At 40.8% G+C, this 57,671-nt stretch carries 46 protein-coding genes and 9 pseudogenes (1 of these 55 running past the window's edge); 34 read left to right on the top strand and 21 right to left on the bottom strand.

Features of this window, described 5'->3' with window-relative positions:
* The 8 genes from GVV58_RS12380 to GVV58_RS12345 all read right to left on the bottom strand — a co-directional run.
* On the bottom strand, positions 1 to 339 hold the start of the coding sequence (locus GVV58_RS12380; RefSeq protein ID WP_005093757.1) for a GntR family transcriptional regulator. Its footprint begins 351 nt before the window's first position; only the first 339 of its 690 coding nucleotides appear in the window; the start codon lies at positions 337 to 339; the stop codon falls past the left edge of the window.
* Positions 340 to 546: 207 nt separating this feature from the next.
* Positions 547 to 1,167 carry a class I SAM-dependent methyltransferase gene (locus GVV58_RS12375; protein WP_100535599.1) on the bottom strand — a complete coding sequence of 207 codons (621 nt, stop codon included), beginning with the start codon at positions 1,165 to 1,167 and terminating at the stop codon, positions 547 to 549.
* Between the two features lie 28 nt (positions 1,168 to 1,195).
* Positions 1,196 to 1,531, bottom strand: coding sequence for a carboxymuconolactone decarboxylase family protein (locus GVV58_RS12370; RefSeq protein ID WP_005093752.1), 336 nt, complete (start codon positions 1,529 to 1,531; stop codon positions 1,196 to 1,198).
* A gap of 49 nt (positions 1,532 to 1,580) precedes the next feature.
* Positions 1,581 to 1,976, bottom strand: coding sequence for a rhodanese-like domain-containing protein (locus GVV58_RS12365; RefSeq protein WP_035337430.1), 396 nt, complete (start codon positions 1,974 to 1,976; stop codon positions 1,581 to 1,583).
* Positions 1,977 to 2,075: 99 nt separating this feature from the next.
* Positions 2,076 to 2,858, bottom strand: coding sequence for a sulfite exporter TauE/SafE family protein (locus GVV58_RS12360; protein ID WP_074382697.1), 783 nt, complete (start codon positions 2,856 to 2,858; stop codon positions 2,076 to 2,078).
* Between the two features lie 68 nt (positions 2,859 to 2,926).
* The gene (locus GVV58_RS12355) at positions 2,927 to 3,799 is read right to left on the bottom strand and encodes an MBL fold metallo-hydrolase (protein WP_005093746.1); all 873 of its coding nucleotides are present in this window, start codon (positions 3,797 to 3,799) and stop codon (positions 2,927 to 2,929) included.
* 2 nt (positions 3,800 to 3,801) lie between these two features.
* Complete coding sequence (locus GVV58_RS12350; RefSeq protein ID WP_053579073.1) at positions 3,802 to 4,218, bottom strand: DUF6691 family protein; 417 nt, start codon at positions 4,216 to 4,218, stop codon at positions 3,802 to 3,804.
* A gap of 1 nt (position 4,219) precedes the next feature.
* Positions 4,220 to 4,636, bottom strand: coding sequence for a YeeE/YedE thiosulfate transporter family protein (locus GVV58_RS12345; RefSeq protein ID WP_016659403.1), 417 nt, complete (start codon positions 4,634 to 4,636; stop codon positions 4,220 to 4,222).
* Between the two features lie 120 nt (positions 4,637 to 4,756).
* On the opposite strand from GVV58_RS12345, the gene GVV58_RS12340 reads away from it, so the two are divergent.
* Positions 4,757 to 5,065 carry a metalloregulator ArsR/SmtB family transcription factor gene (locus GVV58_RS12340; protein WP_005247061.1) on the top strand — a complete coding sequence of 103 codons (309 nt, stop codon included), beginning with the start codon at positions 4,757 to 4,759 and terminating at the stop codon, positions 5,063 to 5,065.
* Between the two features lie 8 nt (positions 5,066 to 5,073).
* Here the strand turns inward: GVV58_RS12340 and GVV58_RS15775 are convergent.
* From GVV58_RS15775 to dsbD, 4 genes and pseudogenes are all read right to left on the bottom strand, one after another.
* A pseudogene (locus GVV58_RS15775) lies at positions 5,074 to 5,385 on the bottom strand (DUF202 domain-containing protein).
* A gap of 64 nt (positions 5,386 to 5,449) precedes the next feature.
* Complete coding sequence (gene dsbG, locus GVV58_RS12330; RefSeq protein WP_016659404.1) at positions 5,450 to 6,190, bottom strand: thiol:disulfide interchange protein DsbG; 741 nt, start codon at positions 6,188 to 6,190, stop codon at positions 5,450 to 5,452.
* Positions 6,191 to 6,209: 19 nt separating this feature from the next.
* Complete coding sequence (locus GVV58_RS12325) at positions 6,210 to 7,058, bottom strand: TlpA disulfide reductase family protein (RefSeq protein WP_016659405.1); 849 nt, start codon at positions 7,056 to 7,058, stop codon at positions 6,210 to 6,212.
* A complete protein-coding gene (gene dsbD / locus GVV58_RS12320) occupies positions 7,055 to 8,992 on the bottom strand; it encodes a protein-disulfide reductase DsbD (RefSeq protein WP_053579074.1) in 1,938 nt (645 codons plus the stop codon). The genes GVV58_RS12325 and dsbD overlap by 4 nt, the downstream gene beginning before the upstream one ends.
* A gap of 108 nt (positions 8,993 to 9,100) precedes the next feature.
* On the opposite strand from dsbD, the gene GVV58_RS12315 reads away from it, so the two are divergent.
* Positions 9,101 to 9,775: a response regulator transcription factor gene (locus tag GVV58_RS12315; protein ID WP_005093734.1), complete on the top strand. Its 675-nt coding sequence runs from the start codon at positions 9,101 to 9,103 to the stop codon at positions 9,773 to 9,775.
* Positions 9,768 to 11,150 (top strand): ATP-binding protein, encoded by a 1,383-nt coding sequence (locus tag GVV58_RS12310; RefSeq protein WP_159516674.1) that lies wholly within the window; start codon positions 9,768 to 9,770, stop codon positions 11,148 to 11,150. The genes GVV58_RS12315 and GVV58_RS12310 overlap by 8 nt, the downstream gene beginning before the upstream one ends.
* Here the strand turns inward: GVV58_RS12310 and bioD are convergent.
* The 3 genes and pseudogenes from bioD to GVV58_RS12295 form a co-directional block, all read right to left on the bottom strand.
* A pseudogene (bioD, locus tag GVV58_RS12305) lies at positions 11,128 to 11,574 on the bottom strand (dethiobiotin synthase); the annotation flags it as partial. The gene GVV58_RS12310 and the pseudogene bioD sit on opposite strands and share 23 nt — an antisense overlap.
* Before the next feature lie 452 nt (positions 11,575 to 12,026).
* Positions 12,027 to 12,215: pseudogene (locus GVV58_RS15685) on the bottom strand (hypothetical protein); the annotation flags it as partial.
* A gap of 445 nt (positions 12,216 to 12,660) precedes the next feature.
* Complete coding sequence (locus tag GVV58_RS12295; protein ID WP_005093725.1) at positions 12,661 to 13,830, bottom strand: replication initiation protein; 1,170 nt, start codon at positions 13,828 to 13,830, stop codon at positions 12,661 to 12,663.
* Between the two features lie 903 nt (positions 13,831 to 14,733).
* Between GVV58_RS12295 and GVV58_RS12290 the strand changes: the two genes are divergently transcribed.
* The 16 genes and pseudogenes from GVV58_RS12290 to GVV58_RS12220 all read left to right on the top strand — a co-directional run bounded on the left by GVV58_RS12290 (position 14,734) and on the right by GVV58_RS12220 (position 31,293).
* Positions 14,734 to 15,519, top strand: a complete 786-nt coding sequence (locus GVV58_RS12290; RefSeq protein ID WP_035337428.1) for a ParA family protein — start codon at positions 14,734 to 14,736, stop codon at positions 15,517 to 15,519.
* Between the two features lie 18 nt (positions 15,520 to 15,537).
* A complete protein-coding gene (locus GVV58_RS12285; RefSeq protein WP_005093722.1) occupies positions 15,538 to 16,437 on the top strand; it encodes a ParB/RepB/Spo0J family partition protein in 900 nt (299 codons plus the stop codon).
* Between the two features lie 109 nt (positions 16,438 to 16,546).
* Positions 16,547 to 18,133 carry a sensor domain-containing diguanylate cyclase gene (locus GVV58_RS12280; protein ID WP_159516673.1) on the top strand — a complete coding sequence of 529 codons (1,587 nt, stop codon included), beginning with the start codon at positions 16,547 to 16,549 and terminating at the stop codon, positions 18,131 to 18,133.
* Between the two features lie 289 nt (positions 18,134 to 18,422).
* Positions 18,423 to 19,991, top strand: coding sequence for a type I restriction-modification system subunit M (locus GVV58_RS12275; protein WP_159516672.1), 1,569 nt, complete (start codon positions 18,423 to 18,425; stop codon positions 19,989 to 19,991).
* Positions 19,991 to 21,124: a restriction endonuclease subunit S gene (locus GVV58_RS12270; protein ID WP_159516671.1), complete on the top strand. Its 1,134-nt coding sequence runs from the start codon at positions 19,991 to 19,993 to the stop codon at positions 21,122 to 21,124. The genes GVV58_RS12275 and GVV58_RS12270 overlap by 1 nt, the downstream gene beginning before the upstream one ends.
* Positions 21,125 to 21,134: 10 nt before the next feature.
* On the top strand, positions 21,135 to 21,986 hold the full coding sequence (locus tag GVV58_RS12265) for an HNH endonuclease (RefSeq protein ID WP_159516670.1): 852 nt from the start codon (positions 21,135 to 21,137) through the stop codon (positions 21,984 to 21,986).
* 17 nt (positions 21,987 to 22,003) lie between these two features.
* Positions 22,004 to 22,915 (top strand): DUF5655 domain-containing protein, encoded by a 912-nt coding sequence (locus tag GVV58_RS12260; protein ID WP_159516669.1) that lies wholly within the window; start codon positions 22,004 to 22,006, stop codon positions 22,913 to 22,915.
* Positions 22,916 to 22,943: 28 nt separating this feature from the next.
* Complete coding sequence (locus GVV58_RS12255) at positions 22,944 to 25,820, top strand: type I restriction endonuclease subunit R (protein ID WP_159516668.1); 2,877 nt, start codon at positions 22,944 to 22,946, stop codon at positions 25,818 to 25,820.
* A 179-nt stretch (positions 25,821 to 25,999) separates the two neighbouring features.
* Entirely contained in the window at positions 26,000 to 26,434 is a 435-nt protein-coding gene (gene arsC, locus GVV58_RS12250; protein ID WP_005093706.1) for an arsenate reductase (glutaredoxin), read from the top strand.
* Between the two features lie 286 nt (positions 26,435 to 26,720).
* Positions 26,721 to 27,182: pseudogene (locus GVV58_RS12245) on the top strand (permease); the annotation flags it as partial.
* A complete protein-coding gene (locus GVV58_RS15770; protein WP_354666952.1) occupies positions 27,180 to 27,371 on the top strand; it encodes a thioredoxin family protein in 192 nt (63 codons plus the stop codon). The pseudogene GVV58_RS12245 and the gene GVV58_RS15770, both read left to right, overlap by 3 nt.
* 192 nt (positions 27,372 to 27,563) lie before the next feature.
* Positions 27,564 to 27,884, top strand: a complete 321-nt coding sequence (locus tag GVV58_RS12240; RefSeq protein WP_005093699.1) for a metalloregulator ArsR/SmtB family transcription factor — start codon at positions 27,564 to 27,566, stop codon at positions 27,882 to 27,884.
* A gap of 6 nt (positions 27,885 to 27,890) precedes the next feature.
* Entirely contained in the window at positions 27,891 to 28,364 is a 474-nt protein-coding gene (locus tag GVV58_RS12235) for an arsenate reductase ArsC (protein WP_074382687.1), read from the top strand.
* 5 nt (positions 28,365 to 28,369) lie between these two features.
* Complete coding sequence (gene arsB / locus GVV58_RS12230; RefSeq protein WP_005093695.1) at positions 28,370 to 29,410, top strand: ACR3 family arsenite efflux transporter; 1,041 nt, start codon at positions 28,370 to 28,372, stop codon at positions 29,408 to 29,410.
* Between the two features lie 4 nt (positions 29,411 to 29,414).
* Complete coding sequence (gene arsH, locus GVV58_RS12225) at positions 29,415 to 30,119, top strand: arsenical resistance protein ArsH (RefSeq protein ID WP_035337425.1); 705 nt, start codon at positions 29,415 to 29,417, stop codon at positions 30,117 to 30,119.
* 94 nt (positions 30,120 to 30,213) lie between these two features.
* The gene (locus GVV58_RS12220; protein ID WP_005093691.1) at positions 30,214 to 31,293 is read left to right on the top strand and encodes an ArsO family NAD(P)H-dependent flavin-containing monooxygenase; all 1,080 of its coding nucleotides are present in this window, start codon (positions 30,214 to 30,216) and stop codon (positions 31,291 to 31,293) included.
* A 103-nt stretch (positions 31,294 to 31,396) separates the two neighbouring features.
* Here GVV58_RS12220 and GVV58_RS12215 read toward each other — a convergent pair.
* From GVV58_RS12215 to GVV58_RS12205, 3 genes and pseudogenes are all read right to left on the bottom strand, one after another.
* Positions 31,397 to 32,018: pseudogene (locus GVV58_RS12215) on the bottom strand (potassium channel family protein); the annotation flags it as partial.
* A gap of 324 nt (positions 32,019 to 32,342) precedes the next feature.
* A pseudogene (locus GVV58_RS12210) lies at positions 32,343 to 32,456 on the bottom strand (IS6 family transposase); the annotation flags it as partial.
* Between the two features lies 1 nt (position 32,457).
* The gene (locus tag GVV58_RS12205; protein WP_159516677.1) at positions 32,458 to 33,345 is read right to left on the bottom strand and encodes a LysR substrate-binding domain-containing protein; all 888 of its coding nucleotides are present in this window, start codon (positions 33,343 to 33,345) and stop codon (positions 32,458 to 32,460) included.
* A gap of 180 nt (positions 33,346 to 33,525) precedes the next feature.
* On the opposite strand from GVV58_RS12205, the gene GVV58_RS12200 reads away from it, so the two are divergent.
* From GVV58_RS12200 to GVV58_RS12175, 6 genes are all read left to right on the top strand, one after another.
* On the top strand, positions 33,526 to 34,275 hold the full coding sequence (locus GVV58_RS12200) for an SDR family NAD(P)-dependent oxidoreductase (protein ID WP_159516666.1): 750 nt from the start codon (positions 33,526 to 33,528) through the stop codon (positions 34,273 to 34,275).
* 76 nt (positions 34,276 to 34,351) lie between these two features.
* Entirely contained in the window at positions 34,352 to 35,650 is a 1,299-nt protein-coding gene (locus GVV58_RS12195) for an MFS transporter (RefSeq protein WP_180051107.1), read from the top strand.
* 15 nt (positions 35,651 to 35,665) lie between these two features.
* Entirely contained in the window at positions 35,666 to 36,511 is an 846-nt protein-coding gene (locus GVV58_RS12190) for a transketolase (RefSeq protein ID WP_100535581.1), read from the top strand.
* Positions 36,512 to 36,524: 13 nt separating this feature from the next.
* Complete coding sequence (locus GVV58_RS12185) at positions 36,525 to 37,529, top strand: transketolase C-terminal domain-containing protein (RefSeq protein WP_100535580.1); 1,005 nt, start codon at positions 36,525 to 36,527, stop codon at positions 37,527 to 37,529.
* Between the two features lie 161 nt (positions 37,530 to 37,690).
* On the top strand, positions 37,691 to 38,953 hold the full coding sequence (locus GVV58_RS12180; RefSeq protein WP_100535579.1) for a carbohydrate porin: 1,263 nt from the start codon (positions 37,691 to 37,693) through the stop codon (positions 38,951 to 38,953).
* A 131-nt stretch (positions 38,954 to 39,084) separates the two neighbouring features.
* Positions 39,085 to 42,525 (top strand): pyruvate carboxylase, encoded by a 3,441-nt coding sequence (locus GVV58_RS12175; protein ID WP_218944672.1) that lies wholly within the window; start codon positions 39,085 to 39,087, stop codon positions 42,523 to 42,525.
* Positions 42,526 to 42,722: 197 nt separating this feature from the next.
* Here the strand turns inward: GVV58_RS12175 and GVV58_RS12170 are convergent.
* A pseudogene (locus tag GVV58_RS12170) lies at positions 42,723 to 43,130 on the bottom strand (IS3 family transposase); the annotation flags it as partial.
* A 193-nt stretch (positions 43,131 to 43,323) separates the two neighbouring features.
* On the opposite strand from GVV58_RS12170, the gene GVV58_RS12165 reads away from it, so the two are divergent.
* The 4 genes from GVV58_RS12165 to GVV58_RS12150 all read left to right on the top strand — a co-directional run bounded on the left by GVV58_RS12165 (position 43,324) and on the right by GVV58_RS12150 (position 53,320).
* Complete coding sequence (locus GVV58_RS12165) at positions 43,324 to 43,995, top strand: hypothetical protein (protein WP_005105953.1); 672 nt, start codon at positions 43,324 to 43,326, stop codon at positions 43,993 to 43,995.
* Entirely contained in the window at positions 43,992 to 49,082 is a 5,091-nt protein-coding gene (locus GVV58_RS12160) for a tyrosine-type recombinase/integrase (protein WP_159516664.1), read from the top strand. Before GVV58_RS12165 ends, GVV58_RS12160 begins: the two co-directional genes overlap by 4 nt.
* 793 nt (positions 49,083 to 49,875) lie before the next feature.
* On the top strand, positions 49,876 to 51,531 hold the full coding sequence (locus GVV58_RS12155; protein WP_159516663.1) for an HNH endonuclease signature motif containing protein: 1,656 nt from the start codon (positions 49,876 to 49,878) through the stop codon (positions 51,529 to 51,531).
* A 556-nt stretch (positions 51,532 to 52,087) separates the two neighbouring features.
* Positions 52,088 to 53,320 carry an ATP-binding protein gene (locus GVV58_RS12150; protein WP_159516662.1) on the top strand — a complete coding sequence of 411 codons (1,233 nt, stop codon included), beginning with the start codon at positions 52,088 to 52,090 and terminating at the stop codon, positions 53,318 to 53,320.
* Between the two features lie 17 nt (positions 53,321 to 53,337).
* Here GVV58_RS12150 and GVV58_RS15680 read toward each other — a convergent pair whose 3' ends face one another.
* Entirely contained in the window at positions 53,338 to 53,469 is a 132-nt protein-coding gene (locus GVV58_RS15680) for a diguanylate cyclase (RefSeq protein WP_289845708.1), read from the bottom strand.
* A gap of 65 nt (positions 53,470 to 53,534) precedes the next feature.
* Here GVV58_RS15680 and GVV58_RS12140 point away from each other — a divergent pair.
* Positions 53,535 to 53,755 (top strand): annotated as a pseudogene (locus GVV58_RS12140) (IS1 family transposase); the annotation flags it as partial.
* Between the two features lie 156 nt (positions 53,756 to 53,911).
* Here the strand turns inward: GVV58_RS12140 and GVV58_RS12135 are convergent.
* Positions 53,912 to 54,676, bottom strand: coding sequence for an IS5 family transposase (locus GVV58_RS12135; RefSeq protein WP_159516661.1), 765 nt, complete (start codon positions 54,674 to 54,676; stop codon positions 53,912 to 53,914).
* A 385-nt stretch (positions 54,677 to 55,061) separates the two neighbouring features.
* On the opposite strand from GVV58_RS12135, the gene GVV58_RS12130 reads away from it, so the two are divergent.
* The 4 genes and pseudogenes from GVV58_RS12130 to GVV58_RS12115 all read left to right on the top strand — a co-directional run.
* Positions 55,062 to 56,420: an NAD(P)/FAD-dependent oxidoreductase gene (locus GVV58_RS12130; RefSeq protein ID WP_159516660.1), complete on the top strand. Its 1,359-nt coding sequence runs from the start codon at positions 55,062 to 55,064 to the stop codon at positions 56,418 to 56,420.
* 72 nt (positions 56,421 to 56,492) lie between these two features.
* On the top strand, positions 56,493 to 56,897 hold the full coding sequence (locus tag GVV58_RS15675; protein WP_252721270.1) for an IS66 family insertion sequence element accessory protein TnpB: 405 nt from the start codon (positions 56,493 to 56,495) through the stop codon (positions 56,895 to 56,897).
* Positions 56,894 to 57,229 (top strand): IS66 family insertion sequence element accessory protein TnpB, encoded by a 336-nt coding sequence (tnpB, locus tag GVV58_RS12120; RefSeq protein ID WP_159516659.1) that lies wholly within the window; start codon positions 56,894 to 56,896, stop codon positions 57,227 to 57,229. The genes GVV58_RS15675 and tnpB overlap by 4 nt, the downstream gene beginning before the upstream one ends.
* Before the next feature lie 74 nt (positions 57,230 to 57,303).
* A pseudogene (locus tag GVV58_RS12115) lies at positions 57,304 to 57,671 on the top strand (IS66 family transposase); the annotation flags it as partial.

Below are 57,671 nucleotides of genomic sequence, written 5' to 3'. Positions count from 1 at the left end.
TCTCGTTGCTTCACTAAAAACATCACTGTGATCAAATCGCTCCAGCTGTCTGGTCGAGATCAGTTCTGTTCTGGCATTAAAACCCTGTGCCTTCATATAAGAACGAAAATTTTCAATTGAGTTTGGATAGTATTGAATTTTTTTATTACTCACAAACCAGCCGAGATTTTGCCGTTTGTAAATTTTATCTTCGGCACGAAGCTGTTCATAAGCCTTACGCACTGTTTCCCTTGAACAGTTAAACTTTAATGCCAAGTAACGTTCCGATGGAATCATTTGATTAGAACTGTATTTTTTCAATTCAGCCTCAATCAAATCTCTGATTTCCATATACTTCATTCAGTGAATCCAGCTCGTCAGCGTAAGTTATATTGATGGTACTAAATTAAAGAACAGAGGAAAATTAAAAAAGGTACAGATCAGTAAAAAGATACATTCCCTAGTCTTAATGAGAATTTTTACGGTAATGGTAATCCCCCCTAAAAATATTGATGATGAGAATGCAGGACCTTATCGTCAGCAAAATGTATTAAATTCACTTATGCTCTACTTCCTCACTTGTATCGCAAATTGAATAACATGGCATTTACCACAATGTAATTTTCCCTCCTGCCTTTCTTGCTCCCCGACATAAAAGTGATGGATGTGGTCCTGTCCGAAGACTTCTAGAATGTAACGAGGATCGTATAAATATTCGACATTTGAAGGACCACCGGTTTTATAGTCGATCTGTTCCTTTGAATATAGCTCACCAATAAACCATCCACCGTTGAGCAAGGATTTTCTTATGCCTTCTAAAACCTGTTTTTGTGTTTCTATATCGAAATGACCAAATACACAGATCACATTTTGATAAAACTCCGATGGCCATTGAGCTACTGTTAAATCAACATGTTTAAGTTCAACTTTTATCCCTTGGGCTTCAGCCTTGCTGGACAGATGCGTCAAAGCAACATCAGAATAATCCCAGACTTCCGCTGAAAAAGGGTAACCCTGCTGTCTTGCCCGCTCAGCCAGGTATAAGATATTCCGTCCTTCACCTTCAGCAATTGCCAGTGTTTTACCCTCTATTCGGATTTTGTCCGAAATTTGCTGAATGAAAAGATTTGCTGCTGTGCCATACAGATCTTGCGTCCGGGCATACAATTCATTCCAGTGCTGACTCATTTCAGCCTCCATTTACTAAACGATTCAATCAGCTGGAAAACTCTTTAAATGCCTCTAGGGCATTTGCGGCATACATCAATGAAGGTCCTCCACCCATATAGACGGCAACGCCTAAAACTTCTTCCAGTTCCCGTAGGGTCATGCCCATTTTGACTAAGGTTCGAACATGAAAACCGATACAACCATCACAACGTGCCGCCACACCAATCGCCAAGGCAATTAACTCCTTGGTTTTCGGATCAATCACGCCATCACGCATAGCAGTCTGTGACAATTGGTTAAAACTTTTCATTAAATCAGGCGAATCCTGACTTAAAGTTCTTAAACTGCCCGAAATGTTCTGGGTTAATTCTTTGTATTTCATTGCTTCACCTCAAATAAAGAAATCAGCATTCATTTATATATTCAATAGCTTATTTTTCTACCGGATAGCCCTGTTCCAGCCAGGCCTGGTAACCACCCTGAACCGACTTGACCTGGGTAAAACCCATATTCTGTAAGGTATCGGTTGCCAGTGCTGAACGTCCACCCGTACCACAAATCAAATAAATCGGCTGATCTTTAAGATGTTCCAGTGCCTGCTGGGTATCACAATGATGACTGGCTAAGGGATGCTGGTGAATTCGCATTTCCAAAATACCACGTGGATAATTCACCGCCCGGTCTATCGCTGCTGCTTGGAATTCATCTGGTTCCCGAACATCAATCAGTATGGTTTTATGGTTTTGCATCGCCTCAAACAATTCATTTACGCTGACTTCCTGAATCCGGCTTTTTGCATTCCGGATCAATTGCTCTGCAGTTTTCATCATTTTCATTCTTCCTCGGCCATTAAAACGATATTCACATTGCATAAACGATGCTCAGGGAGATTAAAGCGCTTTAGTTTAGGTACTTAATCGTCTGTTTTAGCCCATGAGCGCTGAATAGATTAAATACATAGCTACCCCAACCACGGTTGTGGCAAATATTTTCTGTACCTTGTTACTGTCAATCCGATGCATCAGACTGCGTCCAATGAACATCCCGACAATACAGGCCAGGACAAAGGCCAGTGTGACCGAAACAGGATATTGAAAGCCCTCCAGTACGTGTGCAGAAATGCTGACCCCACCAATCAGGAAAATAATCATGAGAGAGGTCGCCACGATGCTGCGCATATCGAGATCGGTGAATTTACGCAGGGCTGGAACAATAACAAAACCACCCCCAACGCCAAGCAGACCCGTTAATAAACCTGCCACTACACCAATACCAGCCAGAAAGGAGGCCGTTTTCACATTCCAGATCAGACGACCGGTCGTTTGATTGACCTTGCACGGTGCATTACCATGATCATGGACTTTATTAAAGAAGATCCGGTAAGCAACAATCAGCATGACCAGACTGAAAGCCAGCGTCAGCCAGACTGGAGAAACGATATCAGCCAGATGCACGCCATAACGGGCTGAAGGAATACTGATCAGCGCGATCCAGAGCGCAGCGCGATAACGTACAATACGCTTGAATAAACCTTCGAACGTTCCAACCAAGGCCGACAGCGTGACTGCCAGCAAGCCCACCGGCGCAGCCTGAGCTACCGTCCAACCCTGACTCGCCATCAGTGCCGGTACAGCCAGAATGCCGCCACCAGCACCGGTTAGACCCAGCAAGCCACCAATCGCCAATCCTTCCAGTATTAATGCCCACATCGCCCTCTCCCTTATCCACAAAAATGATTCAATAAAGGTTGAACTTTTTGTTGAATCACGACACAAGCTTATTTGAAGTAGTTAAGAGGAAGCTTGAGGTAAGAAACACCATTTGGTTCTGGCTCAGGAAACTGCCCTGCTTTCATATTGATCTGAATCGCCGGTAGAATCAGTTTAGGCATACTCAGTCCTGAATCCCGCTGGTTGCGCATCTGAGCAAATTCAGCTTTACTGATTCCCTGATGAATATGAATATTCTGTGTCTTTTGTGTCTGTATATCAGATTCACACACATAGGATTCACGTGTTTCAGGCAAATAGTCATGACATAAAAAGACCCGGGTATCTTCTGGCAACTGAAACAGGCTTTGTACCGAATCATAAAGCTGTTCTGCACTGCCCCGCGGAAAGTCACAACGTGCTGTACCATAATCTGGCATAAACAGGGTATCACCCACAAAAACCGCATCACCAATCACATAACTCAGGCAAGCAGGCGTATGTCCCGGTGTTGGAATGTTATAGGCTTTCAATGTTCCGATTTGGAACGACTCATGATCTTCAAATAAATAATCAAAGAGCTGCTGGGCATTCCATTGTTTAATATCCAGATGATAAATCGCGCCAAAAGTTTGCTGAACAATACCAATTTTCTGGCTCATGGCAATCTTGCCACCTAACTCAGCTTTGAGGTATTGCGCTGCAGTCAGATGATCAGCATGGACATGGGTTTCCAGAATCCACTCGACCGTTAAACCCTGCTCTTTAATATAGGCAATAATTTTATCGGCATGAATAGTTGAGGTACTTGCTGATGCCGGATCGTAATCCAGAACGCTATCAATAATGGCGCAGGCTTTGGTTGCAGGATCACGTACAACATAACTGAAGGTATTGGTATCTTCGTGAAAAAAATCTTTTACTATAGGTAAGTTTGACATCGTTAAGCTCCTGACCATTTACGGTGAATCCATACACCCACCAGCATTGCTACAATAAAATAGAGCACTTGATAGTGGCCCAAACCGATCAAGGTGAAACTTGGCGCCGGACAGATGCCGGCAATGCCCCAACCTGCACCAAATAAAACCGCACCTGTGATCAGTTTTTTATCTATCTGATTATTTTTAGGTAAATCAATAGGGTCATTAAATACTGTTTTCGGTTGCGCCGTACGTAATGCTTTCTGGAAGGGAATAAAGGCCACCGCAATCGCGCCCATCATGACAAAGGCCAGACTGGCATCCCAATCGCCAAACAGATCCAGGAAATCGAGTACTTTTTCCGGATTGGACATGCCTGATACCATCAATCCCACAGAGAACAGCGCACCAAATAAAAAGGCAAACACATTTTTCATTTTAGAATGCTCCTGTGATATGACGGATAATATAAACAGCGACAAAACCTGCAAACATGAAAGTCATGGTCGCGATGATAGAACGCTTAGACAGGCGACTGATGCCACAAATTCCGTGACCACTGGTACAGCCCGAACCTAAGCGTGTCCCAAAGCCCACTAGCAGACCTGCCACAATCATCATCAGTGGGCTGGCATTCAATTCGATTTCAGGTTGTACAAACAGACCATAAATAAACGGTGTGAGGATCAAGCCTAATAAAAACCAGATTGCAGGCGTTTTAAACATGGTTTTTGAGTTTAATACTTGCCCAATCAAACCACTGATTCCTGCAATACGGCCATTGACGTAAAGATAACCAACTACGGAAAGCCCGAGCATTAAGCCGCCAATAAATGCGATGAGGAAGTCATGCATGATGAATTAATCCCTATACAATATACTTTTTTATATTATATAATAAAAAATATTAATCAAGCAGTTTTATGGTAAATTATGTAAACTGCACGGGCTACATCAAAAGTTGTGAGGACATTTATGGATATGATTGCTGAAAATGCCAAAATTGATTTTTCTCAAGTCGATTTCGTCAGCCAATGCCTAAAAGTTTTGGCCAATCCTGATCGTCTGAAAATCTTATGTGTCCTGGTCGATGGGGAAATGAATGTTCAGGAAATTGAAGAATCTACTGACATTCATCAACCTACACTTTCACAACAGCTGACTGTATTGCGTAAGGCCAACATGGTTGGCACCCGACGTGAGGGCAAGCAGATTTTCTATCGTCTGAGTGATCCCAAGGTCTTGAGCCTGATGCAAAAGCTGTACGAGCTGTATTGCGCCTAGCCCTCCTCTTAATGCAACCAAAAAGAAATGATCAGAAGCAGCCCGCTAAAAGCAGTAAACAGGTTTAGCCATACAGGATGCTGGGTATAATAACCTTCAATAAATTCCGGCGGTCCCAGTGATGTCCATCCCCCTCGATATTGCAGGATTGAGGCGATATTCACCAACATGCAAAACACAATCACCGCAATCCCCATCCACTGTGCATAGGCTATTTTTTATGCATAACGTTCATGATCGACTAATTACAATAGCCGGTTGGATTTTTCAATCACAAAACCAAATGCAATTCATGTCAGACCATTCCGGTTCCCTGCCAGAGCGGTTCATTCCAAAGCAAACAATACCCGTGGATGATCCAAAGTGGACATATCTCATCCGATCTTATTGTTCAAAAATTTCTTTGACGTCCATCGCCAGGCCTTGAGTAGATTTAAATTCACCCTGGTTATTTTTCCAGGCCATCGACGGTGTGGAGAAAAAGCCGTATTTCCCCATTAGGGCCTGGTTGGCATCAATTTTTGCAGCAATTTCTGCAGGAATCTTTGCCATTTTCTTGAGCTGCTTTTTGCCTTTATTCTTGTTTATATCATTAAAAACTGCTGCTGGATTTTTCGACATTAACAATGTTGCCACCTGACCACGGCTTTCTTCACGGATCACACCGACCTGAATATGACGCAGCTGTACCTTGCCTGATTCGACCCAAGGCCGAGCCGCCTGCCAGAATTTATAGCAATATGGACAATTCGGATCGGAAAAGACATAAACCACTCGTGGTGCATCCGGCTTGCCATCCTGAATCCAGGTCGATTTTTCCAGGGTTTTCCAGACATCATCCAATACCGCTTTTTTCATATGCTTTTCAATCTGCTCATTGGACAGGCTTTTCCCTTGCGCATCAAACAGTTCGCCCTTGATATAATATTTGTCATCGTTGGAGATAAATACTGTATTGGAGTACTGGTCTTCATGCCCCACCCAACCGGTCATTCCTTGCGGTGCCGGAATCTGTTTTACAAACACAAAACCCTGTTTTTCAATATTCTGTTTAATATTCGCCTGCGTGTGCATGCTCATGATCAGGAACATGCCTGCACCCAGTACCCGGTAAATTCTGTTCATACTAAGTCCTTCCGTTTTTTTAAGGTTGATCTGAAATTCTGTTTAAATATTGCTGCAACATGGCCGGACTGAGTTCCCCCATATGCCGCTCGACCAGCTGGCCTTGAGCATTAAAAAACAGCGTCGTTGGCAGGCCAAAACTATTCAGCTGCTGTGGCAGTTCACCATATGGGTCCAGCAGGACATGTTTAAATTGAAACTGATGTTTTCTTAAATAGGCATTTACGGTGGCTACCTCCTCACCCTGATTCAGCATGACAAAATTCACTTGAGGATGCTGCTTGGCTGCTTTGGCCAATACCGGCATTTCGCGATGACACGGCGGACACCAGCTCGCCCACAAATTAATTACCGTGGGCTGGCCAATGAATTGGCTGAGTGGAATCTTATCTGTACCCAGACGTTCCTGTTCTAGTCCAGCAAAGGCTAGATCAGGAAACGCTGCTTCAGTTTTTAGACTGGATTTGAACGCGAGCCCAAGCCCGACCCAGAGTACAAAGATGATCAGCAAGATGGCTTTGAATCGGGTCTGCAACTGTCTGTTGCGAATGACATACCATAAAGTACCTATCAGCACCCCGCCCCATAAATGAAAACCTTTGTCCTGGATTTTCAGTATGTCGATGGGGGCTACAAAATACAGCTCGGCATTGAGTAGAACGAAAACAAGACGTGCACCCAGCATCCCTAGCAGAAAACTGCTCCAGAGCAAATCCTGACTTTGTCCAAGCAGCTGTTTAGACCATGAATACTTTCTGGCTAATCCAAACAGGACGGCAGATAACAGCATCAAGCCAGTGGCAACAATCATGAGTGTCCAGGGCAACATCAAAGGTCCCAGATGCAGCGCATCACTGGAAATCATCATAGTTGCTCCCCTTGTAGTTGCTGCAATGTGCCTAGTAAATGTGCCGCACTAAAGCTTCCGGTCAAGCGCAACTCACGCTGCTCCTGATGCGCTGCATTTAAAAATATAAAGGTGGGTGGACCGAGGATTTGCCATTCTTTTAGCAGCTCATCCTGACTTGGATGATAGTGGGTCAGGTCTAATTTGATACGAACCACATTTTGTAAAGCCGTCTGGACATCACTACGTGGAATCACTTCCTTTTCAATCGGTTGACAGGCCACACACCAGTCCGCATACACATCAATTACCACTGGCTGTGCAGGATGTTTGGCTAAAACCTGTTGCAATTCTGCGGCTGTACTGACCTTCTGCCATTCAAGCCGTGATTCCACATGGGCGACCTGTACCTGACTCCAGACATGATAGAGCTGCATGCCTCCTGCAAAGACCAGTAAACCACTGAGCAGCATCAGGACTATTTTCGATACAGACCGATGCACATGGGGCAGCATCTTGAACAAGAAGTAGCCTGAACAGGTGATCAGTACTACACCCAAAAGGCTCAGGTATAAAATGCCGGGCAATAGGGGGCGGGCAAAATACAAGGCCAGGGCCAGCATGACAAAGCCAAAACTAAACTTCAGGCGATCCATCCAGATGCCAGGTTTGGGTAAAAGATGGGACCCAAATACAGCTGCGATAAATAGTGGCAAGCCCAGCCCAAGGCCTAAGACAAACAGATAGCTGGCACCCAAAATCGGTTGATTAAGCTGAGACACATAGATTAAGGCACCGGCCAACGGTGCACTCATACATGGCCCGACAATCAGTGCCGCGATCATGCCCATGAGACCAGCACCAATCAGCGTGCCACCCTTCTGCTTTTGCTGCCATTGATCCAGCCGCTGTAACATGCCTTGAGGTAAGGACAGCTGAAATGCTCCGAACAGATTAAGCGCGAACAAAACAAACAGAATGCTGAAAATACTGATGAATATCGGACTTTGAAACCAGCGCTGAAAACTGTAACCGAGCTGTGCCACAGCAAGTCCTATGACCGCATAGACCAGTGCCATACCCAAAACAAAGACCAGCGCAATCAGTGCAGCACGGTAGCCCCGGTGCTGCTGAACCAGAATTCCCGTTAAAATTGGAATTAAAGGTAAAGAACACGGTAAAAATGCCAGCAGAATGCCAAGCCCGAGAAAAATCAGAGCATTAATCAACAGACCTTGTTTCGACAGCAAACTTAAAAAATACTGGTCATTGTTCCACTGGTCATTCATGCCTGCTGATGAAGTTTGATTTTTAGGGTCTGTAATAAGCTGGTCGTTTTTCTCTGTTAATTCCACCTCAGGCTGCACGACAGGGTCGGAAACTGCAGCGACTTGCACTTTCTCCACCTTTTCTTCAGCCAGTGCTTGATCTGTACTTTGAGTTTGCCCTATAGCTTGGAGCTCATCTTTCTGAGTAGTCAAAATCTTTTCGTTTGCTTCTGGCTGTGTAGTGCTGGCCAGCAGCTTTTGAGGCTTGCTCAAGTTTTGCGCTGGAAATAAACCATCTGCATCAGTTTTTACTGTGGTGCGTTGCACCGGATAACATAAACCGCTTTCTGCACAGCCCTGCCACTGCACCGCAAACTGCTGGTTGGGCTGGACATTCATATTGGTTTTGACTTGCCCATAATGCACCTGAGTCAAACCGAAATTGGGATCATCTTTGTCTTCAGGTTTGGGCAATGCCAACTTGACTGGGGTCTGCTGATGAGACACTTTAAGCTGGTCATGATACAGATAATAACCCTCTGCGATTTTCCAGCTAAGCTCTGCCTGATCCTGACTTGTAGAAACCACCTGAAACTGAAAAGCCTGATCCGGTGGTAAAAAGTCTGCATGTGCAGTTCCCGTCATGATTCCACCGCCGATCACGGCACCCAATATCCACTTCAACATCCAGCTGATCTCCTCCTGTTAGGACTGCATTATTGAAAAACTAAAATTAAGACAACATTAACAGCCCAAATCATTTATAAAATAATGGCAGTTTGATCAGGATGTTCTATGTTTATTGTATTGGTTGAGGATGATCCCTATATCGCACAGAGCATTTGTGCTGCTCTGAACTATCTGAATATTTCAGTGGAGCATGTCAGTCACGCACGTGCTGCAGATTATTTTATCCGGCATAGTGCTGTCGATTTGTGTTTACTGGATTTAGGCCTGCCGGATCAGGATGGCCTGGACTTGCTGCACAGCTGGCGACGTGACCAGATTGATCTCCCGGTACTGGTATTGACGGCACGGCTGCGGACCGATCAGTGTGTTCAGGCCCTGAATGCCGGTGCCGATGACTACCTGACCAAACCCTTTGAGCTGGAGGAACTGATTGCCCGGATTCATGCCCTCACCCGTCGCCACCGCGGCTTTGCCTCGAATACACTGCAATTTGATGACCTGGTTCTGAATCGGGATACCCAGACTGTGACCTACCAAGACCAGGCCGTGAGTTTATCTCGCCGTGAATTCAGCCTGCTGGAAACCCTGATGAGCCACCCCAACCAGATCCTGAAAAATGAACAGCTTATTGACAAGCTCTATGGTTTTCAGGACGCTATCGAGAGCAATGCCCTGAATGTACACATTTATCACCTGAGACAAAAACTACATCCAGACTTGATTCAGACCGTTCGTGGTGTGGGCTATATTTTCAAACCGTTTGAGCATCGTCATGTTTAAGCACAGCTTGAAATGGCGTTTGGCCATGAGTCTTTTGGCCGTGTTTATTGTGCTGTGGAGTGCGGTATTTTCATGGCTGTATATTGACCTGAAACAACGTTTACAAGACACGCTGGATCAACGCCTATCGGCATCTGCGCAAATGGTTGCCCGGCTGATTCAGCAGCTACCGCTGGATAGTCTGGGGGATGCAACCTTATCCAAATTAGCCAAGAATGATGATGCAAACCAGTTAATTGCCTGTGAAGTCTCTCTTTTTAGCTCTGACATCTCGTTAGATAATCAGGTCATTGCCAAAACACGCGGTGCCCCCCAAAATTTAAGCCAGCGACCAGAAGGATTCAGCACCTGGCAGCAGGGTGATACGGAATGGCGCAGTTATGTCCTGCGTCGTGGTGATATTCAGGTGGTGGCGGCAGAACGTATGTTCTTGAGGGATACCTTACTACAGCAGATTCTACAGTCCGTACTGGTTCCCTTGGTCTTCTCACTGCTAATCTGTATTGCCCTGATCATCTTTATTATCCGCAGACAGTTCCGGTCTTTGGATCAGCTCAGTCAATACCTGAACCAGAAAAACCTTAGCTATTCAGAGGCGGCAGATTTTTTAATGCAGCTCAAGCCTGCAAGCATTCCCCAAGAAGTACAGCCTTTTGTCAACAATTCCACGCAGTTGATTCAGAAACTCAATGACAGTCTGCAACAGGAGAAAGCCTTTAGTGCCTATGCTGCACATGAATTACGCAGTCCCCTGACCGCAATTAAAACCCATGTACAACTGGCACAGCTGATCGGTCAGCAGCAGAACCTGCCTGAATCCATTCAGCACAATTTGCAGCAGGCCAATGAGAGTATCCGGCGTTATACACTATTACTCGAGCAGCTTTTATTGCTGACCCAATCAGAAAACAGTCTCCAGGAAATGACTGAGGCCATCTGGCTTCGCCCCACACTTGAGAAAGTTCTTGCAGACTTAGGTACACGCTATCCAGAAATGAACAAAAAAATACAGGTGAACTGGGAAAGTCTAGGCGAAATTCAGCTACCTGAATTTGTGCTGTATACCGTACTGAAAAATCTGCTTGAGAATGCACTGCTGCATGCACAGGCTGAACAGATTTGGATTTCCATGCAGTCTGGTTGCCTGGTGATTGAAGATAATGGCCAGCAACTTACAGCAGAAGATATTCAACATTTAGGACAACGCTTCTGGCGCAAATCTGCTCAGCAGCATGGCCATGGTTTAGGACTGGCATTAACTGCTAACCTGTTAAAACAATATGGCTATCAGCTCTCTTTCAATGCCCGTCGACCCTATGGTGGGCTCAGCATTGAAATAAAGTACGGCGTGTCTAAGCTTGACATGCAAGCTTAGGGATATCCAGCCATACGGCTGTTGGAAAATACCGGGTCAGATACTCCTTTAAATATTGAATGGTATCCATCGCAATCGTTTGATCCTGGTGGTCATCAGCATGGTTAAATGCCACAGCATAAAGCGTGACTTCACGTTGTTTGAGTAGCTCCAGACTCAGTAGAGTATGATTAATACTGCCCAGACGGCCTGAAGTCACCAGAATGACAGGGTAGTGATGCGCTGCAATATAATTGATCGTCAGCATGTCCCGGGTCAGCGGCACCATTAATCCACCCGCTCCTTCAAGCAGAACCCGGTCATAACGCTCGGCCAGTATAGTGGCTGCCTGCTGAATTTTTTCGAAATCGATTGAACGCCGATCCAGTTCAGATGCCAGATGCGGTGAGGCCGGATAGCTAAAGATTTCTGGCATGGTCAGCTTGCCACCTGAGTGCAACTTAATTTAAAAAATAATTGAGGATGTTGTTAAATAAGCTCAAAAAAATAGAAGTGATTACTGGTACGCTTTCACAAGTCCCTTTTTGCTCCGTTCTATATGATAAATCCCGGTCATTGCACTGAATCACTGCTAAAATCTTTTCTTCTATTTGAGTAATGGCCTGCCATACTTAGGCTATTTAGCATACAAAATAAATAAGGAGGCATCATGCCTCTTTGAGCTGTTACTATTTACTTTCTTTTTCCGTTGGCATAAGTCAATCGATTGCTTTTAGACACTATATGGCTGGCAAAATTCCTGTAAATCGAAGGAGTCTTTCAACTGACATAAGCGCTGATACCTTCAGTTAAATCCATGAACTGAGATGCCTCCAGATAATCATTCACTGCTGTAACATGATCCCATCCTGTCCCGGATCACATCACGGGCTGTTTTTAAAACTCCACATAAAACTTTTCAATCAACTGCTGTGTTCTAATCAGCAGATGTTTAAACACATTATCCCGTTCAAATAGCTTCACCTTATAATTTGGCGAGTCTTTAAGTTCTTCCTTGCGCAACAAATGCTTGGAGAACTCGTAATATTCCAGTACATTTTTTATCGTCTCTGGCTTCAAATTCTCCCTCTATGATGCCAGTCAAGGTATTGGCAATATTCCAGATTTTTTGTAGCTGTTGCACCTGGGCATGATTATGACAGTCCAAATCACGAACTCATTAATCCAGTGATTTCGCCTAAAATTTTCAATCATGCCATCGTAAGAAGGTGGCAAAAGACATAGTTTTTCGTGGGATTATGGCGTGAATAATAGTAAGTTTTTGACCCCAAGAAAAAAGTGTAGCAACTTACTACACTTTTTAGATATTCAGAATTTAGGTATTTTCACTTGTATTTTAGACAAGATGTAGCAAGTCCGAACTGCGACATTTTCCCAATGAGCGCCCGCTAATCTCACTAAAAAGATGTACCAGAAATATTCTAGTTATTTGCGAAAAATGTCAGACATGCAAAAAAAAATCATTCACTCGGAATGTTTTTCAATGCGCTGTAGCAATTTGCTACACTTTTTAAATAATTTCTTTACCAAAAATCTCATTCAAACGCTCGCGATTTTCCTGAACAAAAGTCGGATCATTTTTGAGCTTATATTTCATCTCTTTCTTGAAATCATTCATGGATGCACCGGCCACAGCAAAATCCATTTGAAACATAATATCGTTCACAATAACATTCGCCTGAGAATCGGTTAAACAGCCTTCGATCTTAAACCACTTGCTGAACTGCGTATAATTCGGATCATTGGCATAGATATACCAGGAACGTACGGTCATATCAAACTTTGCCCCCAACTCTTTCACGATGGCATTATCATCAAAATCTACATCCAAATAGATTTGAGTCTTTTCGTTAAATTGCGGGAGAGCCGCTTCAGTATCTCCACTCATAATTTTAAACCGCACACCCACAATAGGACGGCCTTTCTTAATAGTGTCATATTCTAGCTGCAAACTGGTTTTAGTATTAATTTCTTCAACAATTTTATCCAGAATATAACGCCTAAAATCTACCCAACGGTCATATTTTTTTTCACCGATGTCAATCAACGCTTTTAAATTCTCTAAGGTGAGTTCAACTTCATAGGTGTCGAGATTCGCATACTTAAATTCATTTTTAACAATATAAGAATATAGACTCATACTTGTGACAGAGTCTAAAGCAAATAAATCTTTCAACTGGTAAGTGGTAAAATTCCCACTGGCCAGACGGGTGAAGTAAGGCAGCACTTCACTGGTAAAGCGAATCTGTAAGGCATTTTTGGCATCATCTTCCCAGCGCAGTTCCCGGATAATCGGTACCACAGAATGGACTTTTTTTACTTTACGCTTGACGTCATCTACAGGCTCTTCAATTACAAAATGAGCAACCCGAGATGAAAGTTCCCTATAAATCCGGTCAATAGCCACATTAATGGAATTCTTCTTATTGAGTCCTAACAATTCCCCCAAATCTTCTTTATGCAGATAGATATAGGTTTTCTCGGTAATTTCACGATCTTGGTTATTTTTTTCACCATAGTTTGCAACCGCCATTGCATAAAGCAGTGCCTTATATTCATTAGAAGACAATTCAATAGGGCGAATTAAGCGGTTACTGGTACTCACCACTCCATTCTGTCGAATATTGCCGATACAATAAGGTAAATATTCTATTTCTTGTTTTTCGTTAAAATCGCTCATAAGTGAAAAATTAAAAGTTATTCCCCCTATTTATACATAAAAGTGGAATAACATTCAACATCTTCACCTTACAGATTCACTTTAAGTGCTTATCCCTTTAAAAGGATGTGCTAAAGATCAAGAGTGGAAAGCATGTCATCATTTTTTTAGATTTAGCCTAATCCTTAACCCAAAGGTGGAAACTTTGAAAAAATTTCCACTTATTAGTGACAAGCTTTCCACTTTTATCAACTGAGAAGAGCTTAAATCGTTTTCTTTGCATTTTTTTGTGGCCAAAAATACCGTTATAAGTGAAAAAATCATTTGGTTTAGCACTTTTCAGTGACAAAGCTTCCACCTTTAGAGAGAATCAAGTACTAAATCGGACTTTTTTTTGCAATTTTTAAAGGGAAAACATAACTTATCCACAAGTATAAAAATAAGCGTGACAAGTCTTCCACCTTTAAAGTCAGATCATGATACTTATCAACAGATTAAAGTTTTGAATTTAAATATTTTTATAACTTAATTTCATGTTTTTTTTTAAACCAGTGACAAGTCTTCCACCATAGTGACAAGTCTTCCACCTTTCAGTGACAGCTCTTCCACCTTTCAGTGACAAGTCTTCCACCTTTCAGTGACAAGTCTTCCACCTTTCAGTGACAAACCTTCCACTTTTCGGTGACAAACCTTCCACCTTTAAAGACGTAAGATATTGTTTTAAAAAGGGAAAAATTGTCCTAATTATAATTACTTAATTATATTAATTAATACTAATTATAATTAGCTAGCTATATTTTATATAAAACTTTAATTTGTTTTCTTTGTTAGCCGATATTGATTCGTACTTTAATATCATTCAAATAAAGTGTAGCAAGTTGCTACAAGTTCCACTATATTAGGATCATTCGAATGGGGTCTGATATGACAAATAAATCGACTAAAATTATTGCTGTAGCAAACCATAAAGGTGGTTGCGGGAAGACCACCACGGTTGTTCATCTGGCTGCAGAGCTAGCAGACTTGGGGCATAAAGTATTGGTGATTGATTTAGATCCACAAGCCAATGCAAGTTTACATATCGGATTAAGACATCCGAGTGAGGTTGAAACCACTTCTGCTGAATTACTGGTAGGTGATTTGAACCTATTGTCTGATGCCTTACAAGAAGAAACCAATTTTAAAAATGTTTCTTTAATTTATGGTTCACTTACTTTAGGTAAAACAGAAGACCAACTTAAAGATGATGCCCCAAGACCCTCTGAAGAGCTCTCTAACAAGTTGGAATTATTAAACGGATTATATGATTTCATCCTGATTGACTGTCCTCCAAGCCTAAAACTTCTGACCAGTAATGCCTTGGCTGCATCTACCCATGTTATGGTGCCGATTGAATCCGGTTCACAATATGGCCTATATGGTGTCACTGACTTAATTAACCATTTAAGTAAAATAAGACGGGTCAATCCCGAATTGAAACTGTTAGGTGCTTTGCTGATTAAACATGATGAACGTCAAAACGTCTGTAAACTGATACGAGATGAAGCTTTAAGCCAGGTCGGCGAATTGTTAAAAACGACCATTCCAATGAGTACGAAAGTCAATCAAGCAGCAATTTTACAACAGCCATTGTTGCGCGTAGATAAAAATTCTAAAGTTCGTAAAGCGTTCCAAGATTTAGCGAAAGAAATCATCAATCGTGTTGAATAAAGGCACTCTGAGAATCCTATGGTAAGTACAAAAGAATTGTTGGCACAACGTCTTCAGCAAAATACTCAAAAGCATCAACAAGCTCAGCAAGAGCATGTCAACGATGTGAAAGAATTACGTCGTAATGTCCAAATTACAGACATTCAACCTAGTCCCAATCAGCCACGAAAAATATTCAATCAGCAAGATATTGAAGATTTAGCAGCCTCGATTGAGGAGATTGGATTATTGCAGCCGATTGCAGTTCGGCGAGTACAGGACAAATATGAGTTAATTGCAGGTGAACGACGCTTGAAAGCGCATCAAATTCTCAATAAAAACACCATTGAAGTGATTGTCATCGATGCATCAGATGAAGAAGTTGCACTGTTAACCTTGGCTGAGAATTTAAAACGGGAAGACTTAACAGATTATGAAATTTATGTCGGTCTGAGTTCTCTGGATGAGAAATTAAAAAAGAACAAGCAAAAGCTGGCAAAATCATTAGGCATGAATCGAGAGGATATGTATAAATATCTATCTTTCGAAAAATTACCGAAAGAACTGATTGCCGATTTAGAACAACAACCGACATTGTTGGCACGCACTGCCGCCACAGCTGTGAAAAAGTTTCTTTCAGATTATGAAGAGAATTACAGTAATGCTAAAAAAGCACTGCTAGAAGCTTGGGCGAAATTACTGAAAAAAGAAGTTGAGCAAACAAAACTGGCCTTATTGGCAGAAAAAATTTTAAAGTCGAAAGAAAACAAAGAGCCAATTAAAACGTCAATCGTGCATAAAATTGAATATGATGGAAAAGTCGCAGGGAATATCAAGTTTGATCACAACATTTTAAAAGTGTCATTAAAAATGAGTGAATTTGATGAGCAAAATTTACAAGAGCTGGAAAATTTGCTGAAAAAAATGCTGAAAAAATAAAATTAAAGCGCTGTAGCAACTTGCTACAGCGCTTTTTTCAATTTAGGTCGGAGAGGATTTCAAGTTACATTAAATAGAGTAATACAACCTAAGGTACCTGGGGGCTCAGTTGTTATATAAAATACTTTTATCTTTGAATCTGAATTTACGCAAGCTGATTCTGATTTCAACGATCCTCAGCGTTTCCTTTTTATTTGTGATTAGCCTGTTTATTCTGAATTATGTGGTTAAACAGCAACTAATTCAGAATTCACTCTCTATAAATGAAAAATACGCAGCCAAGATTGCGATGGGGGTGAATCGTGATGTCAGTAATATGTTGCAGGAGTTGCAGTATAGTGCTCAGCAATTAGGGCAAAACTTTTACAATACGCCACTGCGACAGGATGAAGTCAAACGGCTCAAAAACCAGTCGAATAACTTTAACAGTGTTTTTATGGTGGGCCAGCAAAATCAGATACTTGCTTATGCACCAGTATCATTAGACCTAAAATTCCACACGCCCTATAATACAGCGGGTATTGTTGGATCACTTAAAAGCAAAAAGGCGTATATTTCGGCACCCTATTGGTCAAGCAAAAAAAATCTGGTTGTGTTGATATCACAGCCTATTTACGATGTGAATCAAAATTATAAGGGCTTTATCAGCGGTACGATTTATCTGCAGAAGAATAATTTAATCAGTGAAATGCTGTTCAATCAATTTGATTTCAAAAAAAGTTATATGTATGTGATTGATCAGCAGAACCGTATTATCTTCCATCCAGATTCGAGTCGGATTGGCGAAAAAATTGTAAATAATACTGGTCTTGACTATATCAATGAAAACAAGAAAGGATCCGTCCGTCTAACGAATAGCTTGGGGATTGATAACCTGGCCGGTTTTGCACATGTTCCCAGTGTGAACTGGATTGTGGTTTCACAGCAACCTACGGATGAACTTCTTAAACAGGCCAATGAATTAATTTTAAAAGTTTCTATTGGCATATTTATCTTTTATCTGTTTATTTTCTTTATCGTCTGGCGGATGTCGCTATTTATTTCTTCGCCGCTGAATCGTTTGGCGAAAATGGCCAGTATGTTAAATCGAAATGATATTCAGGATAAAATCAGTCAGGTTGATCCCTGGTATTTTGAGGTATTCAAGTTTAGGGCCTCGCTACTTTTGAGCTCCAAAACATTTAATAACAAGATCTCAGAATTACGCCAACATATCAATATTGACCCCTTGACTGGCCTTTATAACCGTCGTGGCATGCAATATCTTCTGGATGAATTAATCAGTACGGGTACTCATTTTGCGGTACTCGCTATCGATATTGATTTCTTTAAAAAGATCAACGATAGCTATGGACATGACCGCGGAGATGAGGTTTTAAAGCGATTGGCTTTTTTAATGCAGAAAAATTTCAGAAGTCATGATCTCTGCTGTCGCACTGGTGGGGAAGAGTTTATCGTATTGATGATGACCTCCGATATTCGTGTTGCTTTCAATGCAGCAGCACGTCTCAGAACGAGTATGCAAGTGAGTCAAATTGAAGGAATCAAAGAAGTTACCATTTCCGTGGGTATCGCATTCTGGCCGAGAGATTCAGTAAGCGTCAAACAGGTTTTTAAAATGGCAGATAATAAGCTGTATGAAGCGAAAAATAATGGGCGGAACTGTGTTCGTATGACGCAAAAATTAGCCAAGTAAAATGTCGGCACAAACAGGCTTGATTTTTTAAATCTTTTTCTGCTCAAGCATGTTCAGCACAGTGACCTTGCGGAGTTACATGAGCTTTAATCGAGATCAGCTTCAGTCTGTGCCCGAGCATGCACTGGTAAAATTTGGCATATTGGTCTGTCTGGGGAGCTTTAATGGATAAATAAAGTGAATTAAGCACGACAATTCATGTCCTTTTCCACCTTTTTACTGCTGCATGTTTTAGAATTTTAGGTAAAATCATTTTATTAATGATTTACTTATTTGGAATTCTATAACAATGACCCAGGTGCAACTGCAACAGCTACAAAAACAACTCTGGAATATTGCCAATACTTTGCGCGGCACCATGGGGGCAGATGAATTCCGTGATTACATTCTGGGTTTTATTTTCTTTAAGTATTTGTCGGAAAAGTCGGTTAATTTTGCTAATGAATTGCTGGATGGCGAAGAAGTCAGCTTTCTTGAGCTGGATGAAAGCAATCCTGAGCATGTGCCTTATATCAAAGAAATCAAAAAGAATGCCATTGCTGAAGTCGGTTATGCGCTCACACCAAAACAACTATTCCATACCCTGGCTGAGCGTGGCCGTCAGGGCGAATTCATTCTGGATGATTTAACTGCGACCTTAAAATCGATTGAGCAAAGTACCTTAGGTACCGATTCTGCCGATGACTTTGCCAATCTGTTTGAAGATCTGGATCTGAATTCGACCAAGCTCGGCAACAATGCCAGCGACCGTAATGCACTGGTGGCGAAAGTCCTCAGTCATCTGGATGATATTGATTTTGATATTTCCAATACCGAAGCCGATGTACTGGGGGATGCCTACGAATACCTGATTGGTGAGTTTGCCTCAGGTGCGGGCAAGAAAGCTGGTGAGTTCTATACCCCGCAAACCGTATCGACTTTACTGGCCAAGATTGTCACCCAAGGCAAGGAGCGTTTACGTTCAGTCTATGACCCGACTTGCGGTTCAGGTTCTTTGTTGCTGCGGGTAAAACGTGAAGTCAAAGATGTGGATATGATTTATGGTCAGGAGATGAACCGTACCACTTACAACTTGGCGCGCATGAACATGATTCTGCATGATGTGCATTTTGCCAAGTTCGACATCAAGCAGGAAAACACTTTAACCCGTCCGCAACATTTAGATAAAAAGTTTGATGCGGTGGTGGCGAATCCGCCATTTTCTGCAAAATGGTCTGCCGATCCGTTATTTTTACAAGATGAACGTTTTGCTGCGTATGGCAAACTGGCGCCAAGTTCTAAAGCCGATATGGCTTTTGTACAGCACATGCTGTATCAACTGGATGACAACGGCACTATGGCGGTGGTGTTACCGCATGGCGTCTTGTTCCGTGGTTCGAGCGAGGGCGTGATTCGTCAGTATTTGATTGAACAGTTGAACGTGGTGGATGCGATTATTGGTCTACCCGCCAATATATTCTATGGCACGTCTATTCCGACCTGTATTTTGGTGTTGAAGAAAAACCGTGAGCAGAGCGGCAATATTCTGTTTATTGATGCCAGCAATGATTTTGAAAAGCAGAAGAATCAAAACAAGTTATTGCCTGAGCATTTGGATAAGATTGTTGCGGCATTTGAACAGCGTGAAAATATTGAAAAGTATGCGCATGTGGCGACCTTGCAGGAAGTGAAAGATAACGATTACAACCTGAATATTCCGCGTTATGTGGATACTTTTGAAGCGGAAGCCGAGATTGATTTAGATGCGATTGCCCAACAGCTTCAAGCTTTGGAACACGACAGCCAAAAAACCGATGCCATCATTGCAGATTTTTGCAAAGAGCTAGGCATTGTTTCACCTTTTGCGGAGGTGAAGTAATGGCTGCGCCTAAGTTAAGATTTAAAGAATTTGATGGGGATTGGTCTGCGCAAAAATATAAAGATGTACTTACTATTAAATATGGTAAAGATCATAAATTACTTGAGGATGGAGAAATACCTGTTTACGGCACAGGCGGTGTGATGCGTTATGTCAATCAATACCTATACGATGGTGAAAGTATTCTTATCGGTCGTAAAGGTACAATTGATCAACCAAAATATGTAAATGAAAAATTTTGGACAGTAGATACTCTTTTTTATTCAGAAATTAAGCAGAATATTTATCCTTTATTCATTTATCAACACGCTTTGCAAGTGAACTGGCTTGGATTAAATGAAGCAACTGGTGTGCCTAGTTTAAATACAACCTCGATTAATAATGTTGATATTTATCTCCCATCCAAAGAAGAACAAACCAAAATTGCTTCTTTTCTTTCCGCAGTGGATGAAAAGATTAGCCAACTCACCCAAAAACATGAGCTGCTGAGCCAACACAAACAAGGCATGATGCAAAAGCTGTTTAGTCAGCAAATTCGTTTTAAAGCAGATGATGGGAGTGAGTTTGGGGAGTGGGAGGAAAAAATAATTGGTGAAATTGCTAATATTAAAAGAGGTGCTTCACCTAGACCAATTACAGATGCCAAATGGTTTGATGAAGAATCAAAAGTAGGTTGGGTACGCATTTCAGATGTTTCGAAAAGTAAAAAAATACTCGTAGAAACAGAGCAATATTTATCAAATGAAGGAATTCAAAAAAGCAGATTTATTCCTAAAGGTAATATTATTATGAGTATCTGTGCAACGATTGGTAAACCAATTTATACAGGTTTTGATGTCTGCATTCATGATGGTTTCGTTGTATTCAGTGAACTAAAAGCTTGGCATGAATATACCTATTATTATTTAGAGTACATTGAAAAGAATTGGTATCAGTATGGACAGTCAGGGACTCAAGTTAATCTAAATTCTGACATTGTTTCTAATGAAATTTTTCCATTTCCTTGCCTTGAAGAACAAACCAAAATCGCCAATTTCTTATCTGCCATTGACCAAAAAATTGAAGTTGTGGCACAGCAAATTGAACAAGCGAAACAGTGGAAAAAAGGCTTGTTGCAGCAGATGTTTGTCTAGGGGGAAAGTTATGGCAAATTGGCTAGTAACCGTGAATTATGCTGAGTTTGATTTAGAAGCAGCTTATGATGCTTTGCCGCAGATTTATTGGAAGAATTCAGCCACTAGTGAAGGTAAAGGGTTACAAATCAATGATATTGTTCATGTATATGTGACCCAACCCATCTCAAAGGTGATGTATCAATTCAAAGTTCTGGGGCATGCGGAAAACTCAGAATACCCAGTAGCGCAGAAAGTATTTTGGTCGGATAAAAAGAAAATTGAAAGTTATCTAGGTGGATACTCTATTTTTGAAAAGTTAAACAAAGTGGATAAATCCACTTTGTCTTTTGAATATTTCAGACAGGAAAACTTAATTCCTGATGCTCCTATTCAAGGCCGTCGCACAGATCGAGATAAAGCTTCAAATGATCCAATCCGCATTTTTTTAACTCACATTTTTAATGAGTTTAAAACTGATAGTGTGAATACCGACTATCCCGATGAAGCAGGTTTAGAAAATGAAACCTTTCCTGAAGGAGCTAAGCAAACGGTTTTAGTGAATAAATATGAGCGTAATCCTGAAGCAAGGGCTAAATGTATAGAAATTCATGGAACACGCTGTTATGTCTGTGGCTTAAGCTTTGAACATATGTATGGCTCATTTGCTAAAGATTTCATCCACATACATCATCTTAAGCCTTTGCACACGATTGGCGAAGAGTATGAAGTAGATCCTAAAGAGGATCTTCGACCTGTATGCCCGAACTGTCATGCCATGCTCCATAAAACCGAAAATGGTATTCCAATGACAATTAAGAGATTAAAACTCTTATATAGCGTTTCTTTGAGTAATCCACTTAGACAAACATTTGCAGAATAAATAATTCGAGATTTTTAATGCAGCTTTATCAAACCCAAGCACAGTCATTAGTAGAACTTACAGAAGATCCTTTTCGTTTGGAAAGAGAAATTCAAACCCTGTTTGAAAACAATCTTTACAGTTTTACAGGTCTGGAATTCATCAAGTCTGAATTCACCATTAAAAATAACCGTATTGATACACTGGCTTTCGATCCCGAAAGTCAGGCCTTCGTAATTATCGAATACAAGCGTGAACGCAATTATAGCGTGATTGATCAAGGCGTTTCTTATCTGAATCTGATGCTCGACTATAAGGCAGATTTTATCGTGGAGTACAACGAGAGCCAGAGCAAACAGCTTAAACGTCACGATGTCGACTGGTCACAAAGCCGAATCATCTTTGTTTCACCGAGCTTTACCGACTATCAAAAGCAGTCCACCAACTTTAAAGATTTAGGTATTGAGCTGTGGGAAATCAAACGTTATCAGGGTGGAATTGTTTCTGTCAATCCATTGCAGAAAGCCAAATCAGCGCCTTCAATAAAGCAAGTGCAAAAGGTTGAGTCTGAAGACATTCAAAAGATTGCCAAAGAAATTCAGCAATATGATGAAGCCTATCACTTGGCGGATAAGTCCGATGACATCAAAGAGCTATATGAGCAATTCAGGGACTCAATTCTGGGCTTAACTACCGATTTAGATATCCATCCTAAGAAAATGTATATCGCCTTCCGTAAGGGTAAGCGCAACTATGTCTATATGAGTATTGGGACAAAGCAAATTCGTATATGGTTGAATATGCCTTTTAATCAACTGGATGACCCGAAACAGCTCGCGAAAGATGTGACCAATATTGGACATTGGGGCAATGGCGATTGTGAGGTGATCGTGTCAGATACAGAAAATTTAGAATATATCTTGAGTTTAATTAAACAGACATTGAAGTGAATAATTTAAGATTTTAGAGGGGAAGGAAATGACAGTACAAAGCGAATACCAACTTGAAAACGAACTGATTGGCCAGCTGCAGCAATTAAGTTATGCCTCAGTCACGCTCAAGGACGAACGCCAGCTACTGTCTAACCTGAAAACTCAAATTGAACGCGCTAATGGACTTGCACCACTGTCTGAAACTGAATGGAAACAGGTCATCAGCTTTTTGAATACCGGAACGGTATTTGAACGGGCCAAGAATTTGCGTGATCTGTTCCCGGTCAAATTTGATGACGGTTCAAGTAAGCACATCTTTTTCCTGTCAGATGACCCCAGCAAAAACATCTATCAGGTGACCAATCAAATCACCATTGATCACCGCGACTATAATGGCAGAACCAGCCGTTTTGATGTGACTCTGTTGGTCAATGGTCTGCCACTGGTTCAGATCGAGCTGAAAAAGCGTGGCATGGAAATTGCCGAAGCCTTTAACCAAACCCAACGTTATATCCGTGAAGCGTATTGGGCTGGACAAGGTCTGTTTGGTTTTATCCAGCTGTTTGTGATCAGTAATGGTGCCAATACCCGTTATTATTCTAACGGCACCACAGGCATCGAGTTTGCCTTTCCATGGGCCGATGTCAATAACAAACACATCAATGAAATTGTCGACTTTGCCGAAGCTTTTCTCAATCAGCAGCATCTGACCCAAATGCTGACCCAATACATGGTGCTGCTAGAAACCACGAAAAGCCTGATGGTGCTACGTCCCTATCAGATTTATGCAGTGCAGAAAATCGTGCAGCATGTGCAAAACTCCGATCAGAACGGCTATATCTGGCATACCACCGGTTCAGGCAAAACCCTGACCTCGTTTAAAGCCAGCCAGATCATCATGCAAATGCCGGATGTGGAAAAAGTCCTGTTTGTAGTGGATCGTAATGATCTGGACACGCAAACCTCACGCGAATTTAATGCCTTTAAAGCCGAAAGTGTCGACAGCACCGATAGCACGCATACTCTGGTCAAGCAGCTGGATCAACGCCATGACAAACTGATTGTCACCACCATTCAAAAGCTCAATCGCGCCATCAGCACGGATCGCTATCTGGAATACATCGATTATCTCAAAGACCAGAAAGTGGTGTTTATCTTTGATGAATGTCACCGCAGCCAGTTTGGTGAGACCCATCAGAATATCAAGAAGTTCTTCAGCAATGCGCAGATGTTTGGTTTTACCGGAACGCCGATTTTTGAGGAAAACAGTCAGTCTAAAGCCGGCCTCAAACTCACCACGGATTATCTGTTTAATCAGTGTCTGCACCAGTATGTGATTGTCGATGCGATCCGGGATCGTAACGTGTTGCAGTTCCAGATTGATTACCGGGGTAAATACACGGCCAAGGGCATGCAGCACAACCTCGACTATGACGATGATGTCGAAGGCATTGATACCCGGGAGCTCTACGACAATCCACAGCGCCTGGAAATGATTGCGCGCTATATTGTCGATACGCATCCGACCAAAACTCGCAATGGTGAATTTACCGCGATGTTCTGTGTCAGTTCGGTCGATACCCTGACCCAGTACTATGAAGTGTTTGAAAAGGTTCAGGCCGAGAAACAGCAACAGGATGAAGAGCAGGGCCGACTGTTCAAACCGCTGACGATTGCGACGATTTTCTCCTATGCCGCCAATGAAGCAGTCCCAGTAGATGAGCAAAACGGGCTGATCCATGAAGAAGCAGCCGATATTCCCAGCCAGATCAATCCGTCCAGTCGCGACAAGCTGGACCGTTATATCGCCAAGTACAACCAGCAGTTTAAGACCAACTACAATTCTGGCGACCAGTTCTATGCCTATTACCGCGACATTGCCGATCGGGTCAAAAAGAAACAGATTGATATCCTGCTTGTGGTGAATATGTTTCTGACCGGTTTTGATTCCAAGCCCTTAAATACCCTGTATGTCGACAAGAACCTGAAATACCATGGCCTGATTCAGGCCTTCTCGCGAACCAACCGCGTCTTTAACGACAAAAAACCTTTCGGCAACATCATCTGTTTCCGTAACCTGAAACGCGCCACTGATGAAGCACTGGCATTATTTTCCAATAAAGAAGCGCAAAAAGTGGTACTGGTGCCAAGTTATGAAGAAATTCAGCAGGACTATGAAGTGGCAGTACAGAAGCTACTAAATATTACCCCTGATTATCAAAGTGTCGACGAACTCATCACTGAAGATCAGCAGCTGGCGTTCATTAAAGCCTTTCGAGAAGTGATGCGTTACAACGCCCAGCTGCAAACCTTTATTGAATATGATCAGGACCAGACTGCACTGGATAAACAGCATTTTGCCAACTTTGCGTCCAAGTATGCCGATCTATGTCGTGATGTACGCAAGACCACTAAAAAAGAAAAAGTATCGGTACTGGACGATGTCGATTTTCAGCTGGACTTACTGCACAGTGACCGGATCAATGTTGGTTATATCATCAACCTGCTACAACTGGCTGTGAATAGTGATGATGAAGACAAACGTAAGAAGTATGAAGCTCAGGTCTATGACCTGATTGGCAATGAAATCACCCTGTATGACAAGCAGGCGCTGATCCAGAAGTTTATTGAAGAAAACCTGCCCAAGATGATCAATGGCCAGAGCGTACAAACGGCCTTTGCTCAGTTCTGGGATGCTGAAAAAGAACAGGCCTATCAGTACCTCTGTACAGAAGAAAACCTGAAACCAGAAGCAATGAAGCAAGTTCTGGAACATTACGAGTTCACCAAACGTTTACCACGTAAGGAAGAATTGAAAGACTTGCTGAACTTTAAAGTGAAGCTGTTTGAACGGGAAAATGTGTTGAGTAATCTGCTGGTCAAGACCCGAAAGCTGATTGAAAAGTTTTATGTGGGGTTTTAACAGCAGCCTGTGAAGTGATCCAATAATCTAGAGCTAGAAGAGACTATTCATTTTGAAACTGCTTCAAATGATTTTGGACTTCTCATATCAGGTTACATCTGAAAAACACATATATTTTATATTGCGAATATGCGTATATTCATATATAAAGCTATGATTCATTGATAAGAGTAAAGCTCATGGATCAAATGCCAAAAGTCCAAATTTATCATAATCCAGCCTGTGGTACCTCACGCAATACGCTGGCTTTAATTCGCAATGCGGGAATTGAGCCTGAAGTGATCGAATATCTAGTTACGCCTCCTTCTCGTGATGAGCTGATTCAACTGATTTCTGATGCAGGTTTATCGGTAAGAGATGCGCTCCGTAAAAATGTCGATCCCTATACCGAGCTGAATCTAGATGATGCCGGCTGGAGCGATGAGAAACTGCTTGATGCCATGCTGCAACATCCGATCCTGATCAACCGCCCGTTGGTGGTTACCGAGCTTGGAACCCGATTATGCCGCCCATCGGAAGTGGTACTGGATATTCTGCCTTCGCCACAATTAAAAGCCTTTGCCAAAGAAGACGGTGAAATCATCGTGGATCAACAGGGCAATCGGGTAAAATAAAGTGTCCCCCCTACGAAAAAGCTTCAACTTGATTGGAGCTTTTTTATCTGAAAAACACATGGACGATGATCCATATCATTTACATACTGAATGAAATAGGTTCTTGAAGGATAAAGGAATTGGATCATCAGCAGGCAGTTTCCCCGTATCAGGTTTTGACAGAGAGTACCATTTTTCAAATCTTACACAGGCTACCGACTGGAAACTGTTGCGCAGGTCAATGGTTCAAAAATCTGCCGATGAGTGCATCGACCTGATCTCATCCCCCTAAAACCAGGAGCTTTAAATGGAAAGCATAATCGCGATTTTTGCCTGGCTGAATGATGTGCTGCTTAAAATGACCTGGCTCTCGGAAGGCGTGCGCTGGCTGGTCGAAAATGTCTTCGGTTTATCGGTGGTGACCCGGCTCGGTGGCAGTATTCACTTCTTTATTTATGATGTTTTTAAGATCTTTATTCTGCTCTCAGTCCTGATCTATAGCCTGTCGTATATCCAGAGTAATTTTCCGCCTGAACGCACCCGGCAGATTCTGGGACGCATGACCGGGATCAAAGCCAATATCATGGGGGCCTTGCTCGGCACCATTACCCCATTTTGTTCCTGTTCTTCCATTCCGCTGTTTATCGGTTTTACCCGTGCCGGACTGCCTGTGGGGGTGACCTTTTCCTTTCTGATTTCATCTCCCTTAGTCGATCTGGCTTCGATTATTTTATTGGCCAGTATTTTTAACTGGAAAAAGGCCCTGTTGGCTGCAACTGAAGAAGCAGTGAAAAGCACCGGTGTCAAAGCGGACATTGAGTATGTCACGGATATGATGCAGATTGCCGAAACCGGACTGTTAAGCACACCGGGTCTGATGATTGACAGTAAAATCGTATCGAGTGGTAAAATTCTGGAAGCTCAGGCTATCGCGGAACTGATCGAGAAAAATAAATAACTTCAAAATTAAAGTTGTAGCGAAGAAAACCAGTGGTTCAAGTCGCTGGTTTTTCTATATTGGAAGAAGAGGGAAACTGTTAAATCCAGCGCTTTCTGGCTGTGATATCCTGATCCAGATATAATTTTTCACTTGTACTATTTACTATATATATGGATATGTATATATTTGCATAATAGAAGGGGAGCAGCTATGGACCACGTTCAGTTTTTTAAATGTTTATCTGATGAAACACGTCTCAGTATTGTCCTGCTGATTGCGGAAAATAAAGAGCAATGCGTCTGTGATCTGACCGATAAACTGCAGTTAAGCCAACCAAAAATTTCACGGCATTTGGCCTTGTTGCGGTCTTGCGGTCTGCTCAACGATCGTCGGCAAAGCCAGTGGGTGTACTACAGCCTCAATCCGCAATTACCGGCCTGGTGCTTTGAAATTCTGGACGTACTGAAACGTAGTGACGTTCCGGTTTTATTTGATTCTTCCGCTCTATCGATTCAGAGCCATTGCGAGTAAGTTTTCATGAAATTTTTGTTTTTATGCACGGGGAACAGTTGCCGCAGCATTCTATCTGAAGTGTTGTTCAATAGCCGTGCGCCAGAAGGCTGGGTCGCTTACAGTGCTGGCAGCAAACCTTCCGGTCAGGTGCATCCCTTGACGCTTGAAACCCTGCACAATCTGGGCTTGTCGACTAAAGGCTTATCCAGCAAGACGATTGATGCCTGTGAACAGTATCAGCCAGACGTGGTGATTACCGTCTGTGATGCGGCTGCACAGGAAGCGTGTCCTCTTTATCTTGGCGGAGCGATCAAGGCGCACTGGGGCCTGTCTGATCCGTCACATTTAGAGGTGGATAAAGAAGAAAAAATGCAAGCCTTTATGAACACTGTTGAACATATCAATCGTCGCCTGGATACTTTGTTTAAACTGAACGTAGATGAACTTTCTCGCTCACAATTGATTGCAGCGATTAATCAAATTTCGAATGTTGAGTAAGTCACATGTCTGAAAAACGCATGTCCTTTTTAGATCGCAACCTGACGCTGTGGATTTTTATTGCCATGGCGTTAGGCATCGCAATAGGAAACTTTTTTCCTCAAGCATCGGTTGCTCTGGATCAATTCAGTATTAATTCAGTCAATATTCCAATCGCGATTGGTCTGATTCTGATGATGTATCCACCCCTGGCAAAAGTGGATTATGCGACCTTGCCACAAGTGTTTAAGGATAAAAAAACCCTGACGCTATCTTTAATTCAAAACTGGTTGATTGCTCCGGTACTGATGTTTGCGTTGGCTGTGATTTTTTTGCATAGCTATCCAGAGTATATGACAGGCGTGATCCTGATTGGTTTAGCTCGATGTATCGCCATGGTACTGGTGTGGAATGGTCTGGCCTGTGGTGATAACCAATATGTTGCAGCATTGGTGGCGTTTAACAGTATTTTCCAGATTTTATTCTTCAGTACCTACGCCTGGTTATTCCTGACCTTCCTTCCGCCATATTTTGGTATTGAAGCTCAAGTGATCAATGTTAGCTTCTGGACCATTACCCATGCTGTTCTGATTTATCTTGGAATTCCGTTCTTATTGGGTTTCTTAACGCGCTTAATTTTGGTGAAACAAAAAGGCGTGGAATGGTATCAAACCAGGTTCATTCCAAAAATCAGCCCGCTGAGTTTAATGGCTTTGCTGTTTACGATTTTGGCCATGTTTAGCTTAAAAGGGGGTGATGTTGTGAGTCTTCCACTGGAAGTTTTACGCATCGCGATTCCTTTAATCATTTACTTTGTGGCCATGTTCTTTATTAGCTTCTTTATGAGTAAATGGATGGGCAATGATTATCCAAAAACTGCTGCAATCTCATTTACTGCGGCTGGAAATAATTTTGAATTATCACTTGCAGTCGCCATTGCAACTTTTGGTATTGCTTCGCCGGTTGCTTTTACCACGATTATTGGGCCATTGGTTGAAGTACCTGTGTTAATTGCTTTAGTGAGTGTTTCACTGTGGCTAAGAAAGAAATATTTTAAAGAGGCTTGATATGATGAACCTGCCTAACGTAGATCCAAATCTTATTGAACAACCCACCTTTGAAAAAGTCCAAGCCAAAGAACTAGCTCATCCTCCTCGGATTTTACTGCTCTATGGGTCTAATCGGGAACGTTCTTACAGTCGCCTTGCAGTTCTTGAAGCTGGTCGAATCCTTGAATATTTTGGGGCAGAAGTAAAAATCTTTCATCCTAAAGGGCTTCCTTTACCTGAAGATGCGGATACTGAGCATCCAAAAGTAAAAGAGTTGCATGAACTTTTAGCATGGTCAGAAGGCATGGTGTGGTGTTCACCGGAACGACATGGTTCTATGAGTTCCATCTTTAAATCCCAGATTGACTGGATTCCACTGGCAGGGGGCGCAATTCGTGCCACTCAAGGAAAAACCCTTGCCTTGATGCAAGTCAGTGGGGGATCACAGTCCTTTAACAGTCTGAACCAGATGCGTGTTTTGGGGCGTTGGATGCGGATGATCACGATTCCAAATCAGTCTTCAATTCCAAAAGCATTCCTGGAATTTGAAGAAGATGGACGAATGAAGCCATCAGCATTCTATGACCGGATTGTGGATGTGATGGAAGAACTGTATAAATTTACCTTGCTGACTCGTGGTCAAAGCAAATACCTGACAGATCGTTATTCAGAACGCAAGGAATCGGCTGAAGAGCTTTCCAAACGGGTAAATCAGCGCAGTTTGTAAGACTGAATTTGCTTGATCAGGCTGTCCGGTCAATCAGAGAAATCAGCAGAAACCCGCTGAAAAAGCGGGATGCTGCATCAAGAACGACAGAAAAATGCAAGGGGAAAAGGCTTTGGACATAAAACAGATCGAAACAGATGTGATCATCATCGGTGCTGGACAGGCCGGTTTGTCCACGGCTTATTTCTTAAAGCGCAAGAATATTCCGTTTATCATCCTGGATGATCAGCCTCAGCCTGGAGGTGCCTGGCAGCATGCCTGGGAGTCCTTGCGTCTTTTCTCCCCGAATAGCTGGAGTTCGCTGTCGGGCTGGATGATGCCGGCGACCGAACAGACCTATCCGACCCGCAATGAGGTGATCGATTATTTGACCGCCTATGAGCAGCGCTATCACTTTCCTGTAGTTCGTCCGGTGCATGTGGAGCGCGTGGAAAACAAAGGGACATATTTAGAGGTCTATGCCGGGGAACAATCCTGGAAAGCCAAAGCGGTGGTAAGCGCTACAGGGACATGGAGCCAACCATTTATTCCCGAGTATGCAGGTCGTGAGCATTTTCAGGGTATACAACTTCATTCAGCAGATTATAAAAATGCTGAGTTATTTAAAAACAAGAAAGTCATGATCGTGGGTAGTGGCAACTCCGGTGCGCAAATCCTGGCCGAGGTTTCCCAGGTAGCTGAAACGCTTTGGATCACCCAGACACCGCCGCAATTTCTGGCAGATGATGTTGATGGCCGTGTCCTGTTCTTAAGGGCGACCGAGCGTTTGAAAGCCCAGCAGCAAGGTAGAAAGATCGAGCAGCCCATTGGTGGTCTGGGCGATATTGTCATGATTGATTCAGTCAAAGAGGCACGTGAGCGAGGCGTTTTACAGAGCAAGCGTCCATTTTCGGCTTTTACCGAACATGGCGTGATGTGGGAAGATGGCAGCACCGCGCAAGTGGATGCAGTGATCTGGTGTACCGGATTTAAGGCGGCGCTGAATCATCTTAGCAGCCTCGGGATTATCCAGCAGGACCAGACCATCGCAGTGAAGGATGGCCGCTCGGTTCAGCTGCCGAATTTATGGCTGGTCGGTTATGGGGAATGGACCGGTGCTGCTTCGGCGACGCTGGTCGGAGTTTCCCGGACATCCAGGGCAGTGGCCGATGAAATCGCTGCGTTTTTAGATTGAAATGACTTGATCCTGCTTCAAACGAAAAAATTGAGTGAATAGCATCTGCCTGCAACAAGTATCATATCCTATGGTCTGATGCTCGCGATGATCTGGCTACCTTTTAATCAGGTAACTTATGCCCACAATGCGGGCAGAAGAAACTTGTTTTTTTCCTGCTCGAGTTGTTCTTTCTTGCGCTCATGAATAAGCTCTAACAGGATATCCTGCATTTGCTCTGTGCTCAGCCCGACTTCTTTACGTAAAGTTTCAATTTTTTCTTGATCTTCAATCAAGTCAATTTCTGCGTCATCAAGCAGTTCACGAAATCTTAATTCCAGCTTGTGTTTGCGTTGTCTCAGCTCATTGGCCAGAATACCCGCAGGAAGTGCTGCCAGACCTACCCCTAAAATGGTAATTAAAGCCCCCAGAAAGCGGCCTAAGGGGGTGATTGGTGTCACATCGCCATAGCCGACTGTGGTCAGCGTCACCACCGCCCACCACATGGACGCAGGGATGGAGCTAAAGACTTCCGGTTGTGCCTTGTTTTCAACCACATATACCCCAGCCGCCGCAATGATGATCATGATCAGCAGGATAAAAATAACTGCCTGAAATGAGCCTTTTTCGCGCTTGATCACCCACAATAAAATCTGCAGGGAGACAAAATAACGGGTTAATTTGAGTAATCTGAATAATCGAAGGATTCGCAGGTAGCGTAAATCCAGATGTACAAAGAAATTAATATTTCCCAACCTTGGCAAGGTCACCGAGATTCATTACATCAAGTGATAATAATTATAAGCATATGATTTAAAAGGTAGTATATGAGTCTTTATGAATTAAAGTTTTGATCAATTTAGATCATTTAATGTTGTTTTGGTCACTTTTTTTAGATTTTTTATTTTATAAAAGTCACCTAGATTTTGGTTTCAATAAATTTAATTTAAAATAAAAATTTACCATATGGTAAAAATTTATATATCATCAAGTTGAACTGTACCAAGATTGTCGGAGAGGCACTGTTGCAAATAGAGATTTGAGTCGATGATGTTCCCTTTAAAAAGTGCTTAGAGACCGGAAACCCTGTTGATTAGACACACTTCACCCTGAGGCTGACCATAATAGAATGACGATGGTTGTCCTTTACGTAGTGCACGCATGACTTCAATACTTTTAAAAGTTTTACCATTCACTACTTTTGTTAATTTCTTCATTAATCCAGTTTAAAAAATGGTTCACTTTGAGAATGTTCTCATGGGTACGTGGATAAACTAAGTGGTGTGCGGATATGGGCACGGATAAGTCATCAGGGAAGACTTTGACAAGTTTTCCTGACTCTAAATAATTTTGGGTAAGTAAATTGCTTTCAAGGACGAATCCGAGTCCATGTGTGGCTGCTTCAAGTGACATGTAAGAGCGATCAAAACTAAAAGTATAAGGAAATTCAGGAACACTTAATCCTTGGTGAGCAAACCATTGGGGCCATGTCACGAGAGTAGACTTTGATAAAATTAATTCTTTTTTTAATAAATCTTTAGGCTTAGTTACTGGACTACGTTCAAGTAGTTTAGGGGAGGCAAGAACTTCTAGTTTTTCACTTCGAACGGTTCTAATTTCGACACCTGTCCAATTGGGAATACCATGACGAATATCAATATCAATTTTATCACGCGTAAAATGAAGGTTTTCATAAGAGCAAGATAAATTCACCTGAATAAGAGGATATTGTTCTTTAAATGATTCCAATCTTGGCAATAGCCACAGAAGTCCAAAGCTAGGAGAAGAATGGATATATAAGCTATCTTTTGGGCTTTTATCTGATGCTTGTTCAGTTGCTAACATCAAATTATGCAGGATAGTCGTTACATCTTGATAATAACGCTCACCTGAAGGCGTTAAAGTAACTCCTCGTGCGCCTCTTATAAATAAACTTTGACCAATCATTTCTTCTAATTTTGCTATTTGATGACTGACAGCAGATGGTGTGAGACTTAAAACCTCTGCTGCTTTTGCCACATTTCCTAATCGAGCAGTTTGTTCAAAAGCTTGTAAGGTTTTAATTGCAGGCACCTGATTGTAATTTTTTTCACTACTCATGCTATAAAAATCCATTTTTATTTTAAATCACTACCTAAAATATCACAGACATGAATTTTATTCATGTCTAGTTGAGTTTAACCTTATTGCTGCGACTTATAAAAACAGCGAGACTAATTAGGAAGAAAATAAATGAATGAGGAAGAACGACAAATGTTATTACAAGGAAAAGTAGCGTTAATCACAGGTGCTGCATCTGAGCGTGGTATCGGGCGTGCAACAGCAGAAATCTTTGCGCAACACGGTGCAAAAGTCATTATTGTAGATTTAGATCTTGTCCAAAGTCAGAATGCAGCAAAAGCACTAGGTGAAGGGCATTTGGGTCTTGCTGCAAATGTAGCCAATGAAGAGCAGGCACATGCAGCTGTTCAGCAAGCACTTCAGCAATATGGAAAGATAGATATTTTGGTCAATAATGCAGGTATTACCCAACCTGTAAAAACACTTGATATTAAACGTAATGATTACGATCGAATTTTAGATGTTAGCCTACGTGGCACACTCATTATGTCGCAAGCCGTGATTCCATCTATGAAAGAAAATGGTAGTGGAAGTATTGTTTGCTTATCTTCAGTTTCAGCACAACGTGGCGGTGGTATTTTTGGTGGCCCTCATTACAGTGCTGCTAAAGCTGGGGTTCTAGGGTTGGCAAAAGCAATGGCACGTGAATTTGGTGCAGATAACATTCGTGTGAACTCACTTACGCCAGGTCTTATACATACCGATATTACTGGCGGACTGATGAATGATGACCGACGTCATGACATTCTGGCTGGAATTCCACTTGGGCGTTTAGGCAAAGCCCAAGATGTTGCAAATGCTGCACTCTTTTTAGCCAGTGATTTATCTACTTATCTAACGGGTATAACGTTAGATGTAAATGGCGGCATGCTTATTCACTAAAGTTCAGTGTTAAACATTTAAAATAACATCATGGTCACGAGAGGATATTGTGGCCAAGTGTAAAGGGACTCGCATGATGGATACTGTACTTTCATCTAATACGGATGCTATTCGTAAATCAGCATATCGGAAAATTGCATTTCGGCTGATGCCATTTTTAATGCTTTGTTATTTTTGTGCCTACCTAGATCGCGTAAATGTTGGCTTTGCCAAACTTCAAATGATGAGTGATTTACAGTTTAGTGAAGCTGTATACGGCCTCGGTGCAGGTATTTTCTTTATTGGATATTTCTTATGTGAAGTACCCAGCAATATTGTATTACACAAAGTAGGCGCCAGACGATGGATTGCTCGCATCATGATTACATGGGGTATTTTGTCAGGCTGTTTTGCATTTGTTGAAACAGAGTGGCAATTCTATACCTTACGCTTCTTACTTGGTGTTGCTGAAGCTGGATTAGCGCCAGGTCTATTACTTTATCTTACATATTGGTTCCCCTCTTATCGTCGGGCCCGTATGACTGTGCTTTGGTTTATTGCGATTCCAATTTCAGGAATGATCGGTGGGCCTCTATCTGGCTTAATCATGGACCAAATGAACAATGTGCAAGGGTGGCATGGTTGGCAATGGATGTTTGTACTTGAAGCTATACCTACAGTGGTTGTTGGTTTGTTAGTCCTCGCAGTTCTTAAAGATTCTGTTCAAGATGCACATTGGTTAACAAGTGCTGAAAAGAATTTAGTTCAACAAGAAATTTCACAAGATAATCAGCAGAAAGAAGGGCATAGCAGTATTAAAGACTTCATTAGTGATAAACGCTTGTGGTTACTTGCTGGAATCTACTTTTGTGTCGTAATGGGACAATATGCAATTACTTTCTGGTTGCCGACATTAATTCGTAACTCGGGTATTAGTGACAACTGGCATATTGGCTTGTTGACCAGCCTGCCTTATATGTGTGCCATAGTTGTAATGCTGTTAGCAGGCCGTAGCGGAGATCACTTTAGAGAGCGTCGCTGGCATTTAATTATTCCTATGTGTGCTGGTGCAATTGCACTGACCTTCGCAACATTGTTTGCCTCAAATCTAACCCTATCGCTGATTTGTTTATGTATTGCGGCATCGGGTGTACTCACTGCATCTTCTTTGTTTTGGATGTTGCCAACCAACTTTTTAGGTGGTGTTTCAGCCGCTGCTGGTATTGCTGGAATCAATAGTTTTGCCAATCTCGCTGGATTTTGTTCTCCATTTCTCATCGGCTGGATTACGACTAATACAGGTTCTAATGCCATAGGTATGTTCTTAATCACAGCAGTTTTACTTGTCGGTGCCACACTGGTAACGCGCGTTCCAGCAAAACTTGTTAATCGTTAATAAGAGAAGTTAATCATGTCAAATATTAATAAAGAAGCTCGTATTGCTGAACTACAGCAACGTGCCTATAACATTCGTCAACATGCGTTACGTATGGGACAAGTACAGGGCCAAGGTTATGTTGGGCAGGCCTTAGGTGCAGCTGATCTACTTGCAGTTTCTTATTTTCATGCAATGAAATATCAGCCTGAGAATCCTGAGTGGGAAGGACGAGATCGCTTTTATCTTTCAATAGGTCATTATGCAATTGCTTTATATGCAGCTTTGATCGAAGCAAAAGTTATTCCACTTCAAGAACTAGAAACTTATGGTTCTGATGACAGTCGTTTACCTATGTCAGGCATGGCAACGTATACCCCTGGTATGGAAATCACAGGTGGTTCATTGGGTCATGGTTTAGGCATTGCGGTAGGTGCTTGCCTCGGATTAAAGCAAAAGAAATCAGAATCTTTTGTTTATAACTTCCTATCAGACGGTGAGCTGAATGAGGGCTCGACATGGGAAGCTGTCATGTCAGCTTCACATTGGAAATTAGATAATCTCATCGCAATTATTGATGTGAATAATCAGCAAGCCGATGGGCATTCAAGTGAAATTCTAGCTTTTGAACCGATTGTAGATCGTTGGCAGTCTTTTGGTTGGTATACCCAACGCGTAGATGGCAACAATATGGAAGCTTTACTTGATGCTTTCGATCAAGCGAAAAGTCACGAAGGAACATGCCCAAGGGTCATTATTTGCGATACCAAAATGGGTAAAGGTGTTTCATTTTTAGAAAGCCGTGAAAAAACACATTTTATTCGCGTGGATGAACGTGAATGGGATGAAGCTTTAAATATATTAACCCATTACGGCAAATAAGGAGTCTAGATCCATGAGCCAATTAGCGAACTCTCCTAAGAAAAAATTAAAAACGTCTGCCATGATTGCTTCTATTGCTGCAGAAGGGCAACCAACCAAGTCTGCACCATTTGGACATGCTTTAAATGCACTAGCGAAAGAGCGTGATGATATTGTTGGATTATCAGCAGATCTATCCAAATATACAGATTTACATATTTTCGCGAATCAAAATCCAGACAAGTTCTTTCAAATGGGAATGGCCGAACAACTCTTGATGAGCGCTGCTGCTGGATTAGCTCGAGAAGGTTTCGTTCCTTTTGCCACGACTTATGCTGTTTTTGCTTCACGCCGAGCTTACGATTTTATCTGTATGGCGATTGCCGAAGATAATCTAAATGTGAAAATTGTAGCAGCCCTTCCTGGTTTAACTACAGGATATGGACCAAGTCACCAAGCAACAGAAGACATTGCCATTTTCCGTGGAATGCCAAATCTAATGATCATTGATCCATGTGATGCCTTGGAAATTGAACAGGCTATTCCGCAGATTGCTGCTCATCAAGGTCCTGTTTATATGCGCTTGTTGCGTGGTCAAGTTCCATTGGTACTGGATAAATATAACTACCAATTTAAATTGGGTAAGGCCCAAGTCATTAAGCCTGGTAAAGACCTATTGATTATTTCTACCGGATTACTGACCATGCGTGCGCTTGAGGCAGCGGAAGAGCTAGAAAAAGAAGGGGTAGAGGTTTCTGTATTACATGTACCTACGATTAAACCATTAGATGAACAGACCATTTTAGACGAAGTAGCTAAAGGAGGTCGTCCAGTTTTAACTGCTGAGAATCATTCTGTGGTTGGAGGCTTAGGTGAAGCAGTTGGAACCTTGCTATTAAGAAATGGGCAACATCCACGTTTTGATATGATTGGTTTACCTGATGCATTTTTAGATGCAGGCGCATTACCAACACTACATGATCGTTATGGTATTTCTACAGAAGCCGTTAAAGCAAAAATTAAAAATCACTTAACCTAAGAGAGTCCAACTCTGTTAGTGAATTGAGCATGGTGTATGACAGGAGTCCCGCCATGCTGCAATTTTATCACACCACTTTTAATCCAATTTAATCATTCAAAATAGCTTATTCAATTAGCTGTTTAGGGAAACTTATATTCAAAATTTGCAGGGATTGTGCAATGAAAAAAAGTAATTTTTTATGTCTTATTAGTGTACTTATTGGAACAAATACAGCTTGTTTTGCTGAGAACTTATTTGATGTAAATCGGACAAATTTAACAGGGGATTGGGATGGCAAACGAACAGCTTTAGCAGATAAAGGAATCAAATTTGATGCTAGTTCCAATCTCGATATTGCTTATTTAGCAGATGGTGGATATGCCCCACGACAAGACCCAACATATGTTAGCCAGTTTTCACTCGGTTCAACTTTAGATTTAGAAAAATTGATAAATGTAGACGGGGTGAGTGTCAGAGTATTAATTATGGCAAGACAAGGGCAAAGTGTATCAGTAGAGCAGATTTCCGATCCGCAAGCACCGCAATTGGCCAATGTACAGGCAAATTATGGTCGGGGTAATTCGGGTACAAGGCTTGCAGAACTGTCGATTGAAAAGAATTTCAGTAACGCAGTTACCAGTATTCGAGTTGGGCGTTTTGCCATGGGAACCTATTTCAATGTGATGTCTTGTGACTTTCAAAATAATTCTTTTTGTGGTGCACAAATGGGGAAATGGCAAGGCAATAAATGGATTAATGCACCTGTAAGCCAGTGGGCAGTAATGTCTAAATATAGTTTTAATCCTGAAGCTTTTATTCAATTTGGTGTATTCGAATATAACCCAAAAAACTTGGAAGAAAACGAAGGATGGAATCTAGATACAAAAGATGCAGACGGTTTTAATATTCCTGTCGAGTTGGTATGGCAGCCTAAAAACGCAGTTAATGACTTGCCTGGAATATATCGTATAGGAGCATTTTATAATACTTCTGATGAGGCCGATAATCAAAAGGACATCGTAACAGGAGAGTCTGAAGATAATACATATGGAGTATGGGGAGGAGTAGAACAGCAGTTATCGTCTAGGAATTTACCAAATCAAGGATTATATGGATTCATGAACTTCAGTTTCCATAATAAAACTACGAATAAAATTGGAAATATGCAACAAGTTGGTTTGAAATATATTGGTCTTTTAGATACCCATGCAAATGATATTTTTGGATTAGCAATAAACAGAATAAGTGTTAGCGACCGATTCCGTGCAAACTATTCAAATATTAATGAAGATGCTGAATATAATTTCGAAATTAATTACTCCTACTTCCCTGTTAAATGGTTAATGCTACGACCAAATATGCAGTACATCATCCATCCAGGTGCAACCAATTATATAAATAACGCTTTAGTACTAGGCTTCAGTTCGAAAATTATTTTTTAAAAATTAATGAATTGTTATTTCAGCTTTTGAAATACGAACTTTTCCTTTACTAGCTAAAAAAATATTTAGCGCCAAACTACGAATATCTTTAATAAGATTATGAATATATTACGAAATAAATGGGTATATAAATGATTAAGCCTATCCAGAAAATACTTATTGCTAATCGTGGCGAGATCGCGATTCGAGTCATGCGTGCTGCCTCAGAAATGGGCATCCGTACAGTTGCAATTTATGCAGAAGAAGATAAATTTGCCCTGCATCGCTTTAAATCGGATGAAGCTTATCAGGTAGGGGCAGGGAAAAAACCAATCGCTGCCTATCTGGATATTGAAGATATTATCCGTATTGCAGTTGAGGCAGGGGTAGATGCTATCCACCCAGGTTATGGCTTCCTGTCTGAAAACCCTGAGTTTGCAGAGGCTTGTAGCCAAGCTGGCATTCGCTTTATCGGTCCAAAACCAGAAGTAATGCGTCAGTTAGGCAATAAAGTGATGGCCCGTAAGGTTGCAATGGTTGCATGTGTGCCAGTTATTCCTGCTACAGCAGCACTACCTGAATGCATTGAAGACTGTCAGTTACTGGCAGCTGAGGTAGGCTATCCACTCATGCTCAAAGCGAGCTGGGGCGGTGGAGGTCGTGGCATGCGCGTGGTTGAACATGAGAAGGAACTCGAAGATGCAATTACTGTTGCACGTCGTGAAGCCAAATCTGCGTTTGGCAATGACGAAGTTTATCTAGAGAAACTGATTCGCCATGCCCGTCATGTAGAAGTGCAGATATTAGGTGATACCCATAGCAATATTGTGCATCTATTTGAACGAGATTGCACTGTCCAACGACGTAATCAGAAGGTGGTTGAGCGTGCGCCTGCACCTTATTTGTCCGAAGCCCAACGTAATAAAATATGTGAGGCCGCTTTAAGATTGGCTCGCGCAGTAAATTATACTCACGCCGGTACGGTCGAGTTCTTAATGGATGCTGAAACAGAAAACTTCTATTTTATTGAAGTTAACCCGCGTATTCAGGTGGAGCATACAGTCACAGAAGAAATTACTGGCATTGATATTGTTAAAGCACAAATTCGGGTGACTGAAGGTGCCGCGATTGGAGATGGTAGCAGTTTTATTCCACCCCAGGAGCAAATTAAACTGTTAGGCCATGCATTACAATGCCGTCTCACCACCGAAGACCCTAAAAATGGCTTTATGCCGGACTATGGACGTTTGACCGCATTTCGTAGCGCAACTGGTTTTGGGGTACGGGTAGACAGTGGTACTGCCTATACTGGTGCAGTCATTACGCCTTATTATGATTCATTACTGGCTAAGGTAACGGTTCGTGGTGCAAGTGCGGATGAAGCTAATGCCCGTATGCTACGAGCATTACAAGAGTTTCGTATTCGTGGTGTTTCAAATAATTTGGCATTTCTAGAAAATGTGGTGACACATCCTCTATTTACACAAGGTACCTGTACTACCCGATTTATTGATACCACTCCTGAATTATTTAACCTTAAACCTAAGCAGGACCGTGCGACAAAGTTATTAGAGTTTTTAGGTGACATTACCGTCAATGGGCAACCTGAACTTAAAGGACGTCCGCTTCCTGAGACAGTTCCAGCTCCAGCACAGTTACCAATATTTAACTTGAATCAGAATATTCCAAGCGGAACCCGAGACCAGTTTAAATTACTGGGTGCAGAAGGGTTCTCAAATTGGATGCTAGATCAAAAGCGTGTATTGGTTACTGATACCACTATGCGTGATGCCCACCAGTCCTTATTTGCAACACGAATGCGGACCGCAGATATGTTGGCTATTGCACCTTATTACTCCCAGATGGCCAGTGAGCTATTTTCACTAGAGTGCTGGGGGGGCGCAACCTTTGATGTGTCGATGCGTTTTTTAAAAGAAGATCCGTGGGAACGTTTAGCTAGACTTCGTGAAGCAGTGCCGAACATTTTATTTCAAATGTTGCTTCGCTCATCTAATGCCGTGGGTTATACCAACTATCCAGATAATGTGGTTCACCACTTTATTGCACAGGCAGCACAAGGTGGAATCGATTTATTTCGTGTATTCGATTCGCTAAATGCAGTTGATAACATGCGGGTTGCTATTGATGCGGTTCGAGAGTCGGGCATGTTGTGTGAAACAGCAATCTGTTATACCAGCGATATCTTTGACAATAACCGCAGATATAACCTCAACTACTATGTTGATATGGCAAAGCAGCTACAAAAGGCAGGAGCCAATATCCTGGCTATTAAAGATATGGCGGGGATATGCAAACCAGCCGCAGCACGTGAGCTGGTCAAAGCATTGAAAGAAGAAACCGGACTGCCAGTTCATTTTCATACCCATGACACCAGTGGTATTGCAGCAGCCAGTATTTTGTCAGCAATTGAGGCAGGCGTAGATGCTGTTGATACTGCCATGGATGCCATGAGCGGTCTCACTTCACAACCAAGCATGGGCTCTGTGGTTGCGGCCTTACAAAATACAGATCGGGACACAGGACTTAACCCTAACAACCTGCAACAGCTTTCGACATACTGGGAAGGTGTGCGCCATATCTATAAGCCGTTTGAGGCGGATATGCGTGCTGGTACAGCTGATGTCTATCATCATGAAATGCCGGGTGGACAATATACTAACTTGCGTGAACAAGCTCGTTCAATGGGTATTGAAGAGCGCTGGACGGAAGTATCTGATGCCTATGCACAAGTTAACTTATTGTTCGGTGACATTGTTAAAGTCACTCCAACCTCTAAAGTGGTGGGTGATATGGCCTTATATATGGTATCGAACAATCTTAGTCCACAAGATATTGAAGATTCTGAACTTGAAATTGATTTCCCTGAGTCGGTGGTTTCCCTGTTTAAGGGGGAGCTAGGCATACCAGTACATGGTTTTCCAGAAAAGTTACAGAACAAGGTATTAAAAGGTGCAGCCCCGTTAAATGACCGTCTTGGTGCAGTTATGCCACCAGCCGATCTGGCGGGTAAAAAAGCAATGCTTGAGAATATGTTTGGGAAACTAGTCACTGAACAAGAATTGGCGTCATACCTGATGTATCCAAAAGTCTTTACCGACTTTATGCAGCACGAAATGAAATATGGCACGGTCTCAAGTATTCCATCTTCAGCGTTCTTTTATGGTCTAAAAGAGCAAAGTCCAGTCGAAATCGAACTTGAACGCGGTAAAGTACTCGAAATAAAACTGTTGGGCCGCTCAGAAGCCAAGGATGGAGTGATTGATCTGTTTGTAGAGCTGAACGGCCAGTTACGTCTGGTTCAGATTAAACAGGCAAGCCAAAAAGAATCGACGGCTCATTCAAAGGCAGACCCGAAGAATACAAAACATATCGGTGCTTCGATGCCGGGCATGATTAGTACAGTACCTGTAAAACTTGGTCAGTCTGTCAGGAAAGGTGAAACCTTATTTACCATTGAAGCAATGAAAATGGAGATTGTGATTAAAGCTGATCAGGACTGTGTGGTTCAGGAAGTTTTAATGGGTGTGGGTAATCAGGTTAAAAATATGGATTTAGTTTTAATATTAAATTAAAAGATTTAGTTATAATTTTGGCACTGTTGCAAATAGAGATTTGAGTCGATGATGTTCCCTTAAAAAGTTCTTAGAGATCGAAAAATCTGTTGATTAGATGTATTAATTCAGACTTGATCGGACATAGCTCTTGAAAAATAGGAAGTTACCCATTTTGATGTGTGCTGAAAAAACAGGACACTTCGACTTGGGAGATTCTATGCAGCCAATTTAAAAAAGTCCTCTGCTGTTTGATTTGGTGTTTTAAAATCCAGTCCTTTCTGAACTCTCTGCTGATTATAAAATAGCTCTATGTATTTTGTAATATCTGCTTTAGCTTCCTCTCTTGTTTGATAGTTGCGATGATGAACCAATTCATTTTTTAATATTCCCCAAAAGCTCTCAATCGGTGCATTATCGTAACAATCACCGCGTTTAGTCATTGAACCCTGAAATCCATATTTTTCAAGTATATTCCGATATTCATGACTGCAATATTGACTACCCCTATCTGAATGAACGATCAAGCCTTCAGTTGGCTCATGATTGCCAATAGCCATACTCAGTGCATTACAAACAAGCTGTGACGTCATACGCTCATTTAAGCTATAGCCAACGATTTGTTGGCACTGTTGCAAATAGGCTGACATGATAAGCTAAATATCTTAGATTGGTGTAAAAATAAAGTTAGTAAATAAATTATATAAATCAAATACTTTTTTATTAAATATAAAATTTATTTGATTTAATTTTGTTAATTTTGGGACTGTGTTATTCTACTATTGTGACGCTAAAAATAACTTACCTGTGCAGAAAAAAATGATGACACCATTGCTCATTGATGCATTAACAATTTCTGAAGGCAGGTTTGAAAAACCATGCCCAGTTTTAGTTTTGAAAATGATGTTACTCAATGAGGAAATGAGCCGGGAGTTTTCAGAAAAAATTAAAAATCAAGCATTACTACTGCTCGCGATATATCGTAAGTTACTGCTTGCTGTCGATAGGGACTTATGTAAGGTAAAAACTCTAAAGGATAGTGTGAAAAGAAGACACTGGGCTAAAGTGGATAAAGCACAGGACAAGATGGTGGTTGCAGGCCAACTTCGACTAAAGAGTTTAGATCCAGAAGAAATGATTTTATTTTTAAATACACAGCATTTTTTGAAAAAGCTGCCGATTTCCTTTGTTCAAGAATTGGTTAATTGGGCATCACCGGTGGTGAGTGGTAATTTTTTAATCGAAAATGTTTTAGCTGGTTATATCGCCCAGAAGCTTTTGCCATTAGAAAGAATTAAAGTGAAAGAGCTGGGCAAGTCTGTGCAACCATATTTTCATTTAGCTAACTTTTCTGTATTTTTACCTCGACTGGAGGAACTTTATCAAAAATATCAGCAGCAAATTGTTCGTGTGGCACCAATGGCAGAAGTTGCTTTGGCTTTAACAGACTTGAAGAAGGCAAGAGTCTATCGTATTCGGAGTAGTTCATGAAAAGTTATTTCAAGAAGCTCCTAGAATGTATTAATCAGAATGAAAATATAGAAGAAAAAGAACTGATCCAAGCATTATTTTTGTTGCGTGCACACTATAGCTTAGCCGGTATCGTTGTCATTTGTCAGCGAATCTTCACATTGATTGGGGATGATGAATTACCAGAATTTCGTGATGAGCTTAATACGTTAAAGATCATTAGTAGATTGCAGGATTCTAAGAAATATGCACATTTTTTCTCAGAAACAATAGATAGAAACAGACATACACCCACGCCATTACGTCCATACACTGGAGACAGTGGAATTTGTGATTTGCTATTGATTCAAGCAGGAGAAAATCATAATAATGAGAGTTTTGATACTGTAATTATTTGGTTTTTAGAGCAAATTTTTCATTTTCAAGACAAGGTACATGCTCTTGAGCTTTATAGTAGTTATTTAAAGGGTGATGGAAGCATAAAGCTGAAAGACCAAAAAGGATCTCGTGTGTACAATGCCTTTTTAGCGATTAGGCTATTAGGTGATGCTGGTAATACACAGATTTTAGAAGATGTAAAAGCTTCACTGCTTCAAAATTCACCGAAGCAACTGATTCAGTTAATGTCTGTTCATAATAATGATGAACAATTAAATAAAATTTATTATGCATTAAAGCTATTTTTATCACAAATCTGGCGAAATAATCGGCTAAAAAATAACAAAAAACGTCGAGAGTTTTTACACCGTATAGGGATAAAGCACAAAAAATTGATCCTGCAACGATATGGTTCATTAAGTATTGCTATTCAACCTTTAGAAGATGTAGATGAAATTCATCGTGGTCTAGTCTCAGATGTATTTGAGCATGATGAGATTGAAGAAGATGAAACACCATTGGAGCCCTTGTTTAGATTTTTTTTGGCAGAACAATCCGATTTACTTCGAGGGTTTTATGCATCTAAGTCGACTTCTCAACATATTGAAGCTGCAAATGTTGGTTTAGTTTGGACCAAATCGCGATTGTCCTTAAATTCAATTCAAGAAGTATTTAGACTCTGTCAACCATGTGAGGCTGATACTAGCTTAATTCTACGCGCAAAATTAGCTTTAATATTGAGTTTACTTACAGGACGTTCGGTGAGTGAGTTAACAGCGCCGTATTTTAGTCAAAATACTGATCAGAACAATATTGCTGATCAGTATGATCAACACACTGATCAGCATAATATTACTATTCTGTATGATCATACTTTATCTGCATATGTATTGAGTGTTTTCGCAGGTACACCAACACTCAAAATAAAGCCAGAAGAATCTAAATTTCATGTGCCATGGACCAAGAGACTACATTTAGTTTTACCAAATGAGCTCAATAATTTGATTACTCAAGTAAAAAATCTTGCGATTAAAACCCGTCAACTCGCAGTTGAGCGCGAAGTGAAAACACTTATTAATAGTGTGCCTAAAGAATTAGAAATAAGCCTCAAAAGTATTAAAGATGTTCTTCCGCAGTTGTTATATCAGCATAGCCAAGGTGATTTAGCTGTCGTTAAAGCAGTGACGAATGCATCAGGTCTGAATTATGATAACTTGATTCATTATGCATCTTTTGATCAAAAGAAACTTGAACAGTTATGGGCGGATTGTTTAAGAACGATAAAAATTGATATTCCTGAATATATACACTCTTCTAGTGAACGTGTGGGTAGCCCGACAGGGATCAAGATTGCTGAAATACAAAATGAAATTACACGCATAAAAACAACGATAAATCAGGCTGCCGAACAGAAAGATTGGCAGATGCTCTTTGATAACTTAACGTTGTATACAGAATTATGGATGAATCTTGCCACTGCAGGAAGAGGGATTAAGCAACCATTTTCAAAGTGGATCAGTCAGCAAAGTTGGGCATTGATTCAAGATAAACATCGTCCAGATGAATCAACCGATCGCTATGTGCCATTGACGGGAGCGTTGATCAGACAGATTCAAATTTTACGTGCTTTGATGAGAATGCTAGGACATCAAGTTGAACCACGTGTTGATTTATCATCTTATGCTGTGCAACTTTGTGATCCTCTTCAGATTGAAGGATTAGTCAGAAATTGGGCACGGAAGCTGGTTCGCTCTGATGATAATCAGTTATCTGGACGGTTCAAGGATGCTGGACTTGGGCACTGGGTGCGCGGTCGTTATCCATGGGATATGTTATCAGTATTTCCTGTATCAACATTTAAACAACAGTGGCTTGATGTACAAGAAAACTTGCAAAAACAGTTAGGTTTCGAATGTCTTGATGTTTTTGATTTTTTAGCAACCCAGAATATTCCAACATTTGTTTTAACCCAGGAAACTAAAACAGTTCAGGCAGAGATGAAGCCGAGAATACAATATTCAGAAAATGACGTGGAAGAATGGCTGAAAAACTCTGAGTATGAGCCCTATTGTCAGTTGATTTTTGAAGGAAATCCTGAGCCTCAAGTATCTTTAGAGCTTGGACATGTATTGGCTTCTAATTTAGCTAAAAATTCAAAGATTGATTTGCCACAAGCGATCAAGGCATATTGTGCTTATATTCGTGATAAAACTAAAATTCCTTTATTCGTTCAGCTTCCTCAACAAGCGAATCGCACATGGCTGACATCTGAAAATAATTTTAGTATCTGGTGTTATATTGAACAGAACTTACTTGCTCTTATTCAGAGAGATTTAGAACATTTACCTGAATATCAAAATTGTGATATTGAAATAGGACGTTTGCTGGTTGTACTGTCCCTGTATTCGCAACTGTGCCGAGTAAGCCATTTACAAGCGATGTTGGAGTTTATTGCTTCTGATCAACATATAGTCGCTATGGGGAATAGTCGGCTCGTTGAGCTGACAGTGAATAATGATCGATCTGTGACGAAGATACGCCGGACAGTACTGTTAAGTCCTTATGTCTCGACATTAATTTTAGTAGACCGACAGTATTTACAGCCCCGATTAAATGAGATTTTAGGAAAGTCAAGAAATCAACAAAGAACAGCTTGGCAAAAGTGTTTTAATAGATATTTAAAGCAAATCGGGTTTAAGTCAACTCTATCGTTAGCTCAATGGTTGAAAGCTTTACAGCAAAATGTGATGCTCAATAGCACTCCGTTGATTGCAGGTTATATATCAGGCCAAGTTCTGACTGAAGATCTTTCCATAAATGAATTATTACGCTTATCTGGATATGAAAAATTAACCATAGGTTTAGATCGTACTGAGCCAGAAATTGAAATAGACATAGACGATGAGCAATTACATTTGTCTGATATTTTGGCGATAGTTCAGCAGCTAAAAGATGAGTCTAGATCAAGCATTTGGCTTAAACAGCTCGCCAATATTAAAACGAATCACGACTCAGTCAATTTATTAACGAACTTTGTGCAATGGTTGATTCGACGCTGTGAAGCAGAAGAGTTAAGTCAACAGAATCGAAATATGATTCACCTACATTTGGCCATCGTTAGTGCAGGTATATTGGGATTTTCAGAAGACTTAACAAAAGATAGCCAAATTGATGAAGATGTATTCCAAAAATGGATGGAGTTGACGCAAGAGCATTTTCCACACCGCAAGCATCTTGCGGCTTGGAATCGCTTTAGAGATTTTTTAATTCAGTTAAATGATGATCGGATAAAGTTACACAAGCGTGCAGCACATCAAGCAAGTGCTAAAGTCTTTTCAAAAAATGAAGTGCAGCAGATCGTTCAAATCTTACAATCTGTAGAGTCTGGGGTGAATGATGCTGCTTTACGTCTAGAGATTCAGCGTCACTTTCGTTTATCCGCAGCGATGGGGGTACGCCGTTCAGAGACACTTCATTTACGACCTTTAGATATTGATGAGGATATGCTGCGAATTCGCCCTTATGGCGTGCATCGGTTAAAAACAGTTGGATCTGAACGTGTTGTCCCGATGTGTTTATTAAGCCCGATGATTCAAAAGGGATTGAACGATATTTATAAAGATCAGAAAGAATCTATATTAATGTCTGATGAAAACAGGGGGAATAGGCCCTTTTTTGGTCAAATATCTCAAATATTAAAGCAAGTCACAGGAGATGTTGATCTCAGCTTACATCATTTAAGACATACATTTGCAAGTGCGTATACTTTAAAGTGTTTACAAACAACGGTAGATTTTCAAGCGCTTAAGATGGAACTACCATGGCTACAAAATTGGATGCCATCGAATGAGCAATTCAATACGCTAGTAGGTAATGAAGGACAGGTTGGACAAGGGATTAAGGCGATTAGTCAAGTGCTTGGCCATTTACATGAATCGACAACATTAAAGCATTATATTCATATCTTATTTTTGGCTACGTATGCCTATAGTATGCAACAACAGCAACCCAATTTACATACTGCTTTTTTTAAGCGAGTCATGAGTCGGAGTAATTTATTCAGGCATTTCCAAGCAATTCATCAACAGAATGGTAATCTAAAATATGAGTTGAGAGATATTATTGAAAAACATGTGCTCCAAGAAAGAAAAAGCCAGAACTGGGTAATCTATGCTCAAAAAAGAGGGAATTCGATTGGCAATGTAATTAAACATGACCTATTTAAAAACTTTGAAAATATTGAGCGGTATCTTATTTCTGGGCAGGGGCAGCCACGATTAGATATTGAGTCCTGGAAGAGAGCTTTAATTACGATGGCAAACATTCCGTCAGGTAAACGTGGTTCAAATATAGGAAGACATCCATTATCGACACAAGGAAAGTTAGCACGTTTGCCTGAATTACTCAGTGCTGTAGATTTTAATTCTGCACAAGAGATTTTAGAGCGATTTGATTATTTAGAACAAAACCAATCAGAAACTTATAATTGGTTAATAAAAAAATGGTTGTATGAAAGTAATGTAACAAAAGTATTGATGCATTTTACGGCAGAGGATGAACCTATGCTTTCAATCCTTACAGAACATCAGTTTTTTCCGATAGTGATGAAACATAATAAATATGATTATTTTAGAATTATGTCTCAACAAGTGTCATTAAGCGCCGTGCGATGGGTACTAGCATGGTTGAGTGTACGATATTTGGTGATTAGAGATCATATCAGAATTTAAGTAAATATGACTTACGCACGCTTTATTACATAAAGTTTTGAAAGACAGCGCTACCCTAATTGAGCTAAATTCAAGTGACAATTTGGGTATAAGTGCAGCCAAATTCTGTGAATTTGTTCAAGACAGCTACGTGTGCATAAATATCATTTACCTGACTACATCATACCTTGCATTTAATATGCTGCTAGAAGCCGTATAGCATCCTTCCTTGTGCAAATAGCCTAAGCATATATCGTTCAACCTAAGGGGCCTAGGAATCAGCGACTTTGATTTGTTCTTTGCTTTCAATTTGATCCATATGTTATCGATTTATATTTTTTTATTTAAAAATGAATAAAAAAATTCTAATTCGGTTTGACCAAAGAAAAAGATACCCATATGATAATTACATTACAGCAAAATCTGTAATCGGGCGTGGAAACCTGAAAATTACTACAGAAGCATTAAAACCGCTTTAGCGGTTTTTTGTGCTTATTATGCTTAGTTTGCCATTATGGTAGGCCAGGCAGGGCAGTCTATGACTGGCCGTCTTCTGTAGTGCGGTATTTCCACCCCTGTTTGGTCTACCTCCATCTCGTGGAAAAGATGGTTGTAGATAGTCAACTCTAAACTACAGGTACTAAACATGAAGATTTTATTATCTAATCCCCCCATTTCTCTTAGGTCTCTTTTGTTAGCGCTGACTGAATATTGACGGTCATTTAATTCATCGCTTTAACCAAATCGAACTATATACACTTTCAAATTTCGTACTTGAGCGAAAGTAGGACAGTGTTGTCTGGAGAAAATAAAAATGGGTCCAACACGATTATTGACCAATATTATTCAGCGTAAAGTCATGTTGCCAGAAGAAATGTCACCTTCAATGCAGCGTGACAATTTTGAAGTTGCACTGACTGATTTTGAAAAGCATCCAATCATCAAATGTTTATTTAAGGCGGATAACCAGCGTTCTACGGAATGTTGGAGCGTGCAAGAAATTGCAAACTTTATTGAGGATTGCACAGAAGATCAAAACATCAATTTATGCATTTTGTATTGGAAAGATATACACGGCAATATTTACATTATTGATGGGGCACATCGTCTTTCCTGTATTTATGCATGGATCAATAGATATTTTGCGGATGAGCAAGTCCCTCAAGCACCTAATTTCAATGATCAACAAAAACAAGATATTCGTTACCTCCGCAATTATTTAGGAGATCTTGCTGATTTTCAAAAAATTTGTACTGATGCCGAATTTGCAGAAAAAAAATCGAAATTAGGCGATATTAAAATCAGTTTCCGGCAGGTACTGGGGACTCCAGAAGATGCGCGACGGGTATTTCAATCGATTAACTCAGATACTAAACGTCTAGATAAATATGAGGAATATCATCTCAGAAGTCGCGGGAGTGACGCCTATTATGCGATCTATGCCTGTTGTTATATCAATGACAATAAATCTAACTTGGAAGAGCTCCAATATACACGTTTAAATTCGCTGATCGAGTTGGGGGAGAAGATCCATCAGCTGCTTTTCTCTACCATATTATTAGATACTGAAATGAGTCATGGCAAAAAAATTGGCTTGGTCAATGAGCTCATGAATATCATCGCGGGTGATCAGATTCATAATATCATGAGCCTGAATCAGGGTGAACGCGTTGAAAAGATCATGTCACATCTGTTTACGGTCCTTTGCAGAATGGCCACTCCTGTAAAAAATACTGGGGTTCCGAGTTTGGGCTTTCATCCATACTTATATTTTTATAAGGACCAGCGTTTTCAGATTACTTCTTTTCTTGCATGGTTTTCAATTGTGTATGAAATTCATGAAAGCCTCATGCAGATTCATCATCGAACGATTAGCTTTAAAGAGTTTACACGTGTCCGCCGTAGTATTGAGTTCTTGATTGCCAATTTTCCAGTGGCGACCACTGAAACGGTCGGTAAGTTCGGCAGTGGGATTAAAGGCTATGATCGGCTACAAATCGTTTATAAAGCCTTTATCTGTTTAAGCCTGGAAATGGATGTCGATTTTGAAGATGAAGAATGCCTGAACACCTTTATTTTGTCGATGTCAAAGGCTTTCAAGTACATCAACTTTAATGAGTTTTATTCTGAAAGATTTTTGGGTAATTATGATGATGGGGTTGTAGAGCATGTAGTCGGATATGTTGAATCGATTAGCCCGATCTCTCGATCAAAGCCCAAGGCCTTTTCAGCATTAACCAAAAATTTGCTTAAGCACAATTTTCTGGTGGGTAATCATAACTTTTGCCCCATTTGTGATGGATTAATCTATCTCGATTCTACTGAATCGGATCATCGGATTGCCAAAGCCGCAGGTGGCCAAGGGGTGCTAGAGAATGGTCTGCTGGTTCATCCACTCTGTAATAGAATGAAATCAGATCTGAGCCTGGAAGAGATTAGAGCGGATTTGTTTGGTGAATTACTGTATTAATCAGCAGAGTGATGAACTCATTTTCTCAAGTGTGTTAATTAATGATAAATCACATGATTTAACTTTTGATATATTCAGCCAGTGTAGCTTTTTTTAATTAAGTGCAGAATCATAGCTAGAAGCTAGCTGTAGTTTCTGAATGACCGTCAAGGTCCTTAGTTTTGCCCATTGATCCCTCTCTGGGCATTTTTTTTGATCAAAAATCATGTGTAGATGCCCTAGAATAAACCTTTTAGCATTTCATAAGCAATCAAGATTAAGCCTGACACCATCAGCACCACAAAAATGAGTTCCACTCTAGTTAACATATTAATTCCTTTTACTTTTCACTTAATTTATATAGCAGTTAAGTCGCAGCATCAATGACATAACATGACATGGAAAATAATCAAAAAGACAGAATTTGGATTTTTATCAGATCTACTGTTTGCATGCTTCAACAGTAGCTTTGAATGTTTCACTTAAACTTTAAACTTTTTTTAAAATTGAATATTTTTACATCTAGGTTCTAAACTTTGATAGAATTAATTAAAACTTTAGATTTCAAGTGTAAACAATGAGAAGCGCTAATATTCGACGTGATGGCTACTTAAAATTTCTGAATACATGGCAAAACCGTGATGTCATTAAAGTGCTTTCGGGTGTACGTCGCTCTGGAAAATCTACCTTGCTGGCGATGTTTCAACAAGACCTAAAAGCACAGGGGGTACAAGCCGAAAACATCATTGTCATCAACTTTGAATTTATGGAATTTGAAGAACTCACCGATTACCGTAAACTACATGATTATGTATTGTCAAAAGTTGATGAAAGCAAGAAAAACTATGTTTTTTTAGATGAAATACAACATGTTACCAATTTTGAAAAAGTAGTCGACTCTTTATATGTTCGGGATTATATCGATTTATATATTACAGGTTCAAATGCATTCTTTCTGAGTGGAGAACTTGCGACTTTACTCACAGGACGCTATATCGAGCAACATGTTTTACCCTTGTCATTCCAAGAGTTTAAACAGTGGCATATTGAAAATAATCCGATCATCCAACAATTATCCAATCGTGATTTGTATGCTATGTACACGCGAAGTAGTTTCCCCTATACGCTTGCCATGACCAGCCAGCAGGAAACCTATGATTACTTGCAAGCAGTCTATGCCAGTGTAATGTTTAAAGATGTTATTCCCCGTTTAAATACTGCCGATATTAACTCTCTCGAGCGTGTCGCAAGATATTTGGCAAGCGTGACAGGCTCACCCATTTCCATCAATAAAATTAAAAATACCTTTGTTTCAAGCGGGGTTAAAATCTCATTTGAAACAGTGAAGCGCTATATTCGGGGCTTACAGGACAGTTTGCTATTTTATAGCGCCGCACAGTTTAAAGTACGTGGGCGTGAGTTATTACAATCCTCTGAAAAATACTATTTAGTTGATGTTGGATTGCGCCGCATTATGTTGCCTGATGCTAATGCTGATCAAGGTCATATCTTAGAAAATGTGATTTATCTTGAGCTTGTCAGACGAGGTTATACGGTCTATGTAGGGCGGATTGATGAATATGAAATTGATTTTGTTGCTGTCGATACTTTACAGAATTTAACTTATTATCAGGTGGCATTAGAAACCCTCAATGAGGAGACACTAAGCCGAGAGTTACGTCCATTACAGAAAATTTCTGATTCATATCCCAAGTATTTACTTACCTTAGACACGATCGGGACTGAAGCCAATTATAATGGTATTGTAAAAATGAACGCTCTTGATTGGTTGCTGTCTGAAAATAAGTAAAGTGGAGTCTACTTAGGTTAGTTAAAACACACTCTGTTTCGGCCATTATTTTTAGCTTGGTATAAACGTTGATCTGCGGTTTCTAAAGCACTCATTAACTGGGACTCTGCATCTATTTTGGCGGCCCCAAAACTTGCAGTCACTCGAATCTGATGAACAAAAAGGTGCCCTTCAATCTTTTTACGTAAGTGAACCGTACCGGGTTTGTCGGAGGCGAATTTCGAGTAATTTATGGGACAGTTTTGTCACTGCTTTTAAAATTATAAGCAATCGATTGGTAAGTTCTTTACTGTAGGTATTGAAGGTAATAATTGCAGAATCAGGCATCGGCTCAGGCGTGGATTTAGGAGAAGCTGTAATTTTTCGAAAAAGTTAGAAAACCACTTTAAGGCTTTCGATTTAACCTTCTTCCACATCAATAATGGCTGCATTTAATCCCAGCATACTTTTTGAAACACCACCACTTCAATTCAAACAAATTTTAAGAAAAAATCTAAAAAAATTCTCTTTAGAATCTATAGGAAAAACCTAATAAGAATCAAGAATATATACCAAATGATAAAATTTTAAATATTAGGGTCTGTTGACATTTCAAGTATAGAATTTACCCGATAAAGGTAGCCAAATAAATATACAAGCTAATACAACTGCCCCCTCATAGCTACACTTTAGCTTATCATATCGTGTTGCTATTCCTCTGAACTGCTTTAACCTACAAAATGCATTCTCAACTAAGTGTCTGATTTTATATAAATACCAATCCATATGATCATTATTTGACTGAGTATTTGATTTTCTTGGAATATTCGCTTTAGTTTTTTTCGCAGATATTTGTTCTCTTAATGATTCAGAGTCATATCCTTTGTCTGCACAACATACTTCCGTTTCACTCAAATCAAGTTTTTCAATCATTTTGGGAGCAATCTTGACATCATGTATCGTTCCATCGGAGATAATAATTTCGATTGGATTGCCATCCGCATCAACAGCTAAGTGTATTTTAGAACTATTTCCACCAATGCTTTTAGAAATATCCTGATCTTTTATTCCAGCAGAATGTTGGTGTGCCCGAACATGACTACCATCAATAAAAACCCATTCCATATCAGCATTTGAAGAAATTAATTTAAATATTTTCATTAACTTATCATTTTTACACCAACGATTATATTTTTTAAAGATTGAATTATACGAACCAAATTCTTTAGGCAAATCACGCCATGGGCAGCCTGTTCTTATTCTATAAAGTATTGCTTCGACAAAATTTCTCAAATTAGATTTGAAATAGATATCAAAATTTCGGAAAATAGAAAGTAACTTAGACCAGTGTTGATCATTCAGCATTGTACGAGGCATAGCGAGAAGTAAATTTGGTTTGGCGATTAAATTTTACTTTCTCGCTATTTTTTTGAACAGAAAATGTCAACAGACCCTAATGGAATGACTTTAAATTCACTTTTATAACTAAGCAAAGCCACAATTAATCAGAAATTATGATAAGATCAGCTTTCTTAAAAAATGTGTTTTTTATAAAGATGAATTGCTTAGGTAATTTTTACTGTCTTTAGCACATTTTATTATTTTTTCTTTTTTTTAATTCACATCCTATTTTGAACAGATTTTTAATCGCTCAATTTAGGATTGTATTTGCTTATCTTTATAATGCTTATATTTCAAATCCTAAATTGTGACACTCAAAATTGGAGAGGTAATTAAGAACTCAAAACTAATGGAGATAGCAATGGATCGAATTGCAATTATTGGTGCTGGCCCAAGTGGCATGGCCCAATTAAGAGCGTTTCAGTCAGCAAAGGCCAAAGGTCTACAAGTTCCTGAAATTGTATGTTTCGAAAAACAAAATGATTGGGGCGGGCTATGGAACTATACTTGGCGCACTGGTATAGATGAACATGGGGAACCTGTCCACGGCAGTATGTACCGCTATTTATGGTCAAATGGCCCCAAAGAAGCGCTAGAATTTGCCGATTATACTTTTGATGAACATTTCAAAAAACCAATCGCTTCATATCCACCACGTGCAGTACTGTGGGATTACATCAAAGGCCGTGCAGAAAAAGCACAGGTCAAAGATTTAGTTCGTTTCAATAGTGCCGTTCAGCATATTGCCTATGATGAAACAACGCAAAAATTCACGGTAGATGTCGAAGATTATACACAACAACAGCATTATTCAGAACAATTTGATTATGTTGTCGTTGCATCTGGACACTTCTCTACCCCACGCGTTCCTGTTTATGAAGGCTTTGATCAATTCCATGGTCGCATTTTACACGCACACGACTTCCGTGATGCGCTGGAATTTAAAGGCAAGTCTGTGTTATTGGTTGGCAGCAGCTACTCTGCCGAAGACATTGGTTCGCAATGTTATAAATACGGTGCTAAGCAAATTTACAGTTGCTATCGTAGTAAAGCCATGGGCTTTAAATGGCCTAAAAACTGGTCTGAAAAGCCACAATTACTGCGTGTAGATGAAAATACTGCTTATTTTAGTGATGGAACATCTGCCAAAATTGATGCCATTATTTTATGCACAGGCTATTTGCACCACTTCCCATTTATTGAAGATAACCTACGCCTCAGAACACATAACTGCCTTTATCCGCAGGGTTTATATCAGGGTGTGGTGTGGGAAAAGAATCCTCGCTTGTTCTACTTGGGCATGCAAGATCAATGGTACACCTTCAATATGTTCGATGCGCAAGCATGGTTTGTCCGTGATGTGATTTTGGGCAAAATTGCTTTACCAAGCACGGCAGAAATGCAGAGCCATACGCAGACCTTACATCAAAAAGAGCAGCGCCTATTGAACGATGAACAATCTGCCCGCTTCCAAGGTGACTACATCAAACGCCTGATTGCGCAGACGGACTATCCATCATTCAATATTGATGCAGTGCATGATATTTTCATGCAATGGAAAAAGCATAAAAAAGAAAACATTATGGGCTTTAGAGATAAAGTCTATCGCTCAGTAATGACTGGAAAAATGGCTAAGCCACATCACACGCCATGGTTATATGCGCTAGATGATTCTTTAGAAAACTATTTGGAAGATGAAGCACAACGTGAAGCGATGTAAGGCTTAATCACAAAAAGCCACACAATACGCAGCAAAATAGCCAACAAGCCCCATAAGTTATGGTCATGGGGTTTGTTGTTTGGACTGCCACCACTCTCCGAGACAAATAAGGCCGTACAGCCTTTACGACGTAACAACCCTGATGAACATGAACCTCTCGAAGCAAAGAAAGAAATCCTTTGCCTTAAAGCACCGGACGTTTCAATTGCTTCAGTCGCTTTGCAACATGGATTGAATACAAATCTTGTATCCAAATGGATTCGCTTAATTGATGCTAAGCCAGGGAATGATCGCTCACCACTACCGAATAAACCTGCATTTATTGCCTTATCTTGCTCTGCACCATTAGATCCTACTCCTACTGACATGTTAAAGGTTCAAATTACTTTACCCCACTCAAAAGCAGAAATTGGCTTGAAATGGCAAGTATCAGAAATATCTGCTTTAGCAGAATTACTCAAGGCACTTGCAACATGATCCGCATTGATGAAATCTGGCTTTCTACCCAGCCGATGGACATGCGTGCGGGTATGGATACTGCCATGGCTCAGGTGCTGAGAGCCTTTGGCTCGATCAAACCGCATTGCGCCTACCTGTTCTGTAATAAGCGTGGCCATCGCATGAAAGTGCTGGTGCATGATGGATTGGGCATCTGGCTGTGTGCCCGGCGGCTGGAACAGGGTAAATTTCACTGGGCTCAGATTCACCAGGGTGAAACCGTAGCCCTCAGCCCAGAGCAGTTGCAGGCACTGATCCAGGGTTTACCCTGGCAGAGAATTGGACGACAGCAGGTGGTGACGATGCTCTAAACCAGGCTCGTACATTCTGCTATTCTCCAAACGTTCTATTTCATTCTCTTCATGACCTCAGGCATACTGCGGTCATGAAAACGCTGCCTGATTTAAACCAACTGACCCATGAGCAACTGCTGGAATTTACCCGGCAATTGGCGATGCAGCATCAGTCTTTGGCACAATCAAATCAGCAATTAGATGCCAAAGTTCAACATCTGGAAGTCACCAATCAACAATTAGATGGCAAAGTTCAACATCTGGAAGCATGCAACCAACATCTCTCTATTCTCACTCAAAAATACGAGCATGAACTGGCTCTGTTTAAAAAGCACAAATTCGCCCAAAAGAATGAACACCTAACAGCAAAACAAATCCATCTGTGGGACGAAGCAGTCGAAGAGGATATCGCAGCCGTTGATCTGGAACTGGAACGGCTGAATGCAGATAAAACTGATGC

The organism is Acinetobacter sp. 18QD2AZ41W (assembly GCF_009829025.1).
Lineage (GTDB): Bacteria > Pseudomonadota > Gammaproteobacteria > Pseudomonadales > Moraxellaceae > Acinetobacter > Acinetobacter pseudolwoffii.
The sequence above is the reverse complement of the archived record's forward strand: the minus strand, read 5'-3'. Positions and strand labels throughout refer to the sequence as shown.

Coding starts and splice junctions, on each gene's coding strand:
- GVV58_RS12165 (WP_005105953.1), top strand. CDS start 43,324: ATGATGACACCATTGCTCATTGATGCATTAACAATTTCTGAAGGCAGG.
- GVV58_RS12360 (WP_074382697.1), bottom strand. CDS start 2,858: ATGTGGGCATTAATACTGGAAGGATTGGCGATTGGTGGCTTGCTGGGT.
- GVV58_RS12235 (WP_074382687.1), top strand. CDS start 27,891: ATGAAATTTTTGTTTTTATGCACGGGGAACAGTTGCCGCAGCATTCTA.
- arsH (WP_035337425.1), top strand. CDS start 29,415: ATGAACCTGCCTAACGTAGATCCAAATCTTATTGAACAACCCACCTTT.
- GVV58_RS12155 (WP_159516663.1), top strand. CDS start 49,876: ATGGGTCCAACACGATTATTGACCAATATTATTCAGCGTAAAGTCATG.
- GVV58_RS12310 (WP_159516674.1), top strand. CDS start 9,768: ATGTTTAAGCACAGCTTGAAATGGCGTTTGGCCATGAGTCTTTTGGCC.
- GVV58_RS12255 (WP_159516668.1), top strand. CDS start 22,944: ATGACAGTACAAAGCGAATACCAACTTGAAAACGAACTGATTGGCCAG.
- GVV58_RS12175 (WP_218944672.1), top strand. CDS start 39,085: ATGATTAAGCCTATCCAGAAAATACTTATTGCTAATCGTGGCGAGATC.
- GVV58_RS12275 (WP_159516672.1), top strand. CDS start 18,423: ATGACCCAGGTGCAACTGCAACAGCTACAAAAACAACTCTGGAATATT.
- GVV58_RS12345 (WP_016659403.1), bottom strand. CDS start 4,636: ATGCATGACTTCCTCATCGCATTTATTGGCGGCTTAATGCTCGGGCTT.
- GVV58_RS12355 (WP_005093746.1), bottom strand. CDS start 3,799: ATGTCAAACTTACCTATAGTAAAAGATTTTTTTCACGAAGATACCAAT.
- GVV58_RS12220 (WP_005093691.1), top strand. CDS start 30,214: ATGCAAGGGGAAAAGGCTTTGGACATAAAACAGATCGAAACAGATGTG.
- GVV58_RS12350 (WP_053579073.1), bottom strand. CDS start 4,218: ATGAAAAATGTGTTTGCCTTTTTATTTGGTGCGCTGTTCTCTGTGGGA.
- GVV58_RS12200 (WP_159516666.1), top strand. CDS start 33,526: ATGTTATTACAAGGAAAAGTAGCGTTAATCACAGGTGCTGCATCTGAG.
- GVV58_RS12295 (WP_005093725.1), bottom strand. CDS start 13,830: ATGAGCGATTTTAACGAAAAACAAGAAATAGAATATTTACCTTATTGT.
- dsbD (WP_053579074.1), bottom strand. CDS start 8,992: ATGTTGAAGTGGATATTGGGTGCCGTGATCGGCGGTGGAATCATGACG.
- GVV58_RS12190 (WP_100535581.1), top strand. CDS start 35,666: ATGTCAAATATTAATAAAGAAGCTCGTATTGCTGAACTACAGCAACGT.
- GVV58_RS12315 (WP_005093734.1), top strand. CDS start 9,101: ATGTTTATTGTATTGGTTGAGGATGATCCCTATATCGCACAGAGCATT.
- GVV58_RS12270 (WP_159516671.1), top strand. CDS start 19,991: ATGGCTGCGCCTAAGTTAAGATTTAAAGAATTTGATGGGGATTGGTCT.
- GVV58_RS12135 (WP_159516661.1), bottom strand. CDS start 54,676: ATGCCTCGTACAATGCTGAATGATCAACACTGGTCTAAGTTACTTTCT.
- GVV58_RS12240 (WP_005093699.1), top strand. CDS start 27,564: ATGGACCACGTTCAGTTTTTTAAATGTTTATCTGATGAAACACGTCTC.
- GVV58_RS12370 (WP_005093752.1), bottom strand. CDS start 1,531: ATGAAATACAAAGAATTAACCCAGAACATTTCGGGCAGTTTAAGAACT.
- GVV58_RS12365 (WP_035337430.1), bottom strand. CDS start 1,976: ATGAAAACTGCAGAGCAATTGATCCGGAATGCAAAAAGCCGGATTCAG.
- GVV58_RS12375 (WP_100535599.1), bottom strand. CDS start 1,167: ATGAGTCAGCACTGGAATGAATTGTATGCCCGGACGCAAGATCTGTAT.
- arsB (WP_005093695.1), top strand. CDS start 28,370: ATGTCTGAAAAACGCATGTCCTTTTTAGATCGCAACCTGACGCTGTGG.
- GVV58_RS12195 (WP_180051107.1), top strand. CDS start 34,352: ATGGATACTGTACTTTCATCTAATACGGATGCTATTCGTAAATCAGCA.
- GVV58_RS12290 (WP_035337428.1), top strand. CDS start 14,734: ATGACAAATAAATCGACTAAAATTATTGCTGTAGCAAACCATAAAGGT.
- GVV58_RS12160 (WP_159516664.1), top strand. CDS start 43,992: ATGAAAAGTTATTTCAAGAAGCTCCTAGAATGTATTAATCAGAATGAA.
- GVV58_RS12150 (WP_159516662.1), top strand. CDS start 52,088: ATGAGAAGCGCTAATATTCGACGTGATGGCTACTTAAAATTTCTGAAT.
- GVV58_RS12285 (WP_005093722.1), top strand. CDS start 15,538: ATGGTAAGTACAAAAGAATTGTTGGCACAACGTCTTCAGCAAAATACT.
- GVV58_RS12340 (WP_005247061.1), top strand. CDS start 4,757: ATGGATATGATTGCTGAAAATGCCAAAATTGATTTTTCTCAAGTCGAT.
- arsC (WP_005093706.1), top strand. CDS start 26,000: ATGGATCAAATGCCAAAAGTCCAAATTTATCATAATCCAGCCTGTGGT.
- GVV58_RS12265 (WP_159516670.1), top strand. CDS start 21,135: ATGGCAAATTGGCTAGTAACCGTGAATTATGCTGAGTTTGATTTAGAA.
- GVV58_RS12130 (WP_159516660.1), top strand. CDS start 55,062: ATGGATCGAATTGCAATTATTGGTGCTGGCCCAAGTGGCATGGCCCAA.
- dsbG (WP_016659404.1), bottom strand. CDS start 6,190: ATGAACAGAATTTACCGGGTACTGGGTGCAGGCATGTTCCTGATCATG.
- GVV58_RS12180 (WP_100535579.1), top strand. CDS start 37,691: ATGAAAAAAAGTAATTTTTTATGTCTTATTAGTGTACTTATTGGAACA.
- tnpB (WP_159516659.1), top strand. CDS start 56,894: ATGATCCGCATTGATGAAATCTGGCTTTCTACCCAGCCGATGGACATG.
- GVV58_RS12260 (WP_159516669.1), top strand. CDS start 22,004: ATGCAGCTTTATCAAACCCAAGCACAGTCATTAGTAGAACTTACAGAA.
- GVV58_RS12185 (WP_100535580.1), top strand. CDS start 36,525: ATGAGCCAATTAGCGAACTCTCCTAAGAAAAAATTAAAAACGTCTGCC.
- GVV58_RS12325 (WP_016659405.1), bottom strand. CDS start 7,058: ATGATGATTTCCAGTGATGCGCTGCATCTGGGACCTTTGATGTTGCCC.